This window comes from Paenibacillus tyrphae (genome assembly GCF_000722545.1).
Classification (GTDB): domain Bacteria; phylum Bacillota; class Bacilli; order Paenibacillales; family NBRC-103111; genus Paenibacillus_G; species Paenibacillus_G tyrfis.
Genome location: NZ_JNVM01000031.1, coordinates 1 through 57,671, shown reverse-complemented (window position 1 = coordinate 57,671; position 57,671 = coordinate 1). Strand labels below are relative to the sequence as shown.

Here is a 57,671-nt window from a genome sequence, read left to right as displayed (position 1 = left end):
CCCAATATTGCACAGAATCGTCACGGTCAAAGAATTTTGCAAAAACGTATTGAACGGCTGAATCGTCCAAGCTTTGACGAAGTTGCCCCACTGAATCTCCGAAGGAAGCCATTTGGGCGGGTACATGTAGATTTCATTCGGCGCTTTCACGGCCGTCGTCACGAGCCAGAAGAACGGCATCAGAAACAGCAGCGAGAACAAGACGAGCAGCGCGTATGTGAGCGTTTTTTTCATCTCCGGTCTCTCTCCTTTCCCCAATCCTTAAGCTGCCTTCCGCCGCCGCTTGCCCGCCCGTTTTGCCTTCACTTCGCCCTCGTAGTACACCCACATGCCGGTCGAGCGGAAGACGAGCATCGTCAGCGTCAAAATGATCAGGAACATGATCCACGCATTCGCTGCGGCGTAGCCCATATGAAAATATTTAAAAGCATTTTCATAAACGTACATAGCGTAAAAATACGTCGAGTTCGACGGCCCCCCGCCGGTCAGCGTCAACGCCAGCGTCAACTGCTGGAACGCGCCGATGATCGAGGTGACGAGATTGAACAGCAGCGTCGGGCTGAGCATGGGCAGCGTGATCCGGAAAAAACGGGTGAACACGCCGGCCCCGTCAATAGAGGCCGCTTCATACAGATCGCCCGGGATATTCTTGAGCCCGGCCAAAAAGATCAGCATCATCGAGCCCTGCGCCCATAGGCTCGCGCCTACCATCGCCGCCAGCGCCCAACCCGGCTCCCGCAGCCAGTCCGGTCCGGCAATGCCGACAAGCGATAAAAAGTAATTCAGGATGCCGTACTCGCCGCTGTATACCCACGCCCAGATCATCGCGAGCGCGACCCCTGAGATGACGGACGGCAAATAAAAGATCGTGCGGAATATCCCGCTTCCCTGTACCTTTTGATTCAGCAGCATGGCGAGCAGCAGCGCTACCGACAAATTCAGCGGCACAAAAATCGCAGCGAATTTCAGCGTGACGCCAAGCGACTCCCAGAAAAGCGGGTCGTCTGTGAACATCCGGGTATAATTTTGCAACCCGACAAACGTACGCTCTCCGGCAATCGGCCAGTCGTACAAGCTGATCACCAGTGAGAACAGCAGCGGCCCCAGCGTGAAGGAAACGAAACCGATCATCCAAGGAAGGACGAAGAGGTAAGGCGTAAGCCAGCCTCTTCGTTTCAGTCGGATGCCCGGCCTGGCTGCCTGTCGAACGGCGGTCGTATCCATAGGTCCATCCTTCTTCCGTTTTTCGCCTGCCGGCTTTATTTGAAAAATTTCTCCGAGTCCTTGACGGCCTTGTCAAGCGAATCCTTCGCATTCTGGCCGAGCATAATCGTATTGATCGCCGACGTGAGGTTACGGTTCACTTCGTTCCATTTCGGATTCAGCAGGAACGCCGGCGTGTCGTCGCAAGCTTCCAGCATTTTATAGAACGATTGGTAGAGCGGGTCTTGGTCGAGCTTTTTCTCGGCCACGACGCTTTTGCGCACCGGCAGGTCGGAGGTCCGCAGCTTGATCGCCTCGTCGGACGCGTAGTATTTGACAAATTCCCAAGCCATTTCCTTGTTCTTGGACGATTTGGAGATTGACACCGCCGATTCGGCGATGACGCCCTTGAGGTTCTTGCCCGGGAAGGCCGGCATGACGACCGTGCCGACATCGATTTTGGCTTCTTTGAAGCCGCCCAGCGGCCATACGCCGCTTTCCCACATGGCGATTTTACCTGCTTTGAAAACGTCGTCTCCGGATTGCTGGTTTTTGCCGCCGACGATGACGGCCGTTTTATCCTTGACGAGGCTGCCGAACATCTGCAGCACGTCCGCCGTTTCTTTGCCGTTCATGAACCCCTCGATCGACTTGCCGTCCGGGCTGATAAAGCTGCCGCCGTTGCTCCAGATAACGCCCTGCAGGTCGTACGGATCGTTCTCCGCCCGGACGCCGAAGCCGTACTGCTTCTTGGCGGGGTTCGTCAGCTTCTTGGCCGTTTCCTTGAAGTCGTCCCACGTCCAGCCCGCTTTCGGATACGGCACGTTCGCTTCGTCGAACAGCTTCTTGTTATAGTACATGACGCGGGTCGTAAATCCGGCCGGCATACCGTACGTTTTGCCGCCGATCTTCACGTAGTTGAACAGCCCGGGATAAAAATCGTCCGGCTTGAGGCCGGCATCGGCGGACATCATCGCATCCAGCGGTTCGAGGTTCTGGGAATAGGTCGGAAAATCCCACATGTACATCACATCAGGCGCATTGTTCGCTCCGATCGAAGCGGCCAGCTTCTGGTCGAAGCCGTCCCCGTACGCCTCCACCTGCACCTTGACGCCGGGGTGCTTCGCTTCGAATTGGCGCGCGATCGTTTCTTGAATTTTGAGCAGATCGCCCGTATCCCACGTCGCAAAACGCAGCGTCACCTGCTTGCCCGGATCGGACGATGGCGTCTGCGCCCCCGCTGTGCCGTTTTGAGGCTCGCTTGCCGGCTTGCCGCACCCGGCGGCCAGCAAAGAAGCGGACAAGATCGCTGTCGTAACAAGAAGCATCCTTCGTTTCATTTCGAATTCCCCCTGAACGTCTGTTAGTTAACCGCTTACATGCTTATTGTAACGGGAGTAAAGCGCATACAAAACGGAGGGATGTTCGGAAAATCGTGCATCATCGGCTGCACGAACGGCCTCTGCCGGGCAAAGGTGTCTTTTCGTTCGATGCCAGCCGTGTTTTTAGATGACGCTCCTTTCCTCGCGCCGCTCGCTCCGGTATTGGCTCGGCGTTTTGTCGGTGCAGCGCTTGAACCATTTGCTGAAATATTTGGCGTCGGGCATGCCGATTTTATCCGCGATCTCTTGAACGGTAATCCCTTGGGCGCCAAGCAGCTCGCAGGCGATTTTTAGCTTCGCCCGGTACGTGAACGAGACGAAGCTTTCGCCGACCGTCTTCTTGAACAGCGTGCTGAAATGGCTGCGGCTCAGTCCTACCTCATGCGCCACATCGGATACGGACAGTTGGGTATCCGTATGCCGGACGATCAGCTGCACCGCTTCGGCAATCGGAGCGGGCCACTGCCCGACGCTGATGCGGTACCGCTTCTCCAGCTCCATCTGCCCGCGCGCTTTGCGCACGGCGTCGACCCATGTCTCGCGCCCGGCCAGCGGCGACAGCCGGGACCAATGCAGCTCCGGCCGCTCAGCCTTGCGCTCGCTCAGGCGGCTGTCCCATTCGCGCTGCCCGGCTTCGGGCACAAACAGCAGCAGGTGCCCTTCCCCGAAGGGCAGCACCTCGCAGGGCTCACCCGTCGCGCAGCCGCGCAGCTCATGCTCCAGCGTCCCGCCGCATTTTCCGGGCGCGGAGATCAGATACAGCGCAGTCGGCGCATTCATCCAGCTCCACGCCCCTTGAAGCAGCCGGTCCAGCTCGGCCGGAAACCGGTCGCCGACGCCGTACAGCCATTCGAGCAGCAGCCCGGAGATCGCGGGGCCCGGGCCTGCGTGATCGGCGACGTGCCGCGGAGCGTCGGCAACGTCCGCGCCGAGCTCCTGACGAAAAGCGTCCAGAAATTCCTCCAGCTCCTCGTCGTTGAACGACGTTTTCAGCAGATAGCCGGAAGCGCCCAGCTTAATCCCCTGCTGCGCATATTCGAAGTCGCGATGACAGCTGAGCAGCAATATTTTGGTCCGGGGCTCGCATGCTTTCACCTTGCGGGCAAGCTCGATTCCGTCCATCTCGGGCATCACGATGTCGGTGATGACCACATCCGGCCGGTGCTCCAGAAACGCCTCCCATCCCCGGCTGCCGTTGGGCACGTCCGCTACGACGGTCATCCCATACTTGTCCCACGGCACCGTCGAAATCAGTCCCCGGCGGATGATCACCTCGTCGTCGGCAATCAGCACTTTAATCGGTTTGGCATTCATGCGATCCCCTCCTTGGCTTTGATCGGCAATCGGATAACCATGCAGGTCCCCGCTCCCGGCGCGGACTGAACGGACAGCCCGTACGCTTCGCCAAAATGCAGCTTGATGCGCTCCTCCACATTGCGCAGGGCGATGCTCCGGCGTTTTCGAACGCCGTCCGGGTGCGGATGAAGCAGCTGCTGACGCGTGCGCTCGCTCATGCCTTTTCCGTCGTCGATCAGAGAGACTAGCACGTCCGCGCCGTCCGCTTCGATGCGCAGCACGATCGTCCCTTCCCCGTCCTCGAACGCGTGAAAAAAGACGTTTTCCACCAGCGGCTGCAGCGTCATCCGCGGAATGTCCACGGCGGACAGATCGACTCCGGCGGCTTCGATCCGGTAGGCGAACACGCTGCCGTACCGCAGCTCCTGCAAATTCAAATAATGATCGATCACCTCAAGCTCCCGTTCCAGCGTGACGACCTCCCGGTCGACATTCAGATTGCCGTCCAGCACGTTGGTTAAATGATAAATCATCTTATTGACGTCGGCGGCACCTGCCAATCTGGCCTTCCATTGGATGGAAGCGAGCGTATTGATGAGCAAATGTGGGTTGATCTGATGATGCAGCGCGCGGAGCTCGGCTTCTTTTTTCTGGCGTTCGACCTGTTTCATCTCGTGAAACAGCGTCTGAAGCTGCCCCACCATCCGGTTGAAGCTGTGGGCAAGCAGCCCAAGCTCGTCTTCGGACTCCACATCGATTCGCGTATCGAGCTTCCCGAGGCTGACGCGGCGGATCGATTCTTTCATTTTCTTGACCCGCTTGAGCAGCGGGGCCGAGCACATATAGGCCAGCACGAACGCCAATACAATCGACAGGCTGACCGCGGAGAACGTAAACGTACGGATCAGCAGCGACGGCTTATAAAATTGCTCGTACGGCGTCCGCACCTCAATCGTCCAGTCCGTCTCGTCCGAATGCTTCGTCCAGACGACATCGTCGTCCCGTTTGGCAAACGAGCCCTGCGTCTGGTAAACGGTTTTGCCGCCCCCTGTGATCGTCAGCTGCGAGCCGGTATCCTGCTCGAATTCGTGAAACATCCGCAGCAGCTTGTCGGCATTCGTCTCGATCAAAATGCTGCTGTTCTCCAGCACCCCCACCTGATTGCGGATGCGGAACAGCAGACCGATCACTTTTTCCCCGGGAACGCGGGCCGTATCGTTATAATGTTTCGGCTCGTACAGGTCGAAGCGGTAGCCGTCGGCATCATCCCGATACCATGGCTCCGCCTTGAGCAGATCGAAGCGGATGATCCGTTCGCCGTAATAGTAGCCCGATTTTGTAATCAGAAAAATGCCTTTCATATCCAAAGACTTGTGGGCTTTCAAATACTGTTCAAGCTGCTGCTCCTCCTGGAAGCCCTTGTACGTCGTCGGCACCTCTTCGTGCAGCACCGTAAACTTCGGGTCGAGCAAGTACGACAAAATGTCGCTGACCGTATACTTCATTTGTCCCAAGGTGGAATCGATCTGAAATTGCAGCTGCGAGGCGGAGTTTTCCCCGTAGCGGCCGAATTGCTCGTTGATCGTTCCCGACGATTTGTGATACAGCACGTACCCGAGCGTCAGCAGCGGAATCGCCGCGGCAAGCGCAATAAGCAGCACCAGCTTGGTTTGCAGGGTGCTTCGGAACCCCCGTGGCAGCTTGAATCCGTTTCTAGGCAGCATGGATAGCATGGACATCCCCCGCAAGCAGTTGTTGTTTTCGCAATCTCGTAAGCGCTTTCCGTGTTAATTATACCACGCCCCCAAGACCGCCAGCATCAAGCGCAGGACCTGCGTCTGCCGGAAACTTTACCCTTTGCGGCCGCGTCTCATGAAGCGAAAAGCCGGACTCCTAGGCGGATTCCGGCAGCTGCTCACATTGTCGGGATCACCCCGGCTTTATTTTGTTCAAGACTCGATACCGGCTTCGGCCGGGGCGGTCTTTTTGAGATAGGCCCGCCAGGTGATGCACCATTTCGCCGGGTCGTCGAAGCTCGATTCGTCGATCCGGTGCACGGTGCTGTTGTGCGGGGCGCTGCGGACGATGTCTGGCTGCTCGTAGGCTTCCTTGGCAATCTGCTCCAGGGCGCTCACGTATTCGTCCAAGTCTTCCTTGGAATACGACTCGGTCGGCTCGAGCGTGAACGGCTGCGGCACGATGTACGGATGGTGACTGGTCCAGTAATGGAGGCCGAAGTCGCACATGCGACGCTGCACGTCTTCCGTCGTAATGCCAGTTTCCCGGGTCAGCCGCTCCCAGCTGTAGCGCACCTGCTCCAGCCGTCCGCCCTCCACGTACGGAGCGCTGGCGCCCGGAATTTTCAGGATGCGGCTGTACAAATAGTTGTTGTTCAGCACCGCCACCTTCGCCGTATCCAGCAGCCCTTCCGGTCCCAGCGCGCGAATCCATGCGTACGAGCGGAGCACCGTCTGGGCCACGCCTTGGAACATGCGGACTTTGCCGATGCTTTGGGCGGGCGAATGGTTCAGCGTGTAACGGGTTCCGTTCGTTTCGACGAGCGGGCCGGGCAGGAACGGCGCCAGCCGCTCCGTCACGCCGAGCGCTCCTGTCGCCGGGCCCCCGCACATATGAGGCGCGGCAAACGTTTTGTGCAGGTTGAAAAAGCACATGTCGAAGCCCGCTTCCTTCGCCCGGGTGATGCCGAGCAGCCCGTTCGCGTTCGCTTGATCGTAATAGCATATCCCGCCTGCGGCGTGCACGAGGTCGGTAAACTCGCGAATCCGTGGGTTGAAGATGCCCGTATCCTCCGGATTGGCGACGACGAAGCCCGCCGTCCGCTCGGAGACTGCCCCCCGCAGCGCTTCCAAATCCGGGAATCCGTCCTTGTCAGGGTACAGCGTAATGATTTTATAGCCTTTGACGGCGGCAGTCGCCGCTTGTGATGGATGGGAAAATATGGTGGTTATGATTTCGTCCCGCTTGTCGCCTTCGCCGTTCGCTTCATGATAGGCCCGCACGATCGACGCCATCGCGAACAGCGCCTGCGTCCCGCTCCCCGGCTGGAACGTGAACCGGTCCATGCCCGAAATCTCGCGCATCGCGAGGTTCAAGCGGTGGTATACCTCCAGCATCCCCTGCACGGTCGACTCGTCCTGCAGCGGATGCAGCTCGGTTATTTTCGGATTGCGGATCAACATTTCATTAACCCGCGGAATATATTTCATCGTGCAGGTGCCCTGCCCGATCTCGACGTTGAAATCCGAGCCCAGCGTCTCCTGTGACAACCGAAGGTAATGGCGCAGCACCCTTGCCTGCCCGATCTCCGGCAAAGCCGGAGGTTGGCTGCGCAGCATGCCTTGCGGCACGCAAGCTTCGGCGTCCCCTACGATGGCCGCCACTTCCTCGCTGACGGACGGCGGGATGACGCCCCGCTCGCCCGGCTGATGCAGCTCAAAAATGACGGGTTCGTCCCATTTGGCCTGATGAAATTGACGCACGTTCCGGTTTCTAGGTATCCGTTTCATAGGTATTCGCATGGCTCCCTTCTGCCCTCGGGCTTACAGGACCGCCTTCAGAGCGGCCGCAAGCGCGTCAATATCTTCTTTCGTATGAATTTCGGTGACGCAGTAGAGCGCGCATTGGCCCCAGGCCGGAAATTCCCCGGACAAATCTTTGCCTCCGAAGATGTCGTGCTCCAGCAGCCGCTTGTTAATGTCGCTCACCGTGCGCCCCGTCCCGTTGAAATCGACGACGAACTCTTTGAACGCCGACGCCTGAAACCGAATCCGTACGCCCTCCAGCTCCGCCAGTCTATCAGCCGCATACCGAGCCTGCCGGATCATCGTTTCGCCGACCTCGCGCATGCCGTGAGGTCCCATTAAGGCCAGGTAGACGCCTGCCGTGATTCCCCACAGCGCAGTTTGGGTCCCGACCGATTCCTTTCCCTTCTCCCGCTTGGCAAAAGAGGTCCGCTCATAAGCGACATCCCCGAAGCCGTACTCGCCTTCGACCGCGGTCTGAGCAATGCCGAACAGGCGGGACGGATATTCCATGACGAATTGCTCCTCGTCGCGCGTGGCGATAAAGCCCGCTTGACCGCCGCCGTACTGCATGCGGATGCCGAGCGGCTGCAGGTCGCCGCAGACGATGTCCGCGCCGTACCGGGACGGCGGCTCAAGCAGGCCGAGCGAGATCGGATCGACGCCGACAACGAAAAGTGCGCCCGCCGCATGTGCGAGCTCGGCGATATCACGGCCCTGCGTCTCGATATGTCCGATGTAGGACGGATTTTCGATATATACGGTAGCCGTGTCGGCTGACAGCTTCGCCTGCAGATCGGCCATATCGAGGAGTCCGGTGCTGGGCTCGTAATCCACAAGGACGCAGTCCATCTGCGGCGACAAATAATTGCGGATGACCCTCAGCCGCTCGGGATGCATTGTTGCGGGAAGCAGCGCCGTTCGGCGGCCGGTGATGCGGCCCGTCATCCGCAGCGCAGTGGAAGCGGCCTGCGCCCAGTCGAACGTCGGCACGTTCACGACGTCCATATCGACCAGCTCCGCCAGCAGGCTCTGGTACTCGAACAGCGCCTGGAAGCGGCCGTGGTCCTCGTAAGGCTCGCCTGCATACGCAGTGACGAACTCCGAGCGCTGGTTAATTTCGTCGCAAACGGCCGGTACGAAATGCTGCCAGCAGCCCGCTCCGAGGAAGCAGACCGTTTCCTTCGCGCTCCGGTTGCGGTCCAGCAGCCGGTCGACATGACGCTGCAGCTCGTACTCGGAAAGCGCCGACTCTACCTTCAGCGGGCCCGTCAGTCGAAGCTCCTTCGGCACCATCCGGTACAGCTCTTCGATATCGGAGACGCCGATTTCCTCAAGCATCGCCTGCTGAACCTCGGGCACGGTGTTAGGGATATACGGATGAGACGTTGATTTTTTTAGCGTGGCCATACGTCGCAATTCCTCCTTTTTCGTTATGCCAGTCCTCCGCCGTCGACGACAAGCACCGAGCCGGTCACCCACGAAGACATGCCGCTCGCGAGAAACAGCACCGCGTTGGCAATGTCGTCCGGCGTGCCGATGCGCTTCAAGGGCCGTTCGAGCGCCGACGCCTGCACGAACGACTGCTCTTCCCGCTGGAGCTGCTTCGCTTCATCCCGCAGCAGCGGCGTATCCGTATCTCCGGGACAGACGCAGTTGACCCGGATCTGCTGCCCGCCATGATCGATCGCCATCGCCTTTGTCAAATTCACGATCCCCGCCTTAGCGGCGCAGTAGGCGGCAGCGCGGTCGCCACCCTTCAGTCCCCAGCCGGACCCGGTGTTGATGATGCTGCCTCCGTCGCCTTCGGCCATTAACGGGATAGCATATTTGGAGAGCAGGAAAGCGCCCTTCAGCGAAATATCGACTACCGCGTCCCATTCTTCCTCCGCCATTTCAACGACGGTGCGCCTCCGGATCACCCCGGCGTTATTGAACAAAATATCCAATCGGCCATATTCCCGGCGTATCGTTTCTACCGCCGTTTCGCAATCGGCCGCAGAGGTTACGTTGCAGCCGACGAACCGGACTGCGAGCCCTTCGCTCCGCAACTCGTCTGCAGCCTGGCTGCCGGCTTTTTCGTTCACGTCCAGTATGACGACGGACGCCCCGTGCCGGGCCAGCTTCCGCACCGTGGCGAGTCCGATCCCCGAAGCGCCTCCGGTTACCGCAGCGACTTTTCCATCCAATGCAAGCAATTGTTCTGTCGTTTGCATCTCCATAGTTCCCCCTTATTCGGACAAGCTCAGTTTAAACGGCTTACGCCCCATACTCCCGGGCCAGCAGCAGAAACACGCTGGACGTCCACGTGAACGCCCGGTCCCGCAGCCCGCGCCCTTCGAGCGCATCGAAGTTTTCGGCCATGCCTGCGGAAGCCGCCATCCCGCAAAAACGCCTCGCAACGTCGGCCGCGAACTGCTCCTCGCCCGCCTCCTTCAGCCCTTCCACGAGCAGCAGCATGACTGGGGCCCAGATCGGCCCCCGCCAATAGCCGTCCGGCGCGTACAGCGGGCTCCCAACGCTTTCGGTGGCGAAGCCGTGCGCCGTCAGAAATCGCCCTTCCTCGCGCAGCCCTTCGACCAGCTTGCGCAGAATCGGCTCTGGCAGACGCTTGCCCAAAACGACAGGCAAATACGCCATCAAGCTGTCGCCCTCGACGGCTCCGGCATGCGTGCCGGACTGTACGGCTTGAAAGCGGTCGCCGCGCCAAAAATGCTCGATCATCCGCGTCAACAGCTCCTGCGACCGGCGCTTCCACTGCTCCGCTTCTCCGGCGCGTCCCAACCTAATCGCCACCGTGGCAAGCGTTTCCATCTGCAAAATAAGAAAGGCGCACAAATCGGGACTTTCCACGGGAATCGCCGCCAAAAAGACCGTGCTGTTATCCCACCCCGAGTCGTTGCCATGATTGTACTGCGGCACGCCGTCGTTGTCGTCGTCGCGGTAATCGAACCACCACTGCGTCCAGCGGGCCAGCGGCTCGTAAATTTCCGCAAGCCGCTCCGTCGTAACCGCTTCGGAACGGTTCATCAGCCATCGCAGCGTCCAGCCGTGGATCGGCGGCTTGCAGCAGTTCCACAGCGCATATTTATCGTTCATAAAATCCGGCAGCATCCCGCTATCGTCCTGCCGGTCAAAGAAGATCGCAAACTGGTCCCAAGCCAGATCAGGATCGGCCGCGGCAAGCGCCATCGCATTGAAGCAGTGATCCCAGCTCCAGATGTTCGTCATCCAGTTTTTGGACATATACATTGCGTTCCGGGGCAAATACCCTTCGGCCTGCACGACGCAGGACCAAGTAATATAAGCGGCCAGCTCCGTGGCTTCGGACCAGACCGCGGCAACAGCAGGCATCCGGCTTAGCCAAGCGGCGTACTCGCCTTCCACCTGCGCAAGCCCTTGGTCGAACGAGCCGGGGCGCGGTGGGCGCGGAACGGTGCGGTATTCCTCTAGCGTAAGCTCCAGCCTCCCGTCGCCGCCCGGCACGCCGTCGAACACCAGCCGCTGCGCCTTCACCCCGTCCCAGCGAACGTCCTCGCGAATCGACCCTGACACTGGGGAAAGCAGAAAGCGTCGTTCCCGCACGAAGCTGTTGAACTCCCAGCCCCGCTCTCCAAGCGGAAACGCATAATCATATACGCCGGGCGCACAAGTTAACCGCACGCCGACACCTTGCGAACGAACGCGTATAAAATCCGGCTCCGATATGCACCACTCCGCTGTCCCTTCTTCCGCTTCAAGCCGCAATAACGTCGGAGAAGCGCTGCAAGTAAAGGGAACGGCTTGGCCGCATTCGAGCAGCTCGATTCGGAACACGGCTCCGATATCGTTATCCCCGCCCCGCACAAGCCTCAAGTACAGACCGGCTTCCCTGTCGGGACGCGCCGGAAGAATCGAAAAGGCAAAATACGAACCGAAACGGCTGAACGGCACGGTATGAAGATCGAACAACATGCGGATTCCGATAGCCCCCTCGTCGTCTGAATAACGGCTCTCTCAAACGAAAAGAGTAAGAGAGCGTTTACATAAATTATAAGTAAAATGCATTTCCTGCAAAACGGCTTTCTGTTCGCTGCTTCGTGTCTGTTTGCGCGTTTTTCCGCAAGGCCATTCCTGAACCCCGTCAGGGTGTCATTTTGTTCGCAGCAGATCGTCCGTTTATCCGATAAACGAACGCTCTTAAGTAGCTGCAAACAAAAATAGAGCAAGCCGGCCGCTCGCTCTAGATTCCGCACGATCTTACGTTTAGTCCTCCGCCATAAGAATCTCGATGCCCTTTTCTTGCAACTGATGAATCCAGTCCTCCGGACATTCTCTGTCGGTGATAATCATCGAAATGTCCGGCAGTGCCGCAATGTTGGCGAATGTCGTTTTGCCGAATTTCGAATGGTCGGCCAAGACGATCGATTCTTCGGCCCGCTCGATCATTTTGCGCGAGACGCTCGCTTCGTTCAAGTCATAGTCCGTAATCCCTTCGACGAGCGAGATGCCGCCGACGGAAATGAACGCTTTGTGCACTTTGAACTGCTGCAGCATCGCTTCGGTTAGCGTCCCTCCAACGGATTGCTGGTTCACGTTGACCGCGCCGCCGGCAAAAATAATCCGGCCCTTGAACAGCTCCATCGCCAAAAGTAGCACCGGCACAGAATGGGTCACGACGGTCACGTCGGGCCGGTTCTGCAAATGACGGACGATCTCCATCGTCGTCGTTCCGTTGTCGATCATGATCGTCTCGCCTTCTTTGATCAGCGAAGCCGCCAGCTTGCCGATCGACGTCTTGGCGCCGTTGTTCATTTGCTCCCGCTGGATGAACGGTGGCTCCCAGCTATCCATGCGAGTCTTGACCGCACCGCCGTAAACTTTTTTGAGCAGACCTTCCTTCTCCAGCCTGTCCAGATCCCGCCGGATCGTTTCCGGCGACACGTTCAACTGCTCGGCCAGCGCATGCACCTGTACTTTTTCGTCCTGCGTCAGCCGCCCCATAATCGTTTTCTTGCGTTCCTCGAACGTTAATGACACCGCCGCCCCGCCCTTCTTTGATTTATGCTTATTGTTGAATGTTTGTGTTGTTTATTGTTTTATGGTAACGTGCCGCTGGGGGGATGTCAAACGATGTGATATAGTAAGACGGATACCATTTCCTCTAAAGACAAGCAGAAAAGGCAGGTTGAAACCGATAAAACTATTATTTGTATGCAGCAGAAACAAGTGGCGGAGTCTGACGGCCGAAAAAATCTTTCACCGATGTAACGGATATGACGTCCGGTCCGCGGGGACGGAGGAACAGGCCCGAATCAAGGTAACCGAAGGGCATATCGGGTGGGCGGAACTTATTTTTGTAATGGAGAAAAAGCACGCGGCAAGGATTCGTCAAAAATTCCCGCATGCCGTCTCAAGCAAAAAGATAATTTGTCTGGACATCCCGGACGAATACAAATACATGGACGAAGACTTAATCGAAATGCTCAAATCCAGAGTTTCCGAGCATATCGAACTGCCGGACAATTGAGCCCGGGAGCGGCTTGGGCGAAAAAGAGCCGGGGCTTTGCTAGCACCCGCCGAAGCGGCACAATCCGGCACATACGGCCGATCAACCCGGTCAAGGCGGCATCCTTGTCGTATGCCATGCCGCCGGATTGGCTCAGCCCAGAACAAACGAGATCATTCGCTTGCCAGCCTCTTCGATGCCATAAAATCCCCATTCACGATATTCCGCGGCATTCCGCTTATATATCCTCGAATGTTATCCAGCAATTCCGTCATATTGGCTTCCCGGGCCGTATCCGTATACCACGCCGTACCAGGCGTAAAAACAACGTTATCGAGCTTATACAAGGGGTTGCTGGCAACCCGCGCCAGGTCGTCAAGGCCCGCGCCGGCGATTTTTCCGTCCCGAAGCAGGGTGAACAACGCTTCTTCATCCACCAGACCGCCCCGGCTCGTGTTGATGAACAGAGCCGTCCTTTTCATCGAAGACAGCAGCTCCGAGGTGATCATCCCTTTCGTCCTAGCATGGAACGGCACATGCAGGGAGACGACTTCGCTTCGCCGCATTACCTCGCGGATATCCGCCGCCTCCACCCCCGGGACGGACCTTCCGGAACGGTTCGCGCCGATCACATGCATCCCGAAGCCCCGCGCGATCCGCGCCACCGCCTGCCCGATGCGGCCCGTGCCGATCAATCCTAACGTCCGGCCTGACAATTCGCCTGCCAGGAAAGGGCCGTACACATGGCTCTCCCCCTGCCGGACAAGGCGGTCCGCCTGAATGATGCGCCGATTGACCGCGAGCAGGAGCGCAAACACGTGCTCCGCCACCGCCTGCGCCGAATACGTCGGGCAGTTCGACACCGAAATTCCTGCGGCTCCTGCAGCCTCGATATCGACCAAATCGTACCCTGTCATGACGAGGGCGATATGTTTGAGCCCCAGCAGCTTCCCGAACGCCAATTCCCGAAGCCGCGTCCACTCCACGATCGCAATGTCTGCCGTAGACAATCGCTGAACGGCGGTCGTTATGTCAGGCCGGTCGAAGTAAACCTCGAACTCCCCTAGCTTCTTCATTTCGCGCACAAAATCGTCCGGCAAGTAGGTAGGTTGATCCAGATAAATGATTCTCATGCCGAATCCATCCTGTTCGTCCTTAGTGCCAATTGCAAAATTTTGCAGGCCTCGTTGAACATATCCAGGCAGCGGGCAAGCGCAATCCGGATATATCGCTCCCCCCGTCCGTGGTCCTGCCAGTAGAAATGATCCCCAGGCAAAATCCCGAGCCCCAGCCGCTGCAGACGGTCCACCATGTCCAGGCTGCGGACGTTGGGGTCGGTTATGCGAAGCCATTCGACGCTGATCGTCGAACCCGGATTGTCCAAGAGCAGTCCGGAGGAGCGAATGGCTTCCCGAAGCGTCCGGCGGTTCCGGTCAATCGTTTCCCATACGACGGTCCGCAATCCGTTTCGCGCGGTATCCTTCAAATATTCGATTAGCAGCTGCAAAATAAACGGCGAAACGTTCAGCAAAATATCGTTGTGAAGCTCAAGCACATCATCGGCCAAATCTTCGCTCATCGCCAGAATGCTGCATTTCAGATCTTGGGTCGGCCATGTCTTCCCCGTATCCTCCACCATCAAATAACTGATATTCGACCTCTCCAGCAGCTCGTACTGATCCCATAAAGGCTTTCTTGAAAAAAATCGGAACGTGCAGTCGACGATAAGCAGCTTGCCGTAATGACCGCACAACGCAACAAGCCTCTCCCATTCTTCCTGCGACAGCTCGAAGCCCGTCGGGTTGTTGGGAAGGGTAATGAACACCGCATCCGCAGCAAGACCGGCAAACGTCTCTTCCATCCGGTCGAGCCTGAGCTCCTCCTCGTGCAGTGGCGTCAAGGCTACGTTTCTTCGCCGCATCAGCGTCGCCAGATTGTCGAAGCAGGGATGCAGTAGCGCGGCCGTCAACCCCCGCGAAGCCAAGAAGGTAGCGATCAAATCGGTCGATAACGAAGCCGAGTAACAGAACAGCGTCCGGGCAAGACCGGCGGCGGTCGGCTGTCCGGCCAAGGTATAGAACAGACGGCGGAACTCGTCCTCCAACTCCGCTTGCCTCGTCGCTTCCGCCCGATCGAACAAGTCGGGCAGCCGCCCGATAATTTGCCGCTGCGCATCGGTTTGCGGCTGATGGGCATGACCGTCGGCTACGTTAAACAGCTGATTGATGCCGATCGATTCATAACGCGTCAGATTCGGCATCCGCATCAATGATTTCACTGGTCTCACTCTCCACTAACAGAATCGAGGCTTAGTCTTCTTACACCATATGGGTAATCCCCCGCCGCCGGACTCGTACAAACGCCCATTTTTTTCCATATACCCACTCCGTCCGCTTACGCCCGGCGTAGACTAAAGCGTATATTCGCTGTGAAAAGGTGGGATTATCATGCCGGCTCGTAACATTCCCGTCATCGCCGTGACAGGCAGCGCGGGAAAAACGACCACGAAAGAAATGATCGCTTCCATCCTGCGGAGACGATGGACCATTTTCAAATCGGCGTCAAACTGGAATTTGCCGTTGAACACCCGCAAGCACGCCAAGCAGCTTCGCGCCGGGCACCGCGCTGCCGTACTCGAATTCGGGATGCTTCGCAAAGGGCATATTCGCGAGCATTGCCGCTCGCTCAAACCAAGCTACGGTGTGATTACCAACGTCGGAACGGCGCATATCGGCAATGTCGGACACCGGGTCCAAGGCATCGCGTCCGCGAAATCGGAGCTGATCCGGCATATGCGGCAGACCGGAACGCTCGTCCTGAATGCGGATAACGCAAACTCCAAGCTGCTGTCCGTCAAAGGATTTCAAGGAAAGCTGCTAAAGGTCGGCATCCGCAACAAAGCCCATTACAAGGCGCGCGGTATCCGGTCTCTGGGACGGGGAGTTACTTTTCGGGTTCGGCTGAACGGAAAAGACGAGCGATTTTTCATTCCGTGTCTCGGGGTTCATAACGTATACAATGCGCTGAATGCGATCGCCATTACGCACAGCATGGGATTCACGGTGGGCGAAATCCGCAAGGGGCTGGCGAGATATCCGATTCCGTACCGCCGATTGGTCCGAACGGAGCTGCCGAGGCGAATCACCTTGATCGACGATACGTTCAGCTCCAATCCCGATGCGACCAAGGCCGCCCTCGATACGCTCGCTTCGGTAAGCCGAAAGCACAAAATCGCCATCATCGGCTATATGAAGGACATGGGAAAATACGCCATCCGGGGTCACGATGAGGTTGGAAAATATGCTGCCCGAAAAAGACTTACCCGGCTCTACACGGTCGGAAAGCTCGCGCGGCACATCGCGGCGGGCGCCAGAAGAGCAGGCTTCCCCGCAACCCGCATCCGCAGCTTCGCATCCAGACCGCAGCTTCATCGGGCGCTTGCCGGGACGATCAAGCCGGACACCGCGATTCTGGTCAAGGGCACCCATTTATTAAAGCTGGAGAAGACCGTTTTCTTCCTGAAACGCAGCTTATCCCGCAAGCGATCCTAAGGCAGATCCGGAAAATCCCGGGCTCGAAACACTTTTTTTGTAAAAAAACCTAAAATTTTTTAAAGAGGCGCCGATATTATAATAGATTAAAAACTGAAAACATTTGGAAATGTTTTATCGACATCAAGGAAAGGTCAAGGACTCTGAAATGAACATTTGGGAATTACTAGGCATTTCTCCTACGCTTGAAGTCAGCGCCATTAAACGCGCCTATGCCACGAAGCTAAAGCTCTACCATCCCGAAGACGATCCGGACGGCTTCCAACGTTTGCGGGAAGCGTATGAACAAGCGTTGAATGAAGCGAAATATCTTAAGGAAACGCAGCAGCCGGTGCGGTCCGACTTCACGGAGCCGGAGAGCGATCCGCATGATCAACCGTTTCGACCAGACGCACCGGATCGCGAACCCGCTTCATGGGTTGATTGTGATCCGGCAGCTCCCTCTCCCTCCCATTCGTTTGTCGAAGAGACGATGAAGCAGATCGAAGCTTTATACGCCAAACTGCCGACGCGGATCGATGTAGGCTTATGGAGAGAGCTGTTTGCTCAAGAAGAGCTCTGGAATAGGAATGTAAAAGCCGCTTTGCACGAACGGCTGTTAACGTTTCTGGGCGAGCATTGCCACTTGCCCAAGCCGGTTTGGGCGCTGCTGAATGAGCATTTCTGTTGGACAAGCCAAGAAAGGGAATTATATAAACGCTACCCGGAGAAGTTCGTTGATTATTTATTGATGGAAGTCACCAAGCCCTGGGAGCTGCGCTACGATTTTATTCCGGAAACGATCGATTATGACGCGTTTTTCGGATACCGGGACGCTGCCCAGCATGCGCTGATGCACAACAATCTGGCGTCTGCCAGGCCGTATCTGGCCGCAGCCCGCGACTTGTTTGCGGATGATCCGGACCTGCTCCGATTGACCGGCCGGTTTTACGTTCGCACAGGCGACTCGGAGCATGCGCTGCAGGCTTACAGCCGCTTGATCGAACTCCATCCCGCAGATCTCGACGGATTTATCCACCGTGCCGCCCTATCGCTGGAAGCAGGGAATCTAAGACAGGCGTTCTCCGACTACCAGCATATTTTGTCGCATACGCCTGAAGATCTGCAGGCACTCAGCGGTCTGGCACGCTGTTACGCAGCCTACGACCGGTTGGCCGAAGCCAAGTCGCTGCTGGAGATCATCATCGCTCAGTACCCGTTCGACCTCGATTCTCGTATCCGGCTGATGGATGTGAACAAGCAGCTTATCGGCAAAATACGCGCGGAATTGATCCTTTCGCTGGAACGGGCCGAGCTGGAATTTGCGCTGGCCCAAATTTATTTTGATTTGGAACAGTTTGACCTCTGCTGCAAGGTATTTGACAACATTCAGGCTTTGACAGCGTTGAACTCCGATATGTATTTGCTGTGGGCGCGTGCGTTATTCAAGCGGGGATTGAAAAACAAGGCCTTCGAGCTGTTCGGAAAAGCATGGACCGCAGCGCAGAAGGAAGGCGTCAACGGCTACGAAATCCTCGTTCATCGGGGCGTGGCTTACCTGGAAGCGGAGAACACGAAGCTTGCGGTCCGCGACCTGTCTGCCGCACTGCGGATGAATGAGTATGACGCCATTGTTCTCGGCCATTTGGCGAGTGCTTGTCTGAAGGACAAGCAGTGGCACGAAGGAATCGGGTTCGCCGACCGCGCGATTTCCATCGATCCGTCCAACTGGCATTTTTATTCCGTCCGAGGCCTCTGTTACTATCATCTGAATAACAACCGGGAAGCTCTCGACGACCATGCTGTGGTGGTGGAGCACGAGTACGATTTTGACCAAGCATGGTTCCGGAAAGGGATGCTGCATTTGCGTCTGGAGGAATATTCCAGGGCGATTGACTGCTTTGAAACCGAGATGTCTTGGAGCGACGACGAGCATTCCTACTATTATGTGGCCGGCGCCTATTTTCAGAAGCGCGATTACAAGGCCGCTCTTCAGGCGATCCGTAAATTTAAACGGGCTTTTCCCGACGATTCAAGCGGCTATATGATCGAGGGCGATATTTACCGTGCCATGGGCGAAGAGTCCAGGGCGAAGGAAATTTATTTTAGGGCGGCGGAATTGTTTCAGGACGATTATTACCCGACCCAATTGGCCCTGTATTACCTTTTGAAGGAATGGGACCCGGAGACATACAAGCAAATGGCTTCCTTTATTCGCCGGCTTGCCGACGGCTGGCCGAACGATACATGGGTGCAGCTCGAACGTCTCAAGTTCATCGTCAATACGAAATCATGGGATGATGTCCCCAATCTGGTGAACAATTATTTTGTGCATTGCAGCGACGATCCTGCGTACGATTCCTTGATCTGGCTATATTCCGGGGTAGCTTATTTCCACGAGGGAAACTATGCGGAAAGCATCGAAAGCTTGACACACGCGCATGAGCTTGGAGAGAGGACAAGTGCCAGCATCTACTTAAGCATGGCGCACGTCAAGCAGGAACGGATGGCGGAAGCGTTGTCCTACGCCCTGCAGGCTTGTCAGGAAGATCCGGATAACGAGGAGTATCGGTTATTTTATAAGCAGCTTCAAGGTCCTGCGGATAAAAAGTCGCTATGGGGGCACTTCGGCATCAAAAAGAAGTCTCCCCTCCATATTCCGGACACGCTTTTCCTGAAGCATCAGGATGTGGGCGACGTACACTCCTTGCATTTTATGCTGGATGAAGATGAGGATGGGGATGTAGAAGATGAATAGAGACGTTCACAACGCCTCCGGGCTGACCGAACGATGGTGTATTGCGTTAAGCGCCGTGTTATACGAAATGAACGGGCTCGATCCCGGAAACGACTACGAGTGGGAGTCCACTCCAGAAAGTATCGAAATGCATAAGCAGTCTTTTCAACGGGATTGGGGGATCGAGAACGAGGAAGATTTGAGGAGAAATCTTCAGTGGCTGGCCGAAGAGGGGCATCGCGAGTCGTTCAATAAGATCCGGTCCTTTCTGTCCGCATTGTCCGATGCCGAACAAACGAAATATATCGAATCGATCCCGAAAACGACGAACCGGTACAGAGAGCACCAAATTGTAAAAGCTTATATGAACCGGCTCCCGGCTGCGGGGATCGCGGCTTGGGACTTGGGCAGATTCGCATATTTGAGCCGAAAAGGCGCTTTCATGGGCTACATCTCACAGGAAAAATCGCTGGAGCTTGTGAAGCCGATTATTCCGGTTGCTCAACAAGCGTATTCCGGCTGGCGCGAATACGGAACCGGCTATTTGGCCGGAAGGCAGTTTTGGTGGGCGCAGCCCACGGCAGCAAGCGCGCAGGAAATGGCGGGCTATATCCGCAACCTGCTTCTGAATGCCGACAGCCTGTGGAATCGGCTGGAGTGGGATGTGCCGCTTGAAGAGACTACCGGGCAGCCGGCAAGCCAATTAGCATAACGAATTTCTATCCGCGAGCCAAGGCCGGACGCCATCGTCCGGCTTCTTCGCCGCGAATGCCAAAAACCGCCTTGCCGCAGCAAGCCGGTATTATAAGCGGTAGGTCGATGGGTAGTCGCGGTCTTCCGCATGCCAGCCGCCATTCATCACATAATAGAACGTTCCATGAACGATCAGAATAACCACGCCGAACAACAAGCAGAACGGCACGGACTCCCCGTTCAAGCTTTCTCCGATGAGGCTCAAGAGCGCTTTCGCGTCGGTCAGCGCATCCCAGCTGTTCAGCCGGTATTCGCGTCCGAGCAAGATTCCGTAGCCCCCCAGCATGGATGCCGCAGCCACAAACAGCCACGAAACGGCGCCCCCGAACCTTCTCATGACCTGATACTGAACCAAATAAGCGGAGCCGAATCCTAATAAAAATCCGTTCCACGAGATCAGCAGCATCACCAGAAAATCATACCAGTAGCGGAACGTCCACCGGCCGGCCTCGACATACCAAGCTTTCTGAAGCGTTAAATGGATAAGATCCGTAACAATATAGGGCGCATTCGGAAAAAACAGCAGCCAAGCCGCTCCCAAAACGGCAACGACGGTGGAACGGACCCAGCCGGGAGCCAGCCGCTTTCCGAGCTCCGCTGCGGCAACGGCAAGCAGCAACGGAATCCAAGCCAGGAACAAATTCCACAAGAGGAAATCGAAATACGTCTTATTGCGGAACGCATAATAAAGCGCCGTGCAGATCAGAGACAACAATCCCATGAAGAGGATAAACTTTCCAGAGTGCAGCTTTTTCATCCAGCTCTCCTTCGCTCCTCCATTTTACTCTTCGGGCAGCAAGCCGCGCATGAACAGCTCGACCACCTGAGCGGCCAGCTGCCCCGGTCTCCCTGAGCCTTCCGACAAATACGCAAAGGTCAACCGCTCAAGCGTACCTGCGAAGCATTGCGCTACGATGTCCATATCGAGGGTCGAACGAAAGTAACCGGACCGCTGCTCTTCGAGCAGGTTGTCGCGGATCAGAGCGGCCAGCTCCGCTTTAATGCTCCCGGCCTCCGGGGCCTGAAACAAGCCGATGCGCGTCAAGTGCGGGTCTTCCGCAAAAAAACGAAAAAGCGTCTCCAGCACGCCAAGCACCCGCGCGTTCACTTCGCCCGGCTGCAGCCCCGATTCCAGGCGGCTCGACGTGACCAGTTCCTGCAGCCGGGACCGGAAATGGCCGACCAATTCCTCGAACACCGCTTCTTTGCTTTCAAAATAAAGGTAAAACGACGGCTGAGTCAGCCCGGCCTGAGCGACAATCGAGCTGATCTTCGTCTCGTAAAAGCCGAGTCCGGCAAACTGCTCCGCAGCCGCAGCCAGCAATCTTGCCCGGCTTTCTTGCCCTTTGGCTCCTTTGTTTCGCGCCATTCCGCCCGAACTCCTTATGTCTACAAAGTGAAGTATTGCATGTTCAAAAGCCTTATTTCGTATTATGTCCCAGTCATGCTTCACCGTCAAATCGCAGCGTTTCTATACCCGGTGCCGAAGCTCTTCGTAGGCTTCCTGCAGCCACGGATGCACGACCTTCAAGGTATGCTTTCGCTCCCACAGATAATTGATGTAAGCGAACGCCCCATGAATCAGGGAGCGGTTCAATTGCTCCTGCAGCTCGCGGATATATGGCGGTGTACCTGGCTGATCCCATGCGACTTTATCCGCTACGAACAGCACTTGATCGAGCAACGTGGAGCCCGCACGCAAGGTCGTATGGCAGCCGACCGCATCCAGGATCGCCACGTCGGTTATGCCAAATAGCTGCTGCGCCATCACCACCGACAGCTTTTGATGAATGATCATCGGGAACGCTTCTTCCTCCGGCAGCACCTCGATGTCAAGCTCCCGCGACACCGCAATTCGATCGCCGTTCGGGATGACCGCGCTGATGTCGTGCAGCCAGCCGGCCGTCTCCGCCGCCTCGAGATCGGCTCCGAACCGCAGCGCAATACGCCGCGCCTCCGTCCCGACGTCCATACAGTGCTCCGCCGTCTTTTCGCATCCGTTCGAGCTTAGAAAGCTCCGGATATCGTCCCGAAGCCGATCGGTTCGGGGAAACGGTTTCGTGCGTTCAGCCAAAATAGGATGCATGTTTCTTCCTCCGTTCTCTGTTGCCTCTCGCTTCATACCGAGCACCCGCTCGCTCTAACTTATTGCAATCTTCCTTCTATTCCGTTCCGGCCTTATCCTCCATTGTAACCGCTTGTCCCGCGAATATAAAGCTTATGCAAAAAGTGCGGGACGCCTGCCCGCACCCCACACTTTTGCCATTTCTCCATTTGTTTACTAGCGTTAGCGCGCATGATGCGATAAAACTTTTTCCAGATGCACTTCCGCTTCGTCTCTTTGAACTTCCACGTAGCCGTTGGCTTTATAAAATTGAACAGCGTCAAGCCATGACGCTGTCGTTTCCAGCACCAGCTTCGCATAGCCCTTGTGCCTCGCCCTCCGCTCCAGCTCCTGCAGCATGCAGCGCGCGATGCCTCTTCTCCGGTACGGCTTCCACACGGACATTCTGGCGATTCTTCCGACGTCGCGCCCCTCCCGGATGAGCGCTCCCGTACAGACCATTTGCCCCTCAAGCGCTCCCGTCAAAAAGAGATGCCCCTGACCGGCATACCAACTCACGATATCGTCCAGATCCTTGTTGTAGGATGGGTCCAATTCCCCGAACCTTTCCTCCAGTCCTGCGCAAACGATCCGTCTTGCCGGCTCCTGCGTCTCTTCGGTCACTTCCGTCACGTTCAGCATAACGTTCATCCGTATATCCAATTCCGAACCTCCGAAATATGGTCGATTCTCGCGATCGGCCGTACTCCTTTATCCATCATCGCCTCCATGCTTGTCCTATAGCTGATAAACGGAATGCCGGCTCCGGCGGACGCTTCGCCGTCGATCCAGGAATCACCCACCGATATCCATTCGTCTGCCGCAATGGCGGGGAATTGATTCAAGGCATAGGTAAATCCGGAAGGGGACGGCTTCAGCGCCTCCATCTGCTCTCTTCCGATAATGGAGTCGAAATAAGACTTGATTCCCGTCACTTCAAGCGCCTTCAGGGCGGCGGGCAGCGAGTTGTTCGTGACCACGACCAATACGAACTTGCCAAGCAACGATTCGATCAGCTCCGGCACCCCTTTCTCCAGTCCCGCGCCTTCCATCCCGCGCACTTCATGCTTTTCCGCAATGTTCAGACAGGAGAGATATAAAGTGTGATCCATACCCGCTTGCTTGGCGTGTTCGAGCATGGTGGATGTCGTATGCTCATGGAGCGGGAACCGCTCCGTCAACATGCCGTGCCCGACCAAGTGGCGGAAAATGTCTTCCTTCATCGCCGCAAAATCGATGCGGGATTGCAGCAGCGTATTGTCCATATCGAAAATAATGCCTTTGCATTTGCGGTCATCGCGCATCGAAGTTCCCCGCTTCCCGTTTTATTGTTTTTATACAAAACGCAAAGTTAGTTGTTTGGTTTAATTTCGGCAAACCATGCAAGCGCGCTCTGCTCCATTTCCCTCACAAATGCTTTCTTTGCCGGACTATATTCGCTTGTGTTTTCGAATTGCTTAGCTAATTCTTCCTTAAATCGGCTGTATCTCGCAACCTCTTCAGGATGAGTTCTCAAATAATCTCTAAATATTAAATGCCTTTCAATTTCAGGGCTATCCGTTTGATAAAAATGAATATGATGCGTCCGGTTTTCCCCGCCTTTTCGGAACAATCTTCTTCCTGGGATGCCCCACTCCCCGGCAACGTCATAACCGAGGGAATGCATTTGATCGTTAAACAAATCAACGTTATGAATGTCTTTTACAATACACATCATGTCAATGACCGGCTTCGCTTTTAATCCGGGGACCGATGTGCTTCCAAAATGCTCAAAGCGTACGATTTCATCCTTAAATATGGTTTTTAAAAATTCAGCTTCGTCATGAAAAAGCCTAGCCCAATTTTCGTTAAATTCACTCAGTCTAACCTTCATAACACACCTCCTGCTAGCCGACACATTTTCCTATCCCCGGTGCCGACTCCAACAACAATCCATTAATCCATTTCCCTCCAAAATTGTTCTGGATTGTCTATCTCTACATCATCATAGTTGCATACGATTTCTTTAAGCCCGATTGGGGCGTCAATGTCAACTTCATACCATGGATTCATATCCGGCGGACCAAAGCTAACCTTCACTTTCTTTTCCGATACATCAAATATCATACTTCTAAGCGTACCCATTCCACTCGAATAAAAATGACAGCATGGACCATATGGATATGGAGTGGACATTAACTTCCTCATCTTGTCGTCATTGATATTAGGCGCATCCCGCAATAACGAATTCCACACGGAAGAATAACGCATTTCGGAATGCCAAAAGTGAGGTTCATCGAACTCTTTCATTTCATGACTCACATAATGATTTGTGGCGACCAACCTACTCTCATGCTTCAAAATGATATTCCATCTCCCCAGCCATTGCGGCCGGCGTATCGCCCGTCTTCCGAAAGTCATGGGCATACAGGAGTTGAAAATCCCCAAAATCCACTTGTTTATAGAACTCGAAGCAAGGAAACCCGTCATGGCTGCCCTTCACCTGCACGGTGCCATCCTTATACGCGGTAATTTGCAGAGAGTAGTCTACCGTCGGCGCATCAGGACGCAGCGGATTGCTTGCGCTCGCTCGCATGGTTAACGATACCGTATCCCCGTTCCACACTTCGTCTTCAACGCGAATACCGTCTGTAGACGCTTTTCCTTGTTTGTACTCGACGGAACCGTCCGGCGCTGTCAATTTGAGCACGGTAACACCCGTATTGGCAAAAGATGTGATTCGTTGCTTCACGAAGTCGATGACGACTTCCTGCTCCACACGGCATCGTCCGGTGTTTACCGCGTGCGGAGTGAATTCCCTGGCATCCGCCTGATATTCATAGATCATGCCTGTAGACGGATCTTGAATCGGGGGCAGATAGAGCATACCGCCGATAAACACACTGCCTCTAATTTTAATTAATTCTGCCATAATATAAACACCTCGCCCATTTAATTACCAAGCTCCTGTATCAACTGTTTAACTACAGAGAAAGCCAATTTCGGAGAATAATCATCCCGCATGATCCCGAATTGATGGAACAGATCCGGCTTCGAGCTATCCGCATCACGCAAACCGAACAACTCGTAATGAGTAATATGGAACTCCTCACGTAATCGATAGACCGTGCGAATTACGGTTTCAAGAACAACAGCCTGCTGGTCGTAAGTTCTTTCCGTCCGGGTAAAAGGGTTCTCTCCCGTAGGCCATCCGTTCTCGGTAACCCGGATCGGTACAGAGTCGGGGATGCCCGCAGCAGCCAGGTTCTTTCTCAAGTTACGTAGTACCCGTTCAACCGAAGCCGTGATTTCGGGTAATGCGAGCGGCTCCTCAAATACGTCCACATAAAAATTATGACCGACAAAATCGACGGAGTTTACAAAAGTTTTATCCTTGAGCTCAGCAAATCCTTCCCAGAAATGGGGGACCGATGCAGGACTCTCAGGAACGGACCCGAACCCGATTTTCATTGGATAACCACATTTACGGGCTTCCCGCTTTGCTGCGATGACCCCTTCGACTAAAGCTTGACGCGTGTAAGACTTCGAGCCTTCCATAAACGTTAAATTCGGTTCGTTTGTAATTTGGAGGGACGAAAGATAGGGGCCGTATTTTCTGACGATTTTGCGAATAAATGCAAGCCATTTGTCAAGCACAATGTCTGCCGTCTGAATCCATCCGATGACCAGATCTCCTAACAATCCGGAATGAAGAAGTCGATCGGCAAAAGAGAACAAGCCAGCCTCGGCATCGGACCTTGTATAAACGAGGTAATTTCTTGGAATTAACGTCTTGCCATCTCCTCGAAGTTGATGAAGTGCTTCTATGATCTTGCCGTAGTCGTCTTCGGGGCCGACAGCCAAACCAGTCGGCGTACCGGCCACGCCGAGCGGGTAAATCCCGAAGGTTAAACCTGCTGAAGTCATTTTGTTCATCACCGTTCCTTTTCAACGATGTATTTATTCATATGGAAAGTTTCTCCTTATGATTCAGATTTCCTGCCTATTAGCTTAACGATATTGTCAATTAAAACGAGTTTTCCTCCATCCCGCACACTTCGTGCTTCTCCGCAATGTTCAGTCGTATGCTTACGGACGGGAACCGCTCCGTCGCTCTTTCCAAAAAAAGAAAGCTCTTCAACCCTGGTCGAAGAGCTTTCCCGTGAGGCAAATGACCGGCGCTCGAAGAATCGCGTTACGCCCCCGAATGAAGAATAACTTTGACCGCCGTGGAACTGGAAGTCAGCGCCCGTTTCTGCAGATCGCACCCTAGAGCACGGAAAGCTTCTTGATATTCCGTTAAAGGAAAACGGTGCGTGATCAGCTTGCCCACCGGAACGACCTTTCGTTCAATCATGTAATGTGCGGTGGCGAACGTGCCGAGCGAATCGATGGAGCCGATAATTTTCAGGCTGCGGTCTACGATTTCCTTCGGATTGAAGGTCGATTCGCCGTCCCGCAGGCCGACCAGCATCAAATATCCCCCGTGGGCCAATGCAGATATGGCCTGCGTGGCCATGATACCGGTCGTGTCGACAATGACGTCGACCTGCCGATTGTCCGGGGACATCGCCGTCAAAGCGTCCTCCATCGAAGGGTAGACACTCCAGCGCTCGGGCGCGATCGATGCCGCGATCTGCAGCCGGTGCTCCGATATTTCGACGATGCTCCCGCTCACGCCTTTGGATGCCAACGCATAGCTGTACAGCATGCCGATCGGGCCGGCGCCGAGGATAACCGCGCGGAAATTGGGCAGCAGCCGCATTTGATCGATGCCCGTCAGCATGCAGCTTAACGGCTCGGTCATCGTCGCTTCCTCGTAGCTGACATGATCGGCAAGCTTGTACAAGAATCGGTCCTCCGTGACATAGTAATCCGTAAACGTGCCATCGCTGCTTACGCCGGTTTCCGTTTCGCCTTTGCGGACGCAGTGATTTTGCCTGCCTGTTCTGCACATCGCACATTGTCCACAATAATACGTCGGATCGATCACGACCCGGTCGCCGGGCTGAAGCGCGGTGACGTCCGGGCCGACACGCACCACTTCGCCGGCAGATTCGTGACCGAGGATGGTCGAAGGCTTGGCGTGATATTTTCCGCTAATAATGCCCAGATCGGTCCCGCAAATTCCGGTTGCCCGAATCCGGACGAGCACTTGATTATCTTTGATTCGATCGGGGACGGGTCTTTCCTCCAAAGCAACTTCCCAAGCGGATCGATAGACGAGAGAGAGCATGTTCCGGCCTCGCTTTCCTGGTTTTTATCCAACCTTTTGCAAAACAGCGTCCAATCTTTCGACAATCTCTGCAATTTCGTCGTCGGTGGCGACAAGCGCAGGTCTTACCTTCACGACATTGCCGTAACCGTATCGGGAACCGCGAAGAATCAAGCGCTGATCGGATAAAGCGGCATCGATAATGGCATTGGCTTTTCGGACGTCGGGGGCGCCGTCTTCGTCGACGATTTCAATGCCCCACATTAAACCGACACCGCGCACGTCGCCGATGCATTTATGCTTGGAGGGCAGCTCGTTCAACAAGCTTCCCAGAATTTCGCCTTTCAGCTTCACATCATCCAGAAATTCCGGCTGCGCCACGACATCCAGCGTAGATTGGGCTGCCGCCAGCGAGATAAGGTTGCTGCCGGAAGTAAAGGAATGCTCATGCTTTTCCAGTACGTTGAGCCGGGATTTCATCAGGACGGCGGCGATCGGGACGCCGATTCCGCCCAACCCTTTGGCGAGCGTGATGATATCCGGCTGAATATCGAACAGCTCGCTGGCGAACATATAGCCGGTTCGGCCGATCCCCGTCTGCACTTCGTCGGCGATCAACATCATGCCGTATTCGTCGCAGAGCTTGCGAAGCTGCTGAAAATAGCCCGGCGGAGGCACGATATTTCCCCCGTTGCCCAGAATCGGCTCCACGATCATGCAGGCGACGGAGCCGGAACTGCCGTATTCGATATGATCGGCGATCGCTTCTACGCACTGGAAGCCGCAGCCCGGATAAGACGATTTGTAATGGCATCTGTAGCAGTATGGAGCGGGGACGTGAAGGTGGTTGGATGCCGTCGAATTCGGGAACCCTTTCCGCCGGAAGGCGTTGCCGGATATCCCGGTGGCGAATTGCGTCTGTCCGTGATGGGACAGGAACAGGCTGACGACATCGGTGGATTCCGTAGATTTTTGGGCGATTTTCACCGCGCACTCGTTGGCCGTGGAACCGGTAATATCCCTCATCCAGCCCGCGTCGATTCCGGCCGGCGCCAAATCCAGCAGACGGTCCAGCACCTCGCTGACGTAGGGCTCCGTAAAGGAAGATGACATATGGGACAGCTGGCCGACCTGCTCCTGCACTTTTGCAACCACGACCGGATGGTTGTAGCCGAGCGAAAGATTGAAGGTTCCGGAAACGCCGTCCAAATAGGCTTCGCCCGATTCGTTCACCAACGTAATTCCCTCTCCGTACTTAAACCTCGCTTGGGTTGCGATTGTCATCATTACTACCTCCCATAAGATGGTGTGTTCGACCTGTGTTTCCGGGTTCGCATTCTCCTATCGTTGTTGGATGTCATAGCAGCAGTGGAATTGGCATCACCCCCTCTCCGTTTTGCAGCACCTCATTCCATGAACCGGTTGCCGGCTTGCAACGAGAGGCTACCTTGCGAAGCCTCCTTCCATAAGAAAGACAGCACGACGGACAAAAGCAGGATCAACGTAAAGCCCATGAGCAGCCACAGGGTCGATCCGGCGGACCAACGGGCCATGCTCCAGCCGATAAACCATTGCAGCACCGAGCCGCCTATCCCCCCGGAAGCGATGAGAATGCTCGTCGTTCTCTCCGTCATCCCGGGGATCAGAATATTCGCATGCACGAGCGCAATGGAGAACAAGCCCGACATGGTTAAACCGATGCCGAGGATGAGCGCCAGAACGCCGACAGGATGGGCCGTCATCGTCAGAGCTGTAATAAAAACGAGCGTCCCGATGGCGCTCCACAGCAAGAAAGGCACATAGCTCATCCTCTCCGCCACTTTGCCGGCAAACAAGCGTCCGACCACCATAGCGATCCAGAACGATGTAACCCCGAGCGAGGCGGTAGAATTGCCGATTTGCACCGTTTCCACCAGGATCGAGGGCAAAAAATTCATGAGGCCCAGTTCCAGACCCATATATACGAAGAAGAAGACGACAAAAGCGGCAAGCAGTCTAAACTGTCCGCCGGTATATCGCTTCTTGGCTGAGGTGCTGCTTGCCATGGCGGCATTCGGACTGCGAAGCCGTTCGGAGCTTCGGCCGGGCAAGGTCAGCCACAGCGCCAGCAGCACGAAGGTAAAGGCCGAAGCCGCCATAAAGGCATACGGCCACCATCCGGCTGCAATCAACAAGCTGATCGCAGCGGGCATCAGCAAAGCCCCGACACCGAAATAGACGTCCAATTGGGTCATGGCAATGGCCTTGTTCTGTTCGGCGAATTCGATCGTAAACGCCCCGATGGTCGATTCGATGATTCCCGAACCGAACCCGACAAGCAGCGTTAAGAGCACCATCCATAGCCAGCCGGGAAGAAAGCCCATGACGGCATAGGGAACGGCGATGCTGATCAGCGCAACGGATAGCAGCCGGTGCTTGCCGATTCGGGCCGCCCATCCCGGCGAGGCAAGGACACCGACCAAAAATCCGGCGAATTGCAGAAAAAGCAGCGTCCCTCCATCGCCGTAACCGCGCTCGTAGTAGGGGAGCATTTCCGGCAGCAGCGGACCTGTCATGACACTGGTGATACCGATCAGCAGGTAGAACAAGCAGCTTAATACAAAGAGACGCTTCATCGTGTCACCTTCCTTTGTGATCTGTTGACCGACCATCATGTTCCATGCTTACTGTAACTCTCCCCCGGTGATCTCGGAAAAATGCCGGATGACCCGATCCGCTCCCGATAAATCCTGATTCCCCGAATTGGGATTGTAAAATCCGATGCATTCCATGCCGGCCGACTTTGCGGCTCTTACCCCATTGCAGGAATCTTCAATAACGATGCATTCGCCCGCAGTCGCTTGGAGCAGGCTTGCTGCCTCGATGAAAATATCCGGCGAAGGCTTGCCCTGCTTCACCTCTTCCCCGCTAACGATGACATCAAACATCGGCGTAAGCCGCAGTCTTGCCAGCACGGTTTCGATCAATTGACGCGGAGAAGACGATGCAACGGCCGTTTTCAACCCGCGATTCTTGATTTCACTCAACAATTCGCGCAGTCCCTCCATAGCTTCAAATGGCTCTGCGGTGGAGAACTCGGCGATAAGTCGTTCTTTATGACCGGCAAGCAGTTGCTCTTCAGAAAGGGTTAACGAATGCCGGGTGCGGATGAGCTTCCACATTTCCTTCATCGGTACGCCCACATACGCGTGCTGCTCTTCTTCCGTTATGCGAAGTTCGAATTGACGGAAGAGCTTCTGTTCCACCAGAAAATGAATCGGCTCGCTGTCAATGAGGACACCGTCCATATCGAAAATGACTGCTTTAAGCTCCCTGTTTCGCATCATATTTCCGCCTCCCTACGTACTTTGGTAAGATTGAGAAGAATCCTGTTCCCTTGTTTCTGCTATTCCCCTTTCCCAACGTTTTACCGTAAGTCAAAATTTGGCCGATTACCGCTACTCTCACGTTTGCCTCCCCCCTCTTCCGGACTCTTCTTTTTGAATAAGCGTTATCTCTCCTCCCGGTTATACAACTAAGCTGTCCTTGTCTTAAACAAACAAGCACAGTTGTTAAAAAAAGAACAACCCCGTTCCCTCTATCGGAGAAACGGGGTTGTTCTTAAAAACATAAAAGGAAATGTTCTAAGAAGCATGGCCCTTAAGTTTTTTAGTTCAAATTATTATACAATCAATATATTATAGACTAAAGTATAACTCCCTATTTTTTCAAATTCAATATAAACCATAGTAATTTATGGAAATAAATAGTTATTTTCTTGCAAATTAATACAAACAAGATCATCATGTAACCACGATTAACCCTATGCCTGACAAATAACAAAAAGAAACCGCTCATCGACGCATCAGGCCATCGATTGCGGTTATTTCCCGTTCAAAAAAATTACTTTTCCATGATCCGCTTTAACGTTCGCAAGTCGCTCTCGATCATCGCCGTGTCGTTCGCGAAGCTTTCCTCCGACATCCCGGGCTGCCGGAACGCCGTGAAGACCACTTCGCAGCCGGAGCCGTTGGGGATGACCCGCATCGGATTCAGGATCGTTTGTCCGGTGGCGACGGTTACCCAATGATCCGCCACGCCGTAATCGTTGTTGTCCACGAACTTGAGCGTGATCGGCGCTTCCGTCGTTTCGACGATCCATTCCTCGCCCGATCTCCGGATCGATTTCACAAAGGATGTTACCCATTCCGGAAAATTCTCCGGATTCGTCACATAAGCGTACACCTCTTCGGGCCGGCGCTCAATGGTGATGCTTAAGGTTTTGGAAGGCAGCACGGTCATCATGTATCGCGTTCTCCTTTCGGTTGGCGTCTAAGCTTAAGCAAGCTATACCGGTATTATAAATCATCCGGCAGCCAAAAGATTTGAATATATCGGACATCCGCCAAAATGCTCAGCAACAAAAACAGGCAATCGGTCGGCGAACGCTCTGGACCCTAAGCCCAAAGCCATGGTGGCGAAAACGGCTGCGATATAGGCAACCCGGGCTCTCCATCGCCGCGCGGTGCTATCGTTACATATGCTCATACGTATCGTCCGGCCAGCACTCCAAGACGGCCGATTTATCTCCATAAATTTTTTCCAAATGATTTTCTCCCCACACACAGAAACTGTCCAGCACCGTTTTCAAGCTCAAGCCGTATTCGCTAAGCTCATACTCCACTTTAGGCGGAATTTCATGGTAAATGGTCCGGTGGATGATGCCATCCTTTTCGAGCTCCCGAAGCTGCTGCGTCAGCATTTTTTGGGTGATGGCGGGAATTAATTTTCTCAGCTCGTTCGTTCGCTTTTTGCCGGTTGTCAAATGGTAGAGAATGATGCTTTTCCATTTCCCCCCGATAACCTCCAGCGTGACCTCCACACCAATGCGATATTTCTTCAAGGTAACACTCCCCCGCCCTTCCAAGATAATAGGATCAGTATAAAAAGAATACTACAGAACCCGAAAGTACCTACTGCACTTTGAAGTGCGTACTTCACACGATATTTTATATCAACCATAATAGCATCGTAACCGGCCATTGACTACCGCGTCGAATTGTTATCCATAGAAGCCGCCGGAAATTTGACACAAAGGAAGGTCGTTAACCCATGAAAGCTCTTGTCACCGTCACTCACCCTCGCAAAAATTCTCTTACGTACGCTGTGATGAATCGTTTTGTCGAAGGCCTGAAGCAAAACAACCACGAAGTCGATCTGCTGGACTTGGACCGCGACGGCTTTAATCCTTTGTATACGGCTGAGAATGAGAAAGATTGGATCAATCCGGACAAAATCTACTCTCCCGAGGTTCGCAAGGAAATGGACCGGATTGCGGCGGCGGACACGCTCGTTTTCGTATTCCCGTTATGGCAGTACAGCGTGCCTTCGATGCTTAAAGGGTACTTGGACAAAGTATGGAACATGGGGCTGTTCGGGAAAATGAATAAGAAAAAAATGCTGTGGATCTGCCTGACCGGCGGGGATCAAGAGCATATGTCAAAATACAACCGCGAGGGAACGTTGAAGCATTATCTCAACGTATTGGTGTCCGGCTACGCCCGAGTGAAGGAATCCAAGGTTGAGCTATTATACGACACCCTTTCGGAATCCAAGGAGCATATTGCGAGTTTGCTGGAACGCGCTTATCAGCTGGGACGCGAGTACGAGTAATAAGAAATCTTGCCCTCAGGCAAGGTTCTTGTGGAAAAAGGATAGCGAAATCTGCCACGCTTCGCGGGCTGCGGCAGCCGCAGCATGTACCGCGGAAAAAACGCAAGCAAACAAACTCCCTTAAAAGGACGATTGTGCAACATCGCACTCTTATTGTATAATCATAACGCACAAATATATGTCATAACATACATATGTTTTACTATAACATACATAAGAGGTGCGAATGATGCTTATTCTTCCTTTCCTGTCGTACATCATTGCGACGAGCTTCACGCCCGGCCCCAATAACATCATGGCCATGTCCAACGCGAATCAACACGGGCTAAGAAAAACATTTCGGTTTATTTTTGGCGTCACCGTCGGATTTTTTGCCATTATGCTGTTGTCCAGCTTTTTCAATCTCATTTTGTACAATTATATCCCGCGGATTAAATTCGTGATGAACCTGTTGGGGAGTCTGTATATGGCTTACCTCGCCTTCAAAATTATGAAAACGAATAAAACGAAAAATAAAGAACAAGTTAGCGACACGTTAAACTCGTTCTTTACGGGATTTATTTTGCAATTTATTAACCCCAAGGGAATTCTGTACGGGATCACGGCCATCTCCACCTTCGTCATTCCGTTCTACAAATCCGCCTTAAGCTTGCTGCTCTTTTCCGTGCTGCTTGCGTTTGTCGGATTTTTGTCCACTTTCATGTGGGCGGTGTTCGGCTCGTTGTTTCAAAAGTTTTTGTCCAACTACGAGCGGCCCTTTCATATCGCCATGGGGTTGTTACTGCTGTACAGCGCAATCTCGATCTTCTTCTAAGCTGCCTGATCGAGCGTTCAGGGCGACTCCAAGAGTTAGCGCAGAGCCGTTTCAACAAAAATGATAACGATCCGAGGGCTCAGCCGACCACCGGGCAGCGGCCGGTTTCTTGCCCTCTCCACCCCGACTTTCACCTTGCTGCATGACTCGAGTATAATCCCGCCCGTTCCATCTATCAATTCAATTGTCATTATTGAAACCATAGGCATAACCTATGATTTTAGAAAAGGAGTGATCTCTCCGGCGCAGGTCACCATCAATGTGTGCATCGCTCGGGAGCAAGCGATATAAAGCAGGCTTTTATCCAGCTCCGTCCGGTATGTCGATGCGTCCGCAAACGGCACGATGACTTGATCGAACTCCAAGCCTTTGGCCAAATGCGCATAGGTCACGACGATGCCTTCGTGGAATTGCTCGCTGTTGAAATCCAGCAAATGAATCTTATGCCTCATATCCTTCAGCTTCGCGTATACTTCTTCGGCTTGGGCATGCGTCTTGCAGATAATCCCGAGCGAATGATGCTCGGACGCCAAGAAATCACCGGTCAGCCTCCTTATCGTATTCATTTCATCCCCTGAACTGTGACACGGTAGGATAAGCGGCTCCTCGCCATGCCGTTCGATCGGGATCAGCTTGCTGTTTGGCTTTAACCTCTGGGCAAACGTCGTAATTTCAACGGTCGAACGGTAGCTTTTTAACAGCTCGACCGTATCCGCCTCGGGGAACACTTTCTTAATTTCGGTGAGCGATGAAGAAGAATAGGGATTCACGGACTGGCTGCTGTCGCCCAGAATCGTTTTCTTGCATTTAAATAACTTTGATAAAACCGCGTATTGGATCGGCGTATAATCCTGCATCTCATCCACCAGCAGATGCTTGACGAAATCGAACGGCGCCGCTCCCTCAAAATAAATTTTCAAATAAATGAGCGGAAATACATCCGAATATTCCAGCTTCTTGCCCTGCTTTAGCTTGAACATGTCAGGCGTGCCCAAATGCTGATAGAAGTCCTTGTACAAGGAAAGAACGTCCTGGCATTTGAACATTTTTTTGACGACCGTTTTGATTTTTTTGGAAGCCGATGCGGGGGCTCGATTTCCGTCTTCGTCTTTGCAGTTGGCCATAACGTGGGCTGCGGTCTTCTCTAATCTCGATTTAACGGGCAATCTTCCGGATGCCTGATAACTGCTGAATAGAGCCTCTTTAGAAATCGTCACCTTATCGATGGCAATCTCCTCAGGCGAGAAGTAATGCTCATCCGCATATTGGATAAAAGCATCCATTTGGCTGACGAATTCGCCCGTAGCTTTAAACTTGATCCGTTCGATCACAGATTCGTCCGTTTCATCGTCAGTACCACCCAGCAGCTCCGACACCTGCTCGTAAAACGTCTGAAACTTGCCGATACTCACCAGCTCCTTGGCAGCCAGCTCCTCCAGGCTCACTTCCATGATTTTTTCTTCGCCCAGCTCGGGCAGCACGTTCGAGATGTAATCGGAGAACACTTTGTTGGGAGAAATGATCAGGACATTTCTGGAGCTTAACGTTTCCTTGTACCGATACAGCAAAAAGGCGACTCTGTGCAAAGCGACCGATGTTTTTCCCGAACCGGCAACGCCCTGAATGATCAGTTCGTGAGCCGCTTCATTCCGGATGATGGCGTTCTGTTCTTTTTGGATCGTCGCCACGATATTTTTCATTCGCTCGTTCGACGGGCCGCTGAGCTCTTTTTGGAGGACATCGTCATGGATCGTCATCGAGCTTTCGATCATGTATTCCATCGTGCCTTGATTGATTTTGTACTGCCGTTTTAAGCCGATCTCGCCATGCACCTCTCCGACGGGCGCCGCATAGAACGCTTGGCCCACCTCAAAATCATAAAACATGCTGGCTACAGGAGAGCGCCAATCGTAGATTAAATTATCGTGGCCGTTTTCTTCGGTGAAGGAATGTACCCCGATATAGAACGAATCCGGTTTCGTTTGCTGTCCCTCCTTGAAGTCCACCCTCCCAAAGTAGGGGGATTGCAGCAATTTTTGAACCCGTTTGCGCTTAACGATCGCTTTCTCCCCCAAGTCAATGGTTAGCGACACATCCACCCGGTTCGCCGCCCGCTCCGCCGGGTCCAATGCAGCCGCATTGTCCCACAGGTATTTCTTGGATTCAATGACCGCTTCGTAAGTAGACGAAATTTTGTCGTCCATCTCCTTCAGGGCTTGATGAAGCTTGGCAACGATGACCTCAAGATATCGTCTTTCTTCCGCTTCCGTACCGTTAAACATCCGTGCAGCCTCCTTTTGAATCGTTAGCCTAAGCAGAGCTTGCGAGATGCCCTGCAAAAGCGGTATATAGAATATAAAAGATCGCGCAAAAAAAGAATAGACTTTTTCTTTCCGATGAGTTATTCTGATGATAGAGTGCGCCCCATGAACGTATTACTAAAAATTTCCAATTTCAACGAATTAAAATAAAGAAACCGCCCCTATAAAGGCGGTTTTTTCGCATCGAAATTCAAGATCATAAGTTTTTTACCCAGGATTGGACACAATCTATAAACTTTCTAGCCGCAGGGGAGATGTTTTTTCTGGAAGTCATGGCAATACCTATCGAACGATAATAGTCGCCTTCCAATTCAAGAACTTTCACATTGCCCGGGATATGAGACAAAATCATTTCAGGAAGCAGGCTTATCCCAATACCGCTATTCACCATCGCAATAATCGCATGGTCATCCTCCAATTCATATTTCACCTTTGGCGTTATGTTGTTTTCTGAAAATATCCTCTTCACATCCAAATCACACCTTTTTTGGGCATGATAAATGGCTCATCTCTTAATTGGTCGATATTGATTTTATCCTCTTGCTGAAGAACATGGTCTTTAGGCACAATACAGTATATTTTATCTTTTTTTAAAGGAATCACTTCCAACGATCCCGAGATGGGTAATGCTATAAAACCAAAATCAACAGAACCCTTGAGAACCCATTGTTCAATATCGTTGTAATTCCCTTCCAGCAGTTCAATTTCAATCAGCGGATAGTTTTGGTGAAACTCTTGTAGAATCGTGGGCAGCCATTGTATGGAAACACTTGAGAACGTTCCGATGCATATATGTATACTTTTTACGAATGAAACTTTTTAGGTACAAAAAGGAGAACGAGAGAATGACGCCATTTGCGAAAACGCCAAAGCCGCCTTATTACGCCGTGATCTTTTCAAGCCAACGTTCGGAAGGGGATTGTGGGTATGAGAAAATGGCTGAAAAAATGGTATCTCTGGCATCTAACCAACCAGGCTTTTTGGGAGTAGAAAGTGTTCGGGACGAGGATGGTTTCGGGATAACCGTTTCATACTGGGAATCCTTGGATGCCATTCGAAATTGGAAAGCAAACGAAGCGCATTTGGGGGCACAGGAAAAGGGGAAAACGATCTGGTACGAAAACTATATAACCAGAATCTGTCGAGTTGAAAAAGAATACGGCCTAAAGGAAATATGATTGGAACGCTGTATGGCCCCCATCTTGTCCAAGATGAGGGCTTTCATACAGCCAGTTCGCGGGTACATTTCATCTACCACCGCTAACAGTAATGGTTTCACCCAAAATATAATTAGCAGTATCTGATGCAAGAAAGCAGATCACTTCTGCAATTTCCTCGGGAGTTGCGGCACGTTTCATGGGGACGGAGGCTACGAATCGTTCGAGACGATTTTCGTCAGGTGCAAATTTATCATGGAATGACGTTTCAACCATTCCAGGGGCGACTCCATTTACTATAATCCCATGTTCTATAAACTCTCTGGACATTCCGACTGTCATCGTATTGACTGCCCCTTTTGTTGAGGCGTAGTGAATACTTTCCCCTGCACCTCCAATACGAGCAGCCGCCGATGAAACATTAATTATTTTTCCACCTTTTCGCGGTAACATATCTTTTAATACCGCTTGTGAACATAGAAGGACGCTTTTTACATATAACGCGTACGTTTCCTCCCAAAGTTCCTCGGTCATATTCATGAATGTACTCTGCTTAATACCTCCGCCAGCGTTATTTACCAATATGTGTATGGCTCCGTAAACCGAAATAACTTCGTGAACCATGGCCTCAACTTGGTCTTTCTTTGTAACATCTGCTTGAATAGCTATACATTCACCGCCTAGCTCGCGAATGGCTGTAAGTGTTTCTGTGGCTCCTTTTTCGTTTGAGTTGTAATTAACGACAACCTTCGCTCCTTTTGAAGCCATTAATTGCGCTGTCGCTCGACCAATTCCTGAACTGGCTCCTGTAACGAGAACAATTTTTCCACTTAAATCCCGCACAGACTACACCTCCTGACTTGATTTCGTGCCCGTTACTTTAACGATCAGGAGCAAGTCGCCGCGGCGCCTGCTCCTGCCATAATGAAAGACTATTCCCCTACGGCTATGGCTTCGATTTCAATCAAGAAATGATCATTCACAAGTTTACTCACTTCAACGGCCGAACTGGCAGGTGGATTTGTCGTATTCAAATATCTATCCCGAATGTCCCGCACGATCTGCATTTGGGAGATGTCCGTTAAAAAGATGGTCAATTTTACAACATCGTTGAAGCTTACGCCGGAAGCCTCCAACGCAAGTTTGATATTTTCAAATACCTGCCCGGTTTGTGTAGCCAGATCTCCCGCACCGACCAGTTCTCCGTTTTGGTTAACAGCCACCTGCCCGGAAACATAGATCGTTCTTCCGTTTCGCACTTCCACAACTTGCGTATAACCGTTTACAGGCGGCATCGATTGCGGATTCCTGAAAATGATTTGCTTATCGTTTTGCATGAAATTCACTCCTATTCAGGGAAAGTAAGGAACTGTTCAGAGATGGCTTCAGTTGCCTACGAAAGATTCGATGACCGGATAGGAGATGATATTTCGATCCCGGTACATCGCTTCAACCGCGACATCCCGCTCACCGACGATTCCGTTATGCAGGATGACCGTCTTAAAGCCTCTCTCCCTCGCCCCATTGTACGTGAACAGCACGCAGTGCTCTGCTGCAAATCCCGACACAATCACAAGACCGACTTCGTTCTCCAATAAAAGCTGTTCCAGGTCCGTTTTCCAAAAAGCATTGGAGAATACTTTGGTAACTCTCTTCTCGTGCTCTTCTGCTTTAATTTCGGGTATGATATCGTATAACTCCTTATTCGACTCTTGCCGTCCCTCAATGTCTTGAATATGGACAATGAGATGACCCTTTGACCGCAGCAGGTCTGCCGTATAATTGATATATTCGCATGCTTTTTCGATATTCGATTGTTCTTTATCCTTCAGAAAGACGGTTTGCATATCCACGATTAACAGGGCTATTTTCATAGTTTTCCGGCTCCTTTATTCATGAAATTTTCTCACTTTTCCTTGATCGGAATTAATAATTCAACCTGTTCTTCCCCTACATTTTCCTCAAAAATAATAGATTTCCACCGGACACGAATGATCTAAAAATGTAGCCTAAAACCGATCATTCCCTCTGGAATGATCGATAAATCTTCTACTTCCAGGCAGGCAAAGTACGTAGCAAATATCCCATTGCACATATAGGGGGAAAACAGCACTTCCAGATTTTTCGCGTTTGCGATCTCATGCCTTCGCTCTACAAATTGCGTTTGAATCTATAGTGCGGCATCCGGAAAATGCTGCGGGAAATTGGCCGTAATGCTTTGACCGACCAATTGTACCTCTTTGGTAACGATTTCACAATGAAATTTCAGTTTTTCTATAGGAATCCGTCCTTCCTTAGTTATTTCGAGAGCTTCCGTTTCCGACTCAGTAAGTCAAAGCCCTTTGGCGGCAGGTGCGCGTCGGATTTGCCTAAGGCTGCCGGAAGACCTTTTTACGGTCATGATTCATCACTCCATTGATGAACAATTTCATTATTCTTTTTCAAATGGGCCGATCGGAGGAGATTTCTCTTTTTTAAATCAAGCAGCATATCGTAGTATTTCTCCTCCAATCTCTCCCAACTATCAAAGTTTCCTTCGCCTTCTTCCAGACCCTTACACCAAAGGTATCCCTTAAACGAGTATTTTCTTGAATCGTCCCAGCTTCCAATGAGAGGCTGCTTCCAGTTTCCTCCATGCGCGGAAGCAAGTATGCTTCTACCTTCAAACGGTTCCGACTTTTGAAATGTTTCTAGCTCTTCCTCATCATTCGTAAAGTACAACAGTCCGCAACTGGTGCATTGATAAATCAATTTTGTCAAATGCCCAGCCATTCGGCGTATGCCCATTGCAGCTCTTTCTTTATCTTTTTCCGTCGGTCCTGATTTCTCGATAGCTCGATCTATCGCATCCAAAAAATCAAACCAATCTTGATCCGATATCAGATGTCCCTTATATGGCAAATAATCGGTTTGGTCGACAATGATACCGCCGCAATCACATCGGATTTTCACTGAGATGCCTCCGTTACACTATTCTTAAATCTTCTTTTTACCCTACTCGTAAAAATGACGACTCCGATCTGTGAAATCTTGAAAAATGCTCAGCAATTCGCTCTTTCCGACCAACTTATTGAAGGATACAGCGCTCCTTCCGTTTATCAGGCGTTGGCGTTTTGTATCGCACCCCTTGACCAACCAACTCCTCGTAGAAATTCCAATAACCTTCCGCCCATGATTCCCATGTTCCTGTCTTCGGACTGCCGTTAATACTACGAAGTTCAAAGACGGGGGCATATGTTTCTAACTCTTTCGTATTATCGACGGACTCCTCCGCAAGTACATCTCCTTTTCCGGAAAAAACACCCATCCCCTTAAGCTTAGGATTGTTTCGTTCCGTCAAAAGATCGTCCATTGGCAGGTTACGCAGCCACTCCGAACGCCCTAGTTTAATCCTGTACTCTTTTTCTCCCGGTTCCCCGAATTTTTGCGGCAGCATCGGGCCGTTGAAGATATCTTCCCGTACTTTCTCTTGGTCTTCATCGCTCTTCGCTTTGGTAACATATTCCCCCAACGCTCCATACAGAAACCACTCCACCCATGCAGGATTCATCTGGCCCTTCTTGTCCCGTATAGCTTTGATCTCATGATCAGGAAGTAGCTCGAACATTTGATGAAAAGGTGTTTTGGCCAATACCGGGAACAGCCCCTTAGGAAATTGGCGTTTCCGGTCTCTCTGTGGTCCCATCGGCACGAAACTGCTGCGCAGGTAGTAAGCGATCATGGCGGAAAGCCCCTCAAGCGGAGGACTCATCTTCTCTTCAACATTAAATCCGAGCTCCGTACGTCTTTCCTCAAACATGTTTTTCATGAGTTCGAAGCTTGTTAATAGCTCTCCCACAGAATTTTCATAGGAGGATATATTCAGCTTCTTAACAGGGGCTCTATTGTTAGATGTCTCCAGATCCAACCTCTCAACAGCGTCTTCGTTGCTGGGTTCCTCTAGCTTCTCTTGTTTGTTGGCCAACTTATAGAACAAGGATGTGATCTTTCCAAGCGGAACGCCCATCGTAACTTGGACCGAAGGTAAGAGGTTTTTCCGAGGCGTGATATGCGCCTTATTCTCCAGCTTATACGGCGATGTCGTTTCCGATTCGCCAGCCTTCTTCAACAAGTCGCTTAGCACGATAGGGTTCTCTTGGTGCTGTTGTTCCAAGTGCCTGGCTAGCTTGTCCATACTCCCGACGGATCTGAGAAAATTATCTTTGTCAGCGTGCGCATCGGACACAAATTCGAGGTTCGAGCTTTTTCCGTTAGGCATCAAGTATTCATCCGCTGACAACGTGAAACCGTTCTCGTCATCGCGAACCAGCGGCGCATACTTCTTAAATGGCTTTCCTTTTGGAGTACTCACTTCCCAATTAGGGGCCTCTAATTCAACCCCAATAGCGCGCTGAATGACAGTGCCTTGTCGCGGTGTTTTCGAGAATCCGGAAATCAGATACCGTTGAAGAGCCTGATTTCCTACGGTCTTCGACATGTTGCAAAACCAATCCGGGCCAGCCACACGGGGGCTCATCGTGGTACGTTTCGATGATACAGCTATCGAAGCAGGAATCCGTTGCAATATTTTGCTCTCTCTCATGAACGGCCTCCCCCTATATATTCCTATTAAATACTATAATATACTTTCTCCTCTTAGCTGCGCATATATCCCCAACAATATTTTGCGCACAGTTCCCCTAGCTCTTCTGGCTTCCGGCGAATCTCTCCAAGATTAACGCTACGCCATCGTTATCGTTGGTTTCCGTGATTTCATTTGCGATATCTTGTAATTCCTTTATTGCATTTCCCATAGCAACCGAATAACCGCAGAATTGAAATAGTCCCAGGTCATTATAGTCGTCGCCAAGACACAAAGCGTCGCTCATCGTTAACCCCAACGTTCGAAGGATGTATTGCACGACATTTTCTTTTGAAGATTCGTTGGACATCATTTGTACGAGCCGTCCGGAATCGGTAACAAGTATGTTTAATTTTTGGCCATACCTGGCGACAAGCTCTTCCTAGTAAGCAAAATCAGTCATTGAACACTCCCACCACCATCGCTAATGGCGCTGAGGTGGGGGATTCTTGCGAACAGAGAAGCATCCTTCTCTTCTTGAGCAAGCGATCCCTGCGGTTCCAGCAGTTCAGCTGGGCTTCGCCAACAAGCGCAGTCCTTCTTGCAAGATGTTCATGCTGGCATTGTTAGTTCAGGCTCCAATACACAATCTTTGGCGATCACTTCCAAAAAAAGAAATAATATTCTGACATATATTTTCTTTTCTTAGGGAAGGAAATTCAGTTAAAGTTATTCTAATACGAAATGAGCTGTCTGCTCCAGATGGATTAAACTATGATATACTGGGAAAGAATTATCATCCAAACACCTATAAGGAACGTGATGCGTTTTGTTTATAGAAGAAGAATATTATGACGAGCACTTTTTGGAGGCACAATACTCGCAGAAGGAAGTAACCTCGGTCCGGTTCTACGATTGCACATTTACCAAATGTGATTTCAGCGAGACGGTCTTTAGAGATTGCAAATTTTCGGGATGTACTTTTGAGAACTGTAATTTAAGTTTAATTCAAGTGCTTGACTGCGATTTCTCCCAGGTTTCTTTCACACATTCCAAATTGATCGGTATCAATTGGGCCGAAATGGCCCCACCCCGAAAAATCACGTCCGGTCTGCTTCGGTTCGAAGAATGTATCCTAAGTCATTCCACTTTCATCGGACTGACGCTGCCGAAGAGCGTAATCACAAAATGCACGGCAAAGAACGTAGATTTCAGGGAAGCCGACCTTACGGAAGCGGACATGCGCTCTACAGATTTCTCCGAAAGTCTGTTTGACCGGACGAACTTGACGGCCGCGGACTTCTCCTTTGCAACCAACTACATGATTGACCCGGGGCTCAATCCAATCCGGAAGGCCAAATTTACGCTGCCTGAAGCGATATCTTTGCTCTATTGCATGGACATCCAATTAATTGATGGCGACTAACCTTAACCTATCCTGTCAACCCTTTGTTAAAAAGACCATCTATGCTTCCGGCAACTCTAAATCCTTTTATATCACATACTCTCGCAAACGATCCCGATAAATCCGGTAATTTTCCTCATCAAAGCAGACGAACAAAATCTGCTCTAGACTCGACTCGTGATGGCTGCGGATGAAATTAGATACAGCCTCTAACGCAATATTGGCTGCCAAAGCCTTCGGAAATCGATAAATACCGGTACTGATATTAGGAAAAGCGATACTGCGTGCATGATTTTTGCAAGCTAGATTCAATGTGTTTACATAGCAGTTCGTCAACTTCGGTTCCTCGCCGCTTTTTCCACCGTTCCAGACTGGTCCTACGGTGTGAATCACAAAGGACGCCGGTAAATTTCCCGCTGTCGTCACAACGGCCTCGCCGACCTGGCATCCGCCTTGCTGATCTCTGATCTTCCTGCATTCCTCCAAAATCTGCTTGCCGCCGGCTCTATGGATCGCCCCGTCAACCCCGCCCCCGCCGAGCAAGCTTGTATTGGCGGCATTCACGATGACATCCGAGGCTATTTTGGTAATATCTCCTTGGAGTACCTTTACGGTCGTCGTTTGCAGCTTTATCTCTTCCATGATTGAACCTCCAAGTAACAAAAAACATCATGGAAATACTCGTATTCGAGATCCTGATGTTTTTTATCAAGTCTATGCTTATGGCTAATTGCTAGTTTCTGTCATTATTATAATCTAAAACGGGCTTAACGTGCTAAATATTTCTTCCTTCTTGCCTCTCTGGCATACATATACCACCCGATCAGCAGAAAGGGAATCGACATGGACACAACGATCCCCGCTTGCTTAAAGACGCCAAGCAGACTGTTTGCCAAATCCCCCACGATACTAAACGTGGCCATCTTCGGCAATTCGATCGTAGGACTGATTTCAACCCCATAATCTCCTTCTTCAACGATCTCGAAGCTGTACAGCGACTCGCCTCGAATATCGTTAAATGTAAAATTCATGGAAGAATCCTTTGCCAGCATAATTTCCTTATTGTCCGATACTTTACTTAACTTTACCGTGACCAGATTCGTTATATTATTGAATTTCTCTTCCTTTTTTAGCTGAAGCACTCCCAAATTAAGCTGTTTCGAATCAAATTCGTAAAACAAATTATATTTCCCCGATGATAAAAACACTTCCTTCGTACCGGGAGCGCTTAACACGACTCTATCGTTCATAGGATTATGGTTCAAGAAGTTAATCCCGGCAAACACCATCCCCAATATGATGATGGCGCCGCCTAATATCAAAAACAGGTACTGAGAAATCAATCGTTTCATCGGTAACTCCTTTGGGTTTTCTCCGGATTCCCGGCTTCTCTAAATTCACTCGACGCTCGGCAATTCGTCCAGATGCCAATAGACCAGCTTGCCTTTCTCCTCTGCCACTCTGACCATCTCGTCCGCCCCCTGAGACGGTCCTCCAACCCGTAGCACCGCATCGCAGCAATCCAACAGCCGAATGGAAGACGGATGGAATATGCGATTGAACACATCGTCTCCAATGGTCTTCGACCCTGCGGTCACGATCAACGGGAGCGCATACCACTCGCCTAGAACGGGCAAATGTCCCGCTTCGTATACCTGCAAAGCGATTTCGTTCATAAAGCGGACGTTTTGCTCCAGAAGCTCGGGATCGTCCCCGGTTCCGGAGCGATACGGTCCGGCGATAAGAATATGCAGCGGCTTGACCTCCGGCTCAAGAAGTCCGTGAATTTGCGCATACTGCAGCAGCATGATCGTTTTGGCATCGCAAATTTCGCCGGTTCGCACCATTTCGAGCGCCTCGATGAACGGGAGTTCAAGAACCTCGATATGCTCCTGCTCTTCTTCCATCCCTCCACCTTCCCCTGCCAGCATGCCCGGACTGTATTCGGCCGTATAAAAATGCAAAATCTCCGTCACAGAGCCGGGAGACATATACGCATCGCCGACTTTCACAATCTCGGTGACGCGGTACCCCGTCTCTTCCTCTGTCTCGCGTACAATGCTTGCTTCCGGGGTTTCCCGGTCCAGCAGGCCCGCGCACGTTTCGATAAGCATTCCCGTGTCGTTTCCGTTCACATAGGTCGGCATCCGAAACTGCTTGGTCAGCACCACCGTCTGCTGCGCACGATTATACAGCAGGATCGTCGCTCCATTGCCGCGGTCGTATACTTCACGCGCTTGAGTCTCCCAAGTATCGTCTTGCTTTTGATATTCGAAGGTCGATTTCTTTAAGACGTACCAGTTGTCCGATAATATCTCTTCTTTCAGGATACGTACTCTTGGATTGCCCTGTCTTGTCATATGGATCGCTTCCTCCCTAAGAAAAATCCGGAGTCCTTCGAAATACGGATCTTCCCTTCACGTTCGATCATGGAATTTAAAAAGCTTTCAAAATGATGCAGCGCAGCTCCCGTCAACCGCTGACGGGCATTCATCGGAGTCGAGGTGATGTAATCCAGGAGCGGCTGGACTTCGCTCACCAGCAAGTGGTCATCATATGTATACAGCCGAACCTCGGAAAACCACGGGGACAAAATCCGCCCACCGTTATCCAAATTAAATCGCTCGATGACGGGATCCAACACACGAATCTCGGGGTCAAACGCCGCCGCGAACTGCTCGACTTCCTGCAAATGCCGCTTGCTCATCGTCGCAGCGAACAATCTTCCTCCTGGCTTTAAGACCCGATGAATTTCGGAAAGCGCTTTGGGCATGTCCGGCACATGGTAAAGCATATTGTTGGCGATAACGATATCGAACTGTTCGTCATGGAAGGGGATATCCTGCACATCGGCCACCACAAACTTGAATTGCCCTTTATGTTCCCCTAAGCCGCTTCGCGCTTCCTCAAGCATCCCGTGCGAAAAGTCCGAGAGCGTTACCCTCCAAGCTTCAGGAATCCGGTCCATATTCCGGGCCCATAAAGCGCCGTCACCGCAGCCGACCTCAAGCACCGTGAATCCGGACTGCTCTCCCAAATGCCCGAACAGCCAGCGATGCCAACCGATCGGATTGACGCTGCATTTGTCGTAGAGCTGGATTCTCGTTTGCAGACGCGTCGCGGTATGGTACTGCTCGACCCAATCTTTTTCCGAATGGACCGCATGGATGAGCTCGATCAGACTGCTCCACTCTACGTCCTGCGGCTTGCTCTTCATAATTCCCATCGCTTGATTTATCGCCTTGACCACAACTTCCATGTGCGCGAGCTTTTGCCGGAGCGTCTCTTTTTGCGCCGTCAACGAGCTTCGGAGGTCATGTCCGGATAACGATTCTTCGCGAATCACCTCCTTGATCTCTTGAAGGGTCAAGCCGATATACTTTAACGTCTGAATCTTCTGCAGTCGAATCAGGTCTTCCTTGCTGTACAGCCTCGCCGACGTCTGACTGTGCTGAGTAGGAGACAGCAGCCCGATCTGATCGTAGTACCGCAGCGTTCGCAGCGTGATCCCAGTCTTTTTGGCAATTTGCCCTGTTGTTGCATAGTCGCCGCTTTTCACATTACCCCCCCCTCCGTATCCCCCAAAAATTAACCCTATGGCGATTATATCCGGTTACGTAACGTCACCTACAAGCTTTATTTTTCAGATAGCATAGCCTGTACGTCTTCAACAAAGCTCCTTTTATGAGCTTCGATGTAGGCAATTAAATGATCGAACATATTTTCTTCCTGACTGTAGATAGTTAATTTCTCGGCGGCGTGCTGGATTTCTTCGAAAAACTCATCATCCGCAATCGCATGGACTTGCCTGAAATGATTGATTTCATACGGCTCCAAGTCCTGCAGATCGCGATGCAGCTGCCCTGTGCTCAAATTGTAGTTTTCAAGAATCCGATGGATGGCTTTCAATGCGTTCGCGTCATGAACCGCTCCGATGCGTTCCAACGCTTCGATGGTCTCGTTAACATATTTTCCGGCCGAGTTTTCCAAAAATCCCAGGATGCCGTTCATATTTAATTCGGTATCGAAATCGATGAGCAGCACGATGTCCCGAAGCAAAGCCGGAAGCTTGAAGAAGATCTCTTCGTCCTTCAGTTGAATGTTTTCTTGGCTGTACATAGTTAAAGCGACGTGATCCATAATTTCATCAGCGGATGCATTTAAAAGCTCCTTATCACCGGGTAACAATCTTCGTAAGATGGTTTGGTGGATTTCCATTTGTCCTCTCCTTGTTCCGCCACGCAAACGCAGCGTAGTCTTTTATTCTTTGCACAGTCTTTTTCCGACTATGGCTTTTGCCGCTTCGTCCGAAATGTCGGTCAAAAACCCAATATGGTTCAACTTTCTTGATGCCGATCCGTAATTTAACATTTCAATGGAGTTTACAGCAATTTTTTGTTCCCTGTCTTCTTTATTTACCAAAATGTCCCCTTTTCTTAAAATCGCGCCGTTCTCGGTTATTTCTCCTGCAATCACGTACCCTCGGCCTGTGATCTTGAATACATCTTTAACTTCAAGTTCGAACATAGCTCATCATCCTTTATTCTTATTCAACCATTATACCCCGTGGTATTGCTCCTTTTATTTACATCGTCCTATAGGTACGCAAACTAAATACACAGGCATCGCAAACGCAAAAAAAAGCGAAGCCGCTGCTTCGCATGAGCACTAGCGGTCTTCGCTATACTTTGAATTGTTAGGATACGGATAGACCTGACTTTTTGCAAGCATTCTCATTACACACGGCATACGTCCCTATAAAGTCGAGACTATGATCCAAAACCTTGAATCCGAACTTGCAATTCAAATCGATTTCCATTTCCAACAGCCAATCCTCTTTCACCGTTTCTATGAGACCGCATTCGTGGCAAATTAAATGATGCTGCCGATGTTCAGATTCGTCATTGCGGAAACCAAATCGGGTCGACTTATCGATTAAGGCTATCTTCTGTACGATGCGCAGCTCGCTTAATAGTTCCAATGTGCGGTAAACGGTAGCTATTCCTATGAGAGGATACTTGCCCTTGGTCAGCAAAAACACTTCCTCCGCGGTCAAATATTCCATTTCTTTCTCCAGCAAAACCTCCAAAGTCATTGCCCGCTGCTTTGTCAATCTGTAGCCTTTTAAAGCCAGTTTTCGAGTTATCTTGCCCAGTCGATCCGGCGATATCGCCATAGCGCAGATACCTCCTTCCTACGGACATTATTTATTCGGCTCTGCCTTATCCGATCGAGCCTTCCATCTCGAACTTGATCAAACGATTCATTTCTACCGCGTATTCCATTGGCAACTCCTTCGTGAACGGCTCGATAAAGCCCATGACGATCATCTGGGTCGCTTCCGATTCGGAGAGACCACGGCTCATCAGATAGAACAACTGATCCTCAGACACCTTGGATACGGTCGCCTCATGTTCGAGCGTAATGTTTTCGTTCATCACTTCGTTATACGGGATCGTATCGCTCGTCGACTGGTTGTCGAGAATAAGCGTGTCGCACTTGACATTCGCTTTGGCGCCTTCGGCGTTGCGGCCGAAGGAGGCGATACCGCGGTACGTTACTTTGCCGCCGTGCTTGGAGATCGACTTCGATACGATCGTCGAAGTCGTGTCCGGCGCCAGATGAAACATCTTTGCGCCGGCGTCTTGGTGCTGGCATTTGCCGGCGACGGCGATGGAGAGCACCATTCCCTTCGCACCACGGCCTTTAAGAACGACAGCCGGATACTTCATGGTCAGCCTGGAGCCGACGTTACCGTCGATCCATTCCATCGTCGCATTCTCTCCGGCGACTGCGCGCTTCGTGACAAGGTTGTAAATGTTCGGTGCCCAGTTCTGGATCGTCGTGTAACGGACGCGGGCATCCTTCTTCACGATGATTTCGACAACGGCGCTGTGCAGCGAATTGGTGCTATAGATTGGAGCCGTGCAGCCCTCAACGTAGTGCACGAAGCTGCCTTCGTCGGCGATGATAAGCGTGCGTTCGAACTGTCCCATGTTCTCGGAGTTAATGCGGAAATATGCCTGCAGCGGAATCTCGCACTTCACGCCTTTCGGAACGTAGATGAAGCTGCCGCCCGACCATACCGCGCTGTTGAGCGCCGCGAACTTGTTGTCTTCCGGCGGAACGATGGTGCTGAAGTATTCCTGGAAAAGGTCCGGATGCTCGCGAAGCGCGGAATCGGTATCCAGGAAAATGACGCCTTGTTTCTCGAGATCTTCCCGCATATGGTGGTAGACGACTTCCGATTCGTATTGGGCGGATACGCCGGCCAGAAACTTCTGTTCCGCTTCCGGGATACCCAGCCTATCGAACGTCGATTTGATCTCTTCCGGTACTTCTTCCCATGTCTTGCCTTGCTTCTCGGACGGCCTGACGTAATATTGAATATCGTCAAAATCCAACTCGTCGAGGCTGCCGCCCCAACGCGGCAGCGGCATCTTGTTAAACTGCTCAAGCGATTTTAAGCGGAACTTCAGCATCCATTCCGGCTCATTTTTTATTTTCGAAATCGTGCGGACAATTTCCGGCGTCAATCCTTTGCCGGATTGGAATATCGCCTTGTGCTCGTCGCGGAAACCGTACTTGTATTCTTCTAACTCCGGCATTTGTTTGGCCATGGCGATTCAACTCCTTGCTTAGGTTATTTGCGGCCCTGTGGCTCCTGATGAGCATAGCACGCTTGAAGCGCTACTAATTCAGCAGACTGGTGGCTGGTCTAGTCGCTGCAGGACGAATTCGTTTATCCCAGCTTCCTTTCCAAAATGCGCTGCAACTGATCGCGCACGACTTCCAACGGAATCTCGGAGACGACCGGATCCAGGAAGCCGTAGATGATCAGCCGTTCCGCCTCCGCGCGGGATATGCCACGCGACATCAAATAGTATACCTGCTCGGCGTTGACCTGCCCTACGCTCGCCGCGTGGCCGGCTTTGACGTCGTCTTCGTCGATTAGGAGGATCGGATTGGCGTCGCCGCGAGCCTTCGAGCTCAGCATCAGGATCCGTTCCGTCTGCTCGCCATTCGCCTTGGTCGCCCCCTTCTCAATCTTCGTCACGCCGTTAATGATGGCAGTAGCCTCGTCCTTCATGACGGCGCGGGTTACCATGCCGCTCTCGGAGGAGCGGCCGATATGAACGGCGCCCGTCGTCAAGCTCATCCGCTGCGAGCCCGTGCCTACGGAAATGATCTTGGCATCCGAAGTTGAGCCGCTGCCCTTCAGGATCGTTTTCGTATCCGATACGGTGTTACCCTCGTGCATATCGCCGATAAGCCATTCCATGCGCGCGCCGTTGTCAGTCACGGCACGGCGATACGAAATGTCGATTGAGGAACTATCCAAATGATGCACGGCGGCATATCGAACATGTGCACCTGCTTTCGCGAACACTTCGACGGCTCCGTTATGAAGCAACGTCGACTTCGTCTCGCCCAAGGACGAGGAGACGTTCTCCACGAAGGAGACACGGCTATTCGCTTCCGCAATAACCAGAACGTGCGGTACGAACGTCGCTTCCGCGTCATCGGCGAACAATATCGCCTGCACCGGTACTTCGAGCTCCACGCCGGGCGGCACGTACAGGAATACCCCGCCATTCCATAAGGCGGCATGCATTGCCGACAGCTTATGCTCGTCCCGAGCGTAAGCTGTCATCAGATGCGAGCGAAGCAGCTCTTCGTGCGTCCGGGCTGCTTCCTCCAGGCTCGACAGCAGAACGCCCTTGGCTTTCAACTGCTCGGGCAGCCGCGTGTAAACGACGGAGGAGTTGTGCTGTACGATGACCGCCCCGGTGCTTTCCGCGTCCAGCACGGAAGCGATCGCTTGCGGCAGCTCCGCTGGCGCGGATACGACCTGACCCGGACGATGCGCTCCCTGAACGTCCAGATTCCAACGCTGGATCGGCGTTTTCTCCGGCTTAGGGAGCTCCAAGGTCTCGGCCCATTCTGCCGCTTCCTCCCGCCAAGCAACGAGCCAGGACGGTTCATTTTTACTGTGGGCGAGTGCAGCGGCGGATTTGCGGTCGAAAGAGATAGTCGGTGTACTCATGATTGCTGGCCTCCTTCTCCTTTTATGCTTGGCTGACCGTCTCGTCGACGATGCCCAACTCTTCTTTGACCCAATCGTAGCCTTCCGCTTCCAGACGCTCCGCCAGCTCCGGTCCACCGGACTTCACAATGCGTCCCTGCATCATGACATGGACGAAATCGGGCTTAATGTAGTTCAGCAGACGCTGATAATGGGTGATGATCAGGAAGCTCCGCTCCGTATGGCGCATCGCATTAACGCCCGCCGCAACGATCTTGAGCGCGTCGATGTCGAGACCGGAGTCGATCTCGTCCAAAATGGCGAGTTTCGGCTCCAGCATCATCATCTGCAAAATCTCGTTGCGCTTCTTCTCCCCGCCGGAGAATCCTTCGTTCAAGTAACGGTGCATGAACTCGGGGTTCATTTCAAGCTCCCTCATTTTGCTTTCCATCAGGCGAACGAACTTGATGAGGGAAATCTCGCTGCCTTCGCCGCGGCGCGCATTGATCGCGCTGCGCAGGAAATCGGCGTTGGTGACACCCGTTATTTCGCTGGGATATTGCATCGCTAGGAACAAGCCGGCACGAGCGCGCTCGTCAACGTCCATCTCAAGCACGTCCTCGCCCTCCAGGTAGACCTCGCCGCCGGTTACCTCGTACTTCGGATGCCCCATGATCGAGGACGCGAGCGTGCTCTTGCCGGTCCCGTTCGGGCCCATGATCGCATGAACTTGCCCTCCTTGAATGGAAAGACTGAAGCCTTTCAATATTTCCTTGCCTTCTATTTCCGATTTGAGCCCATGAATTTCAAACAAGTTGGCCATCGAATGTCTCCTCCTGTATTACAAGCTGGTCAATTTTTTCTCTGCCGGCGTTCGCGGACGAGGCTTCGGTTCCCGGTCGAAGAAGCCCATATTCAAAACGCCGACGATCTTCTCGTCGCTTTTAATTTGCAAGAACTCGCGGTATTCATCGCAATCGATAAAATCATTGGTGGCCCACACCATGCCCACACCGCGTTCCCAGCCAAGAAGCTGGATGTTTTGAATCAGGCAGCATACGGCCGCATAATCCTCTTCCCATATTTTCAGATCGTCACTTTTTTTCGCCACGACCACCAAATAAGCGGGCACGCGAATAACCGTTTCATACCACCGCTCGATTTGTTCTTCCGTGTACCGGTTATTTTTTTGATACCAGTCCGCAATCAATCGGCACATGGGCTCGATCGTCTCTCTTTTGATCTCTACAAACCGCCACGGCTCGCGCATCCCATGATTGGGAGCCCAGACCGCATCGTTCAACATATCGATCAGCAGTTGCCTCGGGACAGGAGTATCATTAAATCTTAGAACCGTTCGCCGCTCTCGAATTGCTTGAGCTAATTCCATCGTATCGCCTCCGTTTAGGTTAACAGGTCTGAAGCAGCCGAGAAACGAATAAGCATTCTCCGAACTTTTATTTACGCCACTTCTTAATATTGATTATCATTCTCAAATAAAATAATCTCTACCTGTACACGGATTTTTTTCGGCTGTAAACGTTATTTGCATTTATTTTTTTGACTTCACAAATTGAATTGGCTTGCAACCGTATTTTTTAAAGAAGGCCGCCGAAAAATTGCTTGGATTGCTATATCCTACAGCCGCCGCAGCCTCACCGACATTCAACTGTTCAACTTGCATTAAGAATACTCCCTTTTCAAGACGTTGATCTCGTACATATTCAAACACGGTCATTCCAAACAATTCTTTAAAACCCTTCTTTAACTTGAACTCGTTTAGTTCCGAGGCTCGCGCCAGTTCTTTCAGGGATAGCGGATTATCGAGCCGATCCGCAATGATTTGCTTGGCCGCATATAGCTTTTCTATATCTTGTTTCTTCATGTAAGACCCTGCATTGGATTCATGTTCCGGCATATATTTTTCTAAAAGCAGCAAAACAATTTCCATGATCTTGCTTTCCATATGCAATTTTTTTAATGATCCCCTATAAGACGAGTGTACCATCTCATTCACTGCTCGCTTGAGTATCATAGAGTTCTGCAAGGGGCTTATTCGCCCCATCTGATTCTGTAACCAGTTCTCCACGCTTCGATAATCGTCTGCATGTTCAAAGTAACGCAGCACCTGCTCCGGCGACATCCTGATTTCCAGGTATAGGTACCTCTGTTTTGATTTCTTGAACAATCGAATTTCGCTATCTTCCATAGAGTATACATTGCCGGATTGTACTGAAGTTGAGTAACGGTTTCCCCTGAAATAATAATCTGAGCTGCCGCTGAAGCAATAATTGATTTCAAAAACCCGATCTTCATGAATATACTGGTTCCAGTCTTCTTCCAACGTCATATCCGAAATGACAACTTCAATGCCTTGTCTGATTTTCAGACGGGAAATGCTGCCCTTTCCATGAAGGGGAGAAAGAATGAGCTGTTCGTCTCCCCCTTGCTCCGATCCGTTATCCGTTAGATACGCGGAAAGCCCGTCAAAGTATCCATGTATATTCGTTGATTGAATAATCTGATCCATATAAAGCACCTCCCAATGATTCATGCTTTCGTATGCGCTAAAATACAGCTTTGTAAATTTAATTTTTATCGTAGCACCATTGAGAATCGTTATCAACTGATCTTCCGCCAAAAGCGATGAATGGCAAATGAAAAACCCTTGCGGCATTTCACAAGGGTTTACGGTGCATCCCGGCACAAATTGTATTCGTAGACATGCGACTTTTACAGAAATCACTTGTCGTTCGTTAACCTTCCATCGGCGGTTATCGGTATTGCATCTCCTAAATAAGTCGGACGTGATTTAAGGATGTTCGCATTGATGAAGTCTTTGTTTCTCGCCAGTATTTCTCTGATCTTGTATTTTTTCATGTCCCCGTATGACATTTTGTCCGCTGCAATTCCGTAGGCTTCGATCCCCATCTTCCTTGCTATGTATACTGCCCTGCTAAGATGATAGTCTTGGGTTACGATAATGAGCTTATTTATTTTAAATATTTCCTTGGCTCTGGATAGACTTTCATAGGTGCTGAAGCCCGCATGATCCATAAACACATTCTCATTCTTTAAATTTTGATTCAAAAGGTATTGTTTCATTGTATTGACTTCATCGTAATCTTGTCTTCCATGATCACCGCTGACAATGACTTTAGGAGCTTTTTCTTCCCGGTATGCTTCGAGTGAAGTTTCTAGCCGGTCTCGCAGCATATCCGAAACTCTGCCATCCGGATACACATAGGCTCCCAACACCAATATGGCATCCGCATTAGGCAATTCGTTGATGTTCTTCACATATGGATTGGCATATGCTTTGATGTGGTAATTTATTGTAAAAATTGACCCTATTCCAATGAGTGTAAGGCTAACGATGATGGTTCCTAGTCTTTTTAAACGCTTCACGGAAATTACCCCAGACTTGTTTTAGTGATGTACGCCGTATTGGTCTTAAGACGCTGTTGTCTTGTAAATCGTTTCCCTTAGTCGCTCACTTATTTTGGATGAAATTTGATAGCCTTGTTCCGATTTCGATTGCTCTATAAGCAGGCCGGTCTGTAGATCCGTCGAATTCGAAATGTTCAAATAAAACATTTTGCTTGTACGGTCTTCAAAAGTTATCCGCATTTCCAAGATTACAAAATAATCAAGAATGCCAGGCATCTTCTCGGCTTTCTTTATGGCGTCCGTAAATAGTTTCAATTCAGCTTCTTCTTTAAACTCACGATGAATAAAAGGGGTTCCGTCACTCAGCGTGCACTGATTCTTACATTCCAAATCAATGGAGCTGATCGCTTTATTTTCCAATAGATTGTTGGTATTGCTTTCACAACCTGCAAATATCCCAAACATCCAAAGGGCAAATAAAACCATTAGGGCCTTCTTAATGATCATCACATCCCGGAATAAAGATCTTTGTCTGACTTCATTCGGTCTACATTTCATGGTTTGAAAATTCTTGTGAGGGGCCCTGGATATCTTCTCTTATCGTCTCGGTGTAATTTTGGTTAGAATAAGCTTGAATAACGCTTCTCCAAAAATGCTGGGCAGGGACGTTCCAGTCATACTGGTTGACTCTCCAACGCCCCTTGAACAAATTAAACGCTTGTGCCGCCGCTTCCCTGCCGACACCTTGTCTTCTATACTTCCGAAGTACGAAAAAATGATTTAGATTGATCACTTGCTCCTTATATAAATGGCGAATGACTACAAAACCGGCTATTTTCCCATCTGCTCTAATAAAAAATAAATGAAAATGCTCGCTATCCAGCCAGCTTTTTGAGTCGAAGTCCGCTACAAACAACCCGTTCTCATTGACGTCTCTACCGTTGTATTCAGAAAGATCATAAGATGCGAGCTCTACAAGATGGTTTAATGTCATTATCCCATCTTCCTTAACCTTCTCCAACGTTACTAGCAAAAGATCACACCTCACCATTTTGTATGGCTAATCTGAAAAAATCAGTTATTTCTTTTTTACAGCTCCTTTTAAATCTCTTTCCATCCAAGCGCGATTTCAATTAATTTATTTTCTCCGATTTGTATTTCTTTCTTGCCTATGTATTGTCCGCCTTGTTTCTTGTAGAACTCCATCGACGGATTATCTTCAAGGACCCAAAGCATGAACGATTGATAGTTTCTTTGCTTCAGCGCTTCAATGAAACGCTCGAAGAGCAGCTTTCCATATCCGTTTCTCTGTACTTTCTTCAATAGATAAATGGCATACAACTCCGCATCGTATTCAAAGTCGGGCTCCCTGCTCTTCCCGCCATGAACAAAGCCCATGATGCTTCCTAAATCTTCAACAACATAAATGGCTTCATCCTGAGTAAGATTGTCAAAAATCACTTTCCAATTCTTCATTCTTTTTTCCAAGGTTAAATTAGACAGAAAAGAATCGGATACGATCCCGTTATAAGTAGACTTCCAGCTCTCGACATGTACCCGGGCCATGCCTTCAATATCACGAACAGAGGCTAATCTGATATTCACCGGACTCGTCTCCTCTATCCTTTAATTTCGGAGTGGCAGACTCAGAGTTTACGTTGTACATATTTTACACCATTATTCCCATTGTTTGCTATACTTCAAGTGTGATGATTAAGCCATCGGTCGGTCGCGAGGAGGCGCATCTTAATAATCTAGTAGGCGTCCATGATCATGCCATTGACCGTACATTTTGTTTTCTCTAGTGTTTGTTATGAATTTGTCTAATCTGCTCCTAAATAATTTTGGCTGATTCTTCTTGCTTTGCATCGTGTCGATCCGAACTCTTTTATAAAGATCTGGAAATGCCATAAAATTCTCATATACTTGCTTTTCCTCTTTTAGCCTTTGCTCTATAACCCAATCTATTTTAAAAGAATCGTGGCTCATATCAGGTAATACCTTTCTTCCCTCGTCTCTCATTAACCCCAACTTTTCGAGGCGGCGGACACGTTCTTTATTCAATTCAGTCCATGAACTTCTTTTACTTCTAGGAGACAGTCTCTGCGCCAGCTCAGTTTCAGATATTTTCTTTTTGACTCCATCGATCCATCCAAAGCACAAAGATTCTTCGACCGCGTCCAAATATAACAGCGTATCGGACTTTGGCGTAATACTAACCACTACCCAAAAAGATTTTTCCGTCTTACAATTTTCCTGTAGCCAAACCCTCATATCGTCTCTCGATTTTACGGTAATTAGATTTTCAATTTCCATAGCTAAAATACATTCTCCTCTCTAGGTACGGAGAGTAATAAAAGGCCGATTTCTCTGTTCCCAGAAATATCGACCTTTTTAGACTGTTAATACGTTCCTGCTGAGGATTTAGAACGTACTCATTCGACGTCAGAGATTAAATGGATTCCGCGGGTTCCTGATACCAAAAAAGTGAATAATCGTTCATCGTGGATGCATGGCCCAGTTGGCGCAACATGGTCGAAATATTGCCTCGGTGGTAGGTACCGTGGTTGACCGCTTGCAGCACAATTTCCGATAATCGAGTGTTGCGCGTTCCGGCGTACGGATTCTCGAGCACAATAATTTGCTCCAAATCGTCTTGGTTTCGGAACCACGCTCTGTATTGTTCCGCTAACTCACGAAAGGCATTCGCGAATTCATCGACAGAGTACCGAAGTGTTTCTTGTTGAAGTGGAAGGCACTCTTCCAGCGCCTTGGGCATACGGGTACCACTCAGAACCTGAAGCCAACACTTGTCGATCGCATAAATATGCGCGAACGCTTCGCCAATGGTGGGAAACGAGGTGTTTACTTCTTCTTGCAGCACCGAGGACGGGAGCTCCTTGATTCGTCCCAAGAGGGTTTGAGTAGCCCACGCATGGTAGTCGAACATTTGTACAGGATGATTCATTGGATCGTCTCCTTTTGACTTGCCATGGATTTGATTTTGTTCCTGTCGTTATAATAAAAAAAGATATATGACAACAGTCTGTCATACATCTTCTTGAACACTCCCACTACCTGCACTAATGGCGCCGAGGTGGGGGATTCTTGCGAAC

The 57,671-nt window shown here is 51.4% G+C and carries 59 protein-coding genes and 2 pseudogenes (1 of these 61 running past the window's edge); 8 read left to right on the top strand and 53 right to left on the bottom strand.

The annotated features are described in order from the left end of the window. The 10 genes from ET33_RS28520 to ET33_RS28475 all read right to left on the bottom strand — a co-directional run. On the bottom strand, nt 1-234 hold the 5' end (the start) of the coding sequence (locus ET33_RS28520) for a carbohydrate ABC transporter permease (protein WP_036690086.1). 576 nt of this gene lie to the left of the window's left edge; only the first 234 of its 810 coding nucleotides appear in the window; the start codon lies at nt 232-234; its stop codon lies beyond the left edge, outside the window. A 27-nt stretch (nt 235-261) separates the two neighbouring features. Then, nucleotides 262-1,224, bottom strand: a complete 963-nt coding sequence (locus tag ET33_RS28515) for a carbohydrate ABC transporter permease (protein WP_036690085.1) — start codon at nt 1,222-1,224, stop codon at nt 262-264. A 35-nt stretch (nt 1,225-1,259) separates the two neighbouring features. Continuing rightward, nucleotides 1,260-2,543, bottom strand: coding sequence for an ABC transporter substrate-binding protein (locus ET33_RS28510; protein ID WP_036690082.1), 1,284 nt, complete (start codon nt 2,541-2,543; stop codon nt 1,260-1,262). A 165-nt stretch (nt 2,544-2,708) separates the two neighbouring features. Next, nucleotides 2,709-3,899, bottom strand: a complete 1,191-nt coding sequence (locus ET33_RS28505; protein WP_036690080.1) for a response regulator transcription factor — start codon at nt 3,897-3,899, stop codon at nt 2,709-2,711. Continuing rightward, nucleotides 3,896-5,614 carry a sensor histidine kinase gene (locus ET33_RS28500; RefSeq protein WP_051775751.1) on the bottom strand — a complete coding sequence of 573 codons (1,719 nt, stop codon included), beginning with the start codon at nt 5,612-5,614 and terminating at the stop codon, nt 3,896-3,898. The genes ET33_RS28505 and ET33_RS28500 overlap by 4 nt, the downstream gene beginning before the upstream one ends. A 216-nt stretch (nt 5,615-5,830) precedes the next feature. Then, nucleotides 5,831-7,408 carry an aminomethyl-transferring glycine dehydrogenase subunit GcvPB gene (gene gcvPB / locus ET33_RS28495; protein ID WP_036690078.1) on the bottom strand — a complete coding sequence of 526 codons (1,578 nt, stop codon included), beginning with the start codon at nt 7,406-7,408 and terminating at the stop codon, nt 5,831-5,833. 33 nt (nt 7,409-7,441) lie between these two features. Continuing rightward, entirely contained in the window at nt 7,442-8,833 is a 1,392-nt protein-coding gene (gcvPA, locus tag ET33_RS28490) for an aminomethyl-transferring glycine dehydrogenase subunit GcvPA (protein WP_036690076.1), read from the bottom strand. 23 nt (nt 8,834-8,856) lie between these two features. After that, nucleotides 8,857-9,639, bottom strand: a complete 783-nt coding sequence (locus ET33_RS28485) for an SDR family NAD(P)-dependent oxidoreductase (RefSeq protein WP_036690074.1) — start codon at nt 9,637-9,639, stop codon at nt 8,857-8,859. Nucleotides 9,640-9,682: 43 nt separating this feature from the next. Continuing rightward, the gene (locus tag ET33_RS28480) at nt 9,683-11,377 is read right to left on the bottom strand and encodes an amylo-alpha-1,6-glucosidase (protein ID WP_036690072.1); all 1,695 of its coding nucleotides are present in this window, start codon (nt 11,375-11,377) and stop codon (nt 9,683-9,685) included. Between the two features lie 291 nt (nt 11,378-11,668). Beyond that, nucleotides 11,669-12,442, bottom strand: coding sequence for a DeoR/GlpR family DNA-binding transcription regulator (locus ET33_RS28475; protein ID WP_036690070.1), 774 nt, complete (start codon nt 12,440-12,442; stop codon nt 11,669-11,671). Between the two features lie 157 nt (nt 12,443-12,599). Here ET33_RS28475 and ET33_RS39975 point away from each other — a divergent pair, with 157 nt between their 5' ends. Then, the gene (locus ET33_RS39975; RefSeq protein ID WP_036690322.1) at nt 12,600-12,932 is read left to right on the top strand and encodes a low molecular weight protein tyrosine phosphatase family protein; all 333 of its coding nucleotides are present in this window, start codon (nt 12,600-12,602) and stop codon (nt 12,930-12,932) included. A gap of 152 nt (nt 12,933-13,084) precedes the next feature. Here the strand turns inward: ET33_RS39975 and ET33_RS28465 are convergent, their stop codons facing one another. Both ET33_RS28465 and ET33_RS38650 read right to left on the bottom strand, forming a co-directional pair. Beyond that, nucleotides 13,085-14,044 carry a 2-hydroxyacid dehydrogenase gene (locus ET33_RS28465; protein ID WP_051775749.1) on the bottom strand — a complete coding sequence of 320 codons (960 nt, stop codon included), beginning with the start codon at nt 14,042-14,044 and terminating at the stop codon, nt 13,085-13,087. Next, nucleotides 14,041-15,189, bottom strand: a complete 1,149-nt coding sequence (locus ET33_RS38650) for an aminotransferase class I/II-fold pyridoxal phosphate-dependent enzyme (protein ID WP_036690068.1) — start codon at nt 15,187-15,189, stop codon at nt 14,041-14,043. The genes ET33_RS28465 and ET33_RS38650 overlap by 4 nt, the downstream gene beginning before the upstream one ends. A gap of 169 nt (nt 15,190-15,358) precedes the next feature. Here ET33_RS38650 and ET33_RS28455 point away from each other — a divergent pair, with 169 nt between their 5' ends. From ET33_RS28455 to ET33_RS28445, 3 genes are all read left to right on the top strand, one after another. Further along, a complete protein-coding gene (locus tag ET33_RS28455) occupies nt 15,359-16,462 on the top strand; it encodes a UDP-N-acetylmuramoyl-tripeptide--D-alanyl-D-alanine ligase (RefSeq protein WP_036690066.1) in 1,104 nt (367 codons plus the stop codon). Between the two features lie 148 nt (nt 16,463-16,610). After that, nucleotides 16,611-19,199, top strand: coding sequence for a J domain-containing protein (locus tag ET33_RS28450; protein ID WP_036690065.1), 2,589 nt, complete (start codon nt 16,611-16,613; stop codon nt 19,197-19,199). After that, a complete protein-coding gene (locus ET33_RS28445; protein WP_036690063.1) occupies nt 19,192-19,890 on the top strand; it encodes a DUF1266 domain-containing protein in 699 nt (232 codons plus the stop codon). The genes ET33_RS28450 and ET33_RS28445 overlap by 8 nt, the downstream gene beginning before the upstream one ends. 90 nt (nt 19,891-19,980) lie before the next feature. On the opposite strand, the gene ET33_RS28440 is transcribed toward ET33_RS28445, so the two are convergent. The 15 genes from ET33_RS28440 to ET33_RS28370 all read right to left on the bottom strand — a co-directional run bounded on the left by ET33_RS28440 (nt 19,981) and on the right by ET33_RS28370 (nt 32,111). Further along, nucleotides 19,981-20,688 carry a DUF1361 domain-containing protein gene (locus tag ET33_RS28440; protein ID WP_051775747.1) on the bottom strand — a complete coding sequence of 236 codons (708 nt, stop codon included), beginning with the start codon at nt 20,686-20,688 and terminating at the stop codon, nt 19,981-19,983. 24 nt (nt 20,689-20,712) lie between these two features. Further along, on the bottom strand, nt 20,713-21,300 hold the full coding sequence (locus ET33_RS28435) for a TetR/AcrR family transcriptional regulator (protein ID WP_036690060.1): 588 nt from the start codon (nt 21,298-21,300) through the stop codon (nt 20,713-20,715). Nucleotides 21,301-21,402: 102 nt separating this feature from the next. Then, complete coding sequence (gene yqeK, locus ET33_RS28430) at nt 21,403-22,017, bottom strand: bis(5'-nucleosyl)-tetraphosphatase (symmetrical) YqeK (RefSeq protein ID WP_051775745.1); 615 nt, start codon at nt 22,015-22,017, stop codon at nt 21,403-21,405. Between the two features lie 201 nt (nt 22,018-22,218). Further along, nucleotides 22,219-22,698: a GNAT family N-acetyltransferase gene (locus ET33_RS28425; protein ID WP_051775743.1), complete on the bottom strand. Its 480-nt coding sequence runs from the start codon at nt 22,696-22,698 to the stop codon at nt 22,219-22,221. Further along, nucleotides 22,683-23,339, bottom strand: a complete 657-nt coding sequence (locus ET33_RS28420; protein WP_036690057.1) for an HAD family hydrolase — start codon at nt 23,337-23,339, stop codon at nt 22,683-22,685. The genes ET33_RS28425 and ET33_RS28420 overlap by 16 nt, the downstream gene beginning before the upstream one ends. 47 nt (nt 23,340-23,386) lie before the next feature. Further along, nucleotides 23,387-23,908, bottom strand: coding sequence for a GrpB family protein (locus ET33_RS28415; protein ID WP_036690053.1), 522 nt, complete (start codon nt 23,906-23,908; stop codon nt 23,387-23,389). 62 nt (nt 23,909-23,970) lie between these two features. After that, nucleotides 23,971-24,375: a carcinine hydrolase/isopenicillin-N N-acyltransferase family protein gene (locus tag ET33_RS28410; protein ID WP_036690051.1), complete on the bottom strand. Its 405-nt coding sequence runs from the start codon at nt 24,373-24,375 to the stop codon at nt 23,971-23,973. Further along, on the bottom strand, nt 24,365-24,946 hold the full coding sequence (locus tag ET33_RS28405; protein WP_036690048.1) for a DUF3238 domain-containing protein: 582 nt from the start codon (nt 24,944-24,946) through the stop codon (nt 24,365-24,367). The genes ET33_RS28410 and ET33_RS28405 overlap by 11 nt, the downstream gene beginning before the upstream one ends. 20 nt (nt 24,947-24,966) lie before the next feature. After that, complete coding sequence (locus tag ET33_RS39375; protein WP_235206839.1) at nt 24,967-25,950, bottom strand: hypothetical protein; 984 nt, start codon at nt 25,948-25,950, stop codon at nt 24,967-24,969. A 259-nt stretch (nt 25,951-26,209) separates the two neighbouring features. Then, nucleotides 26,210-27,250 carry a zinc-dependent alcohol dehydrogenase gene (locus tag ET33_RS28395; protein ID WP_036690046.1) on the bottom strand — a complete coding sequence of 347 codons (1,041 nt, stop codon included), beginning with the start codon at nt 27,248-27,250 and terminating at the stop codon, nt 26,210-26,212. A gap of 24 nt (nt 27,251-27,274) precedes the next feature. Then, nucleotides 27,275-28,513: an aspartate aminotransferase family protein gene (locus ET33_RS28390; RefSeq protein WP_036690043.1), complete on the bottom strand. Its 1,239-nt coding sequence runs from the start codon at nt 28,511-28,513 to the stop codon at nt 27,275-27,277. Between the two features lie 122 nt (nt 28,514-28,635). Further along, on the bottom strand, nt 28,636-29,844 hold the full coding sequence (locus tag ET33_RS28385) for an MFS transporter (RefSeq protein WP_036690041.1): 1,209 nt from the start codon (nt 29,842-29,844) through the stop codon (nt 28,636-28,638). 48 nt (nt 29,845-29,892) lie between these two features. Then, a complete protein-coding gene (locus ET33_RS28380; protein ID WP_051775741.1) occupies nt 29,893-30,555 on the bottom strand; it encodes an HAD family hydrolase in 663 nt (220 codons plus the stop codon). A 556-nt stretch (nt 30,556-31,111) separates the two neighbouring features. After that, nucleotides 31,112-31,513: an SRPBCC family protein gene (locus ET33_RS28375; protein ID WP_051775739.1), complete on the bottom strand. Its 402-nt coding sequence runs from the start codon at nt 31,511-31,513 to the stop codon at nt 31,112-31,114. Nucleotides 31,514-31,742: 229 nt separating this feature from the next. Then, nucleotides 31,743-32,111 carry a winged helix-turn-helix transcriptional regulator gene (locus ET33_RS28370; RefSeq protein ID WP_036690038.1) on the bottom strand — a complete coding sequence of 123 codons (369 nt, stop codon included), beginning with the start codon at nt 32,109-32,111 and terminating at the stop codon, nt 31,743-31,745. A gap of 209 nt (nt 32,112-32,320) precedes the next feature. On the opposite strand from ET33_RS28370, the gene ET33_RS28365 reads away from it, so the two are divergent. Together ET33_RS28365 and ET33_RS28360 are read left to right on the top strand one after the other, a co-directional pair. Next, entirely contained in the window at nt 32,321-32,881 is a 561-nt protein-coding gene (locus ET33_RS28365; protein WP_036690035.1) for an NAD(P)H oxidoreductase, read from the top strand. Between the two features lie 229 nt (nt 32,882-33,110). After that, complete coding sequence (locus ET33_RS28360; protein ID WP_036690033.1) at nt 33,111-33,695, top strand: LysE family transporter; 585 nt, start codon at nt 33,111-33,113, stop codon at nt 33,693-33,695. 212 nt (nt 33,696-33,907) lie between these two features. On the opposite strand, the gene ET33_RS28355 is transcribed toward ET33_RS28360, so the two are convergent. After that, nucleotides 33,908-35,977, bottom strand: coding sequence for a HelD family protein (locus ET33_RS28355; RefSeq protein ID WP_036690031.1), 2,070 nt, complete (start codon nt 35,975-35,977; stop codon nt 33,908-33,910). Between the two features lie 235 nt (nt 35,978-36,212). Continuing rightward, nucleotides 36,213-36,760, bottom strand: a pseudogene (locus ET33_RS39965) (LysR family transcriptional regulator substrate-binding protein). A gap of 101 nt (nt 36,761-36,861) precedes the next feature. On the opposite strand from ET33_RS39965, the gene ET33_RS28345 reads away from it, so the two are divergent. Next, complete coding sequence (locus ET33_RS28345; RefSeq protein WP_036690030.1) at nt 36,862-37,194, top strand: antibiotic biosynthesis monooxygenase family protein; 333 nt, start codon at nt 36,862-36,864, stop codon at nt 37,192-37,194. A gap of 69 nt (nt 37,195-37,263) precedes the next feature. Here ET33_RS28345 and ET33_RS28340 read toward each other — a convergent pair whose 3' ends face one another. The 6 genes and pseudogenes from ET33_RS28340 to ET33_RS28315 form a co-directional block, all read right to left on the bottom strand. Further along, on the bottom strand, nt 37,264-38,016 hold the full coding sequence (locus ET33_RS28340; protein ID WP_036690029.1) for an SDR family NAD(P)-dependent oxidoreductase: 753 nt from the start codon (nt 38,014-38,016) through the stop codon (nt 37,264-37,266). A gap of 89 nt (nt 38,017-38,105) precedes the next feature. After that, complete coding sequence (locus ET33_RS28335) at nt 38,106-38,510, bottom strand: RidA family protein (RefSeq protein WP_036690028.1); 405 nt, start codon at nt 38,508-38,510, stop codon at nt 38,106-38,108. Between the two features lie 48 nt (nt 38,511-38,558). Continuing rightward, nucleotides 38,559-39,047, bottom strand: a complete 489-nt coding sequence (locus ET33_RS28330) for a cysteine hydrolase family protein (RefSeq protein ID WP_036690027.1) — start codon at nt 39,045-39,047, stop codon at nt 38,559-38,561. 523 nt (nt 39,048-39,570) lie between these two features. Continuing rightward, nucleotides 39,571-40,125: a hypothetical protein gene (locus ET33_RS28325; protein ID WP_036690026.1), complete on the bottom strand. Its 555-nt coding sequence runs from the start codon at nt 40,123-40,125 to the stop codon at nt 39,571-39,573. A 115-nt stretch (nt 40,126-40,240) separates the two neighbouring features. After that, entirely contained in the window at nt 40,241-41,755 is a 1,515-nt protein-coding gene (locus ET33_RS28320; RefSeq protein WP_036690025.1) for a hypothetical protein, read from the bottom strand. 97 nt (nt 41,756-41,852) lie between these two features. Beyond that, nucleotides 41,853-42,149: pseudogene (locus ET33_RS28315) on the bottom strand (HAD family hydrolase); the annotation flags it as partial. 414 nt (nt 42,150-42,563) lie between these two features. Between ET33_RS28315 and ET33_RS40700 the strand changes: the two are divergent. Then, the gene (locus tag ET33_RS40700) at nt 42,564-43,160 is read left to right on the top strand and encodes a pentapeptide repeat-containing protein (protein WP_036690024.1); all 597 of its coding nucleotides are present in this window, start codon (nt 42,564-42,566) and stop codon (nt 43,158-43,160) included. Between the two features lie 66 nt (nt 43,161-43,226). On the opposite strand, the gene ET33_RS28305 is transcribed toward ET33_RS40700, so the two are convergent. The 18 genes from ET33_RS28305 to ET33_RS28220 all read right to left on the bottom strand — a co-directional run bounded on the left by ET33_RS28305 (nt 43,227) and on the right by ET33_RS28220 (nt 57,523). Beyond that, entirely contained in the window at nt 43,227-43,781 is a 555-nt protein-coding gene (locus tag ET33_RS28305; RefSeq protein WP_036690023.1) for an O-acetyl-ADP-ribose deacetylase, read from the bottom strand. Between the two features lie 125 nt (nt 43,782-43,906). Continuing rightward, nucleotides 43,907-44,491 (bottom strand): hypothetical protein, encoded by a 585-nt coding sequence (locus ET33_RS28300; protein WP_036690022.1) that lies wholly within the window; start codon nt 44,489-44,491, stop codon nt 43,907-43,909. Nucleotides 44,492-44,536: 45 nt separating this feature from the next. Next, the gene (gene nudK, locus ET33_RS28295; protein ID WP_036690020.1) at nt 44,537-45,499 is read right to left on the bottom strand and encodes a GDP-mannose pyrophosphatase NudK; all 963 of its coding nucleotides are present in this window, start codon (nt 45,497-45,499) and stop codon (nt 44,537-44,539) included. Further along, nucleotides 45,496-46,698, bottom strand: a complete 1,203-nt coding sequence (locus tag ET33_RS28290) for a MerR family transcriptional regulator (RefSeq protein WP_036690019.1) — start codon at nt 46,696-46,698, stop codon at nt 45,496-45,498. The genes nudK and ET33_RS28290 overlap by 4 nt, the downstream gene beginning before the upstream one ends. A 77-nt stretch (nt 46,699-46,775) precedes the next feature. Beyond that, a complete protein-coding gene (locus ET33_RS28285) occupies nt 46,776-47,357 on the bottom strand; it encodes a DMP19 family protein (protein ID WP_036690018.1) in 582 nt (193 codons plus the stop codon). Nucleotides 47,358-47,399: 42 nt separating this feature from the next. Further along, nucleotides 47,400-47,666, bottom strand: coding sequence for a hypothetical protein (locus tag ET33_RS28280; RefSeq protein ID WP_036690017.1), 267 nt, complete (start codon nt 47,664-47,666; stop codon nt 47,400-47,402). Nucleotides 47,667-47,835: 169 nt separating this feature from the next. After that, nucleotides 47,836-48,315 (bottom strand): Fur family transcriptional regulator, encoded by a 480-nt coding sequence (locus ET33_RS28275; protein ID WP_036690016.1) that lies wholly within the window; start codon nt 48,313-48,315, stop codon nt 47,836-47,838. 46 nt (nt 48,316-48,361) lie between these two features. Then, nucleotides 48,362-49,759 carry a Fe-S cluster assembly protein SufB gene (gene sufB / locus ET33_RS28270; RefSeq protein WP_036690014.1) on the bottom strand — a complete coding sequence of 466 codons (1,398 nt, stop codon included), beginning with the start codon at nt 49,757-49,759 and terminating at the stop codon, nt 48,362-48,364. 122 nt (nt 49,760-49,881) lie between these two features. Then, entirely contained in the window at nt 49,882-51,186 is a 1,305-nt protein-coding gene (sufD, locus tag ET33_RS28265) for a Fe-S cluster assembly protein SufD (RefSeq protein ID WP_036690013.1), read from the bottom strand. Between the two features lie 22 nt (nt 51,187-51,208). Beyond that, nucleotides 51,209-51,988 carry a Fe-S cluster assembly ATPase SufC gene (sufC, locus tag ET33_RS28260; RefSeq protein WP_036690012.1) on the bottom strand — a complete coding sequence of 260 codons (780 nt, stop codon included), beginning with the start codon at nt 51,986-51,988 and terminating at the stop codon, nt 51,209-51,211. 18 nt (nt 51,989-52,006) lie between these two features. Beyond that, a complete protein-coding gene (locus ET33_RS28255; RefSeq protein ID WP_036690010.1) occupies nt 52,007-52,555 on the bottom strand; it encodes a nitroreductase family protein in 549 nt (182 codons plus the stop codon). Between the two features lie 162 nt (nt 52,556-52,717). Then, nucleotides 52,718-53,695 carry a helix-turn-helix transcriptional regulator gene (locus tag ET33_RS28250; protein ID WP_036690303.1) on the bottom strand — a complete coding sequence of 326 codons (978 nt, stop codon included), beginning with the start codon at nt 53,693-53,695 and terminating at the stop codon, nt 52,718-52,720. A gap of 212 nt (nt 53,696-53,907) precedes the next feature. After that, a complete protein-coding gene (locus tag ET33_RS28245) occupies nt 53,908-54,573 on the bottom strand; it encodes a SanA/YdcF family protein (RefSeq protein WP_081890546.1) in 666 nt (221 codons plus the stop codon). Nucleotides 54,574-54,618: 45 nt separating this feature from the next. Then, nucleotides 54,619-55,041, bottom strand: coding sequence for a hypothetical protein (locus tag ET33_RS28240; protein WP_051775733.1), 423 nt, complete (start codon nt 55,039-55,041; stop codon nt 54,619-54,621). Between the two features lie 61 nt (nt 55,042-55,102). Continuing rightward, on the bottom strand, nt 55,103-55,549 hold the full coding sequence (locus ET33_RS28235) for a GNAT family N-acetyltransferase (RefSeq protein WP_051775731.1): 447 nt from the start codon (nt 55,547-55,549) through the stop codon (nt 55,103-55,105). 107 nt (nt 55,550-55,656) lie between these two features. Next, nucleotides 55,657-56,160 carry a GNAT family N-acetyltransferase gene (locus ET33_RS28230; protein ID WP_036690006.1) on the bottom strand — a complete coding sequence of 168 codons (504 nt, stop codon included), beginning with the start codon at nt 56,158-56,160 and terminating at the stop codon, nt 55,657-55,659. A gap of 141 nt (nt 56,161-56,301) precedes the next feature. Then, a complete protein-coding gene (locus tag ET33_RS28225; protein ID WP_036690005.1) occupies nt 56,302-56,871 on the bottom strand; it encodes a YdeI/OmpD-associated family protein in 570 nt (189 codons plus the stop codon). Between the two features lie 136 nt (nt 56,872-57,007). Next, nucleotides 57,008-57,523 (bottom strand): DinB family protein, encoded by a 516-nt coding sequence (locus ET33_RS28220; RefSeq protein WP_036690004.1) that lies wholly within the window; start codon nt 57,521-57,523, stop codon nt 57,008-57,010. Nucleotides 57,524-57,671: the final 148 nt, after the last annotated feature.

Coding starts and splice junctions, on each gene's coding strand:
- gcvPB (WP_036690078.1), bottom strand. CDS start 7,408: ATGAAACGGATACCTAGAAACCGGAACGTGCGTCAATTTCATCAGGCC.
- ET33_RS28335 (WP_036690028.1), bottom strand. CDS start 38,510: ATGCAAAACGATAAGCAAATCATTTTCAGGAATCCGCAATCGATGCCG.
- ET33_RS28285 (WP_036690018.1), bottom strand. CDS start 47,357: ATGGAAATCCACCAAACCATCTTACGAAGATTGTTACCCGGTGATAAG.
- ET33_RS28300 (WP_036690022.1), bottom strand. CDS start 44,491: ATGAAACGATTGATTTCTCAGTACCTGTTTTTGATATTAGGCGGCGCC.
- ET33_RS28435 (WP_036690060.1), bottom strand. CDS start 21,300: ATGGCGCGAAACAAAGGAGCCAAAGGGCAAGAAAGCCGGGCAAGATTG.
- ET33_RS28445 (WP_036690063.1), top strand. CDS start 19,192: ATGAATAGAGACGTTCACAACGCCTCCGGGCTGACCGAACGATGGTGT.
- ET33_RS28330 (WP_036690027.1), bottom strand. CDS start 39,047: ATGAAAATAGCCCTGTTAATCGTGGATATGCAAACCGTCTTTCTGAAG.
- ET33_RS28360 (WP_036690033.1), top strand. CDS start 33,111: ATGCTTATTCTTCCTTTCCTGTCGTACATCATTGCGACGAGCTTCACG.
- ET33_RS28485 (WP_036690074.1), bottom strand. CDS start 9,639: ATGCAAACGACAGAACAATTGCTTGCATTGGATGGAAAAGTCGCTGCG.
- sufD (WP_036690013.1), bottom strand. CDS start 51,186: ATGAGTACACCGACTATCTCTTTCGACCGCAAATCCGCCGCTGCACTC.
- sufC (WP_036690012.1), bottom strand. CDS start 51,988: ATGGCCAACTTGTTTGAAATTCATGGGCTCAAATCGGAAATAGAAGGC.
- ET33_RS28465 (WP_051775749.1), bottom strand. CDS start 14,044: ATGAGAATCATTTATCTGGATCAACCTACCTACTTGCCGGACGATTTT.
- ET33_RS28345 (WP_036690030.1), top strand. CDS start 36,862: ATGACGCCATTTGCGAAAACGCCAAAGCCGCCTTATTACGCCGTGATC.
- gcvPA (WP_036690076.1), bottom strand. CDS start 8,833: ATGGCCACGCTAAAAAAATCAACGTCTCATCCGTATATCCCTAACACC.
- ET33_RS28415 (WP_036690053.1), bottom strand. CDS start 23,908: ATGAAGGTTAGACTGAGTGAATTTAACGAAAATTGGGCTAGGCTTTTT.
- ET33_RS28390 (WP_036690043.1), bottom strand. CDS start 28,513: ATGACAATCGCAACCCAAGCGAGGTTTAAGTACGGAGAGGGAATTACG.
- ET33_RS39375 (WP_235206839.1), bottom strand. CDS start 25,950: ATGAACAAAATGACTTCAGCAGGTTTAACCTTCGGGATTTACCCGCTC.
- ET33_RS28365 (WP_036690035.1), top strand. CDS start 32,321: ATGAAAGCTCTTGTCACCGTCACTCACCCTCGCAAAAATTCTCTTACG.
- ET33_RS28510 (WP_036690082.1), bottom strand. CDS start 2,543: ATGAAACGAAGGATGCTTCTTGTTACGACAGCGATCTTGTCCGCTTCT.
- ET33_RS28225 (WP_036690005.1), bottom strand. CDS start 56,871: ATGGAAATTGAAAATCTAATTACCGTAAAATCGAGAGACGATATGAGG.
- nudK (WP_036690020.1), bottom strand. CDS start 45,499: ATGACAAGACAGGGCAATCCAAGAGTACGTATCCTGAAAGAAGAGATA.
- ET33_RS28275 (WP_036690016.1), bottom strand. CDS start 48,315: ATGGCGATATCGCCGGATCGACTGGGCAAGATAACTCGAAAACTGGCT.
- ET33_RS28240 (WP_051775733.1), bottom strand. CDS start 55,041: ATGGTTTTATTTGCCCTTTGGATGTTTGGGATATTTGCAGGTTGTGAA.
- ET33_RS28220 (WP_036690004.1), bottom strand. CDS start 57,523: ATGAATCATCCTGTACAAATGTTCGACTACCATGCGTGGGCTACTCAA.
- ET33_RS28505 (WP_036690080.1), bottom strand. CDS start 3,899: ATGAATGCCAAACCGATTAAAGTGCTGATTGCCGACGACGAGGTGATC.
- yqeK (WP_051775745.1), bottom strand. CDS start 22,017: ATGCATCCTATTTTGGCTGAACGCACGAAACCGTTTCCCCGAACCGAT.
- ET33_RS28515 (WP_036690085.1), bottom strand. CDS start 1,224: ATGGATACGACCGCCGTTCGACAGGCAGCCAGGCCGGGCATCCGACTG.
- ET33_RS28255 (WP_036690010.1), bottom strand. CDS start 52,555: ATGGAATTAGCTCAAGCAATTCGAGAGCGGCGAACGGTTCTAAGATTT.
- ET33_RS28440 (WP_051775747.1), bottom strand. CDS start 20,688: ATGAAAAAGCTGCACTCTGGAAAGTTTATCCTCTTCATGGGATTGTTG.
- ET33_RS28355 (WP_036690031.1), bottom strand. CDS start 35,977: ATGTTTAACGGTACGGAAGCGGAAGAAAGACGATATCTTGAGGTCATC.
- ET33_RS28380 (WP_051775741.1), bottom strand. CDS start 30,555: ATGATGCGAAACAGGGAGCTTAAAGCAGTCATTTTCGATATGGACGGT.
- ET33_RS28500 (WP_051775751.1), bottom strand. CDS start 5,614: ATGCTATCCATGCTGCCTAGAAACGGATTCAAGCTGCCACGGGGGTTC.
- ET33_RS28450 (WP_036690065.1), top strand. CDS start 16,611: ATGAACATTTGGGAATTACTAGGCATTTCTCCTACGCTTGAAGTCAGC.
- ET33_RS28320 (WP_036690025.1), bottom strand. CDS start 41,755: ATGAGAGAGAGCAAAATATTGCAACGGATTCCTGCTTCGATAGCTGTA.
- ET33_RS28305 (WP_036690023.1), bottom strand. CDS start 43,781: ATGGAAGAGATAAAGCTGCAAACGACGACCGTAAAGGTACTCCAAGGA.
- ET33_RS28280 (WP_036690017.1), bottom strand. CDS start 47,666: ATGTTCGAACTTGAAGTTAAAGATGTATTCAAGATCACAGGCCGAGGG.
- ET33_RS28235 (WP_051775731.1), bottom strand. CDS start 55,549: ATGACATTAAACCATCTTGTAGAGCTCGCATCTTATGATCTTTCTGAA.
- ET33_RS28375 (WP_051775739.1), bottom strand. CDS start 31,513: ATGATGACCGTGCTGCCTTCCAAAACCTTAAGCATCACCATTGAGCGC.
- sufB (WP_036690014.1), bottom strand. CDS start 49,759: ATGGCCAAACAAATGCCGGAGTTAGAAGAATACAAGTACGGTTTCCGC.
- ET33_RS28455 (WP_036690066.1), top strand. CDS start 15,359: ATGCCGGCTCGTAACATTCCCGTCATCGCCGTGACAGGCAGCGCGGGA.
- ET33_RS28395 (WP_036690046.1), bottom strand. CDS start 27,250: ATGCTCTCTCTCGTCTATCGATCCGCTTGGGAAGTTGCTTTGGAGGAA.
- ET33_RS28420 (WP_036690057.1), bottom strand. CDS start 23,339: ATGCGCGATGACCGCAAATGCAAAGGCATTATTTTCGATATGGACAAT.
- ET33_RS28480 (WP_036690072.1), bottom strand. CDS start 11,377: ATGTTGTTCGATCTTCATACCGTGCCGTTCAGCCGTTTCGGTTCGTAT.
- ET33_RS28405 (WP_036690048.1), bottom strand. CDS start 24,946: ATGGCAGAATTAATTAAAATTAGAGGCAGTGTGTTTATCGGCGGTATG.
- ET33_RS28250 (WP_036690303.1), bottom strand. CDS start 53,695: ATGGATCAGATTATTCAATCAACGAATATACATGGATACTTTGACGGG.
- ET33_RS28385 (WP_036690041.1), bottom strand. CDS start 29,844: ATGAAGCGTCTCTTTGTATTAAGCTGCTTGTTCTACCTGCTGATCGGT.